At 44.3% G+C, this 57,671-nt stretch carries 48 protein-coding genes and 1 riboswitch; of the genes, 29 read left to right on the top strand and 19 right to left on the bottom strand.

Annotation, left to right across the window (positions count from 1 at the left end; translation table 11 throughout):
* The first annotated feature begins 791 nt into the window (after window positions 1-791).
* The 5 genes from HKI82_RS18635 (at window position 792) to HKI82_RS18615 (ending at window position 7,358) form a co-directional block, all read left to right on the top strand.
* On the top strand, window positions 792-2,507 hold the full coding sequence (locus tag HKI82_RS18635; RefSeq protein ID WP_102942844.1) for an ABC transporter ATP-binding protein: 1,716 nt from the start codon (window positions 792-794) through the stop codon (window positions 2,505-2,507).
* Between the two features lie 94 nt (window positions 2,508-2,601).
* A complete protein-coding gene (locus HKI82_RS18630) occupies window positions 2,602-4,161 on the top strand; it encodes an ABC transporter substrate-binding protein (protein WP_171138846.1) in 1,560 nt (519 codons plus the stop codon).
* Between the two features lie 169 nt (window positions 4,162-4,330).
* Entirely contained in the window at window positions 4,331-5,308 is a 978-nt protein-coding gene (locus HKI82_RS18625; protein ID WP_171138845.1) for an ABC transporter permease, read from the top strand.
* 2 nt (window positions 5,309-5,310) lie between these two features.
* Window positions 5,311-6,249: an ABC transporter permease gene (locus HKI82_RS18620; RefSeq protein ID WP_042489789.1), complete on the top strand. Its 939-nt coding sequence runs from the start codon at window positions 5,311-5,313 to the stop codon at window positions 6,247-6,249.
* Window positions 6,250-6,413: 164 nt separating this feature from the next.
* Window positions 6,414-7,358, top strand: a complete 945-nt coding sequence (locus tag HKI82_RS18615) for an SPOR domain-containing protein (protein WP_171138844.1) — start codon at window positions 6,414-6,416, stop codon at window positions 7,356-7,358.
* A gap of 72 nt (window positions 7,359-7,430) precedes the next feature.
* Here HKI82_RS18615 and HKI82_RS18610 read toward each other — a convergent pair whose 3' ends face one another.
* The 4 genes from HKI82_RS18610 to HKI82_RS18595 all read right to left on the bottom strand — a co-directional run bounded on the left by HKI82_RS18610 (window position 7,431) and on the right by HKI82_RS18595 (window position 14,523).
* Window positions 7,431-10,556, bottom strand: coding sequence for an efflux RND transporter permease subunit (locus HKI82_RS18610; RefSeq protein WP_102942847.1), 3,126 nt, complete (start codon window positions 10,554-10,556; stop codon window positions 7,431-7,433).
* Window positions 10,557-10,559: 3 nt separating this feature from the next.
* Window positions 10,560-11,711, bottom strand: coding sequence for an efflux RND transporter periplasmic adaptor subunit (locus tag HKI82_RS18605; RefSeq protein ID WP_102942848.1), 1,152 nt, complete (start codon window positions 11,709-11,711; stop codon window positions 10,560-10,562).
* Window positions 11,712-12,197: 486 nt separating this feature from the next.
* Window positions 12,198-13,553, bottom strand: coding sequence for a glutathione-disulfide reductase (gorA, locus tag HKI82_RS18600; protein WP_171138843.1), 1,356 nt, complete (start codon window positions 13,551-13,553; stop codon window positions 12,198-12,200).
* 130 nt (window positions 13,554-13,683) lie between these two features.
* A complete protein-coding gene (locus HKI82_RS18595; protein WP_171138841.1) occupies window positions 13,684-14,523 on the bottom strand; it encodes a 23S rRNA (adenine(2030)-N(6))-methyltransferase RlmJ in 840 nt (279 codons plus the stop codon).
* 206 nt (window positions 14,524-14,729) lie between these two features.
* On the opposite strand from HKI82_RS18595, the gene prlC reads away from it, so the two are divergent.
* Window positions 14,730-16,772 carry an oligopeptidase A gene (gene prlC, locus HKI82_RS18590; protein ID WP_171138839.1) on the top strand — a complete coding sequence of 681 codons (2,043 nt, stop codon included), beginning with the start codon at window positions 14,730-14,732 and terminating at the stop codon, window positions 16,770-16,772.
* A gap of 102 nt (window positions 16,773-16,874) precedes the next feature.
* Window positions 16,875-17,084: a hypothetical protein gene (locus tag HKI82_RS18585; protein WP_042489779.1), complete on the top strand. Its 210-nt coding sequence runs from the start codon at window positions 16,875-16,877 to the stop codon at window positions 17,082-17,084.
* On the opposite strand, the gene HKI82_RS18580 is transcribed toward HKI82_RS18585, so the two are convergent.
* The 4 genes from HKI82_RS18580 to HKI82_RS18565 form a co-directional block, all read right to left on the bottom strand.
* The gene (locus tag HKI82_RS18580; protein ID WP_171138838.1) at window positions 17,056-17,520 is read right to left on the bottom strand and encodes a DoxX family protein; all 465 of its coding nucleotides are present in this window, start codon (window positions 17,518-17,520) and stop codon (window positions 17,056-17,058) included. The two genes, HKI82_RS18585 and HKI82_RS18580, sit on opposite strands and share 29 nt — an antisense overlap.
* 10 nt (window positions 17,521-17,530) lie before the next feature.
* Window positions 17,531-18,313: an HvfC/BufC N-terminal domain-containing protein gene (locus HKI82_RS18575; protein WP_171138837.1), complete on the bottom strand. Its 783-nt coding sequence runs from the start codon at window positions 18,311-18,313 to the stop codon at window positions 17,531-17,533.
* Entirely contained in the window at window positions 18,310-19,155 is an 846-nt protein-coding gene (bufB, locus tag HKI82_RS18570; protein WP_102942855.1) for an MNIO family bufferin maturase, read from the bottom strand. The genes HKI82_RS18575 and bufB overlap by 4 nt, the downstream gene beginning before the upstream one ends.
* 103 nt (window positions 19,156-19,258) lie before the next feature.
* Window positions 19,259-19,519 carry a BufA1 family periplasmic bufferin-type metallophore gene (locus HKI82_RS18565; protein WP_102942856.1) on the bottom strand — a complete coding sequence of 87 codons (261 nt, stop codon included), beginning with the start codon at window positions 19,517-19,519 and terminating at the stop codon, window positions 19,259-19,261.
* A gap of 310 nt (window positions 19,520-19,829) precedes the next feature.
* Here HKI82_RS18565 and uvrD point away from each other — a divergent pair, with 310 nt between their 5' ends.
* Window positions 19,830-22,004 carry a DNA helicase II gene (gene uvrD, locus HKI82_RS18560; protein ID WP_102954978.1) on the top strand — a complete coding sequence of 725 codons (2,175 nt, stop codon included), beginning with the start codon at window positions 19,830-19,832 and terminating at the stop codon, window positions 22,002-22,004.
* 746 nt (window positions 22,005-22,750) lie between these two features.
* Here the strand turns inward: uvrD and HKI82_RS18555 are convergent.
* From HKI82_RS18555 to rarD, 3 genes are all read right to left on the bottom strand, one after another.
* Complete coding sequence (locus tag HKI82_RS18555) at window positions 22,751-23,410, bottom strand: LysE family translocator (protein WP_171138836.1); 660 nt, start codon at window positions 23,408-23,410, stop codon at window positions 22,751-22,753.
* A gap of 81 nt (window positions 23,411-23,491) precedes the next feature.
* Window positions 23,492-24,286: an AraC family transcriptional regulator gene (locus HKI82_RS18550; RefSeq protein WP_102942859.1), complete on the bottom strand. Its 795-nt coding sequence runs from the start codon at window positions 24,284-24,286 to the stop codon at window positions 23,492-23,494.
* Window positions 24,287-24,359: 73 nt separating this feature from the next.
* The gene (gene rarD / locus HKI82_RS18545; protein WP_171138835.1) at window positions 24,360-25,277 is read right to left on the bottom strand and encodes an EamA family transporter RarD; all 918 of its coding nucleotides are present in this window, start codon (window positions 25,275-25,277) and stop codon (window positions 24,360-24,362) included.
* 313 nt (window positions 25,278-25,590) lie between these two features.
* On the opposite strand from rarD, the gene recQ reads away from it, so the two are divergent.
* Both recQ and HKI82_RS18535 read left to right on the top strand, forming a co-directional pair.
* Window positions 25,591-27,426, top strand: coding sequence for an ATP-dependent DNA helicase RecQ (recQ, locus tag HKI82_RS18540; protein ID WP_171138833.1), 1,836 nt, complete (start codon window positions 25,591-25,593; stop codon window positions 27,424-27,426).
* On the top strand, window positions 27,419-27,721 hold the full coding sequence (locus tag HKI82_RS18535) for a DUF3630 family protein (protein WP_171138832.1): 303 nt from the start codon (window positions 27,419-27,421) through the stop codon (window positions 27,719-27,721). Before recQ ends, HKI82_RS18535 begins: the two co-directional genes overlap by 8 nt.
* Before the next feature lie 40 nt (window positions 27,722-27,761).
* On the opposite strand, the gene HKI82_RS18530 is transcribed toward HKI82_RS18535, so the two are convergent.
* Window positions 27,762-29,591, bottom strand: coding sequence for an ABC transporter ATP-binding protein (locus HKI82_RS18530; RefSeq protein ID WP_171138830.1), 1,830 nt, complete (start codon window positions 29,589-29,591; stop codon window positions 27,762-27,764).
* 138 nt (window positions 29,592-29,729) lie between these two features.
* Between HKI82_RS18530 and HKI82_RS18525 the strand changes: the two genes are divergently transcribed.
* The 4 genes from HKI82_RS18525 (at window position 29,730) to fhuB (ending at window position 35,639) form a co-directional block, all read left to right on the top strand.
* The gene (locus tag HKI82_RS18525) at window positions 29,730-31,862 is read left to right on the top strand and encodes a TonB-dependent siderophore receptor (protein ID WP_102942886.1); all 2,133 of its coding nucleotides are present in this window, start codon (window positions 29,730-29,732) and stop codon (window positions 31,860-31,862) included.
* Window positions 31,863-31,966: 104 nt separating this feature from the next.
* Window positions 31,967-32,752: an ABC transporter ATP-binding protein gene (locus HKI82_RS18520; RefSeq protein WP_171138829.1), complete on the top strand. Its 786-nt coding sequence runs from the start codon at window positions 31,967-31,969 to the stop codon at window positions 32,750-32,752.
* The gene (locus HKI82_RS18515; RefSeq protein WP_102942865.1) at window positions 32,743-33,675 is read left to right on the top strand and encodes an iron-siderophore ABC transporter substrate-binding protein; all 933 of its coding nucleotides are present in this window, start codon (window positions 32,743-32,745) and stop codon (window positions 33,673-33,675) included. The genes HKI82_RS18520 and HKI82_RS18515 overlap by 10 nt, the downstream gene beginning before the upstream one ends.
* Entirely contained in the window at window positions 33,672-35,639 is a 1,968-nt protein-coding gene (gene fhuB / locus HKI82_RS18510) for a Fe(3+)-hydroxamate ABC transporter permease FhuB (RefSeq protein WP_171138828.1), read from the top strand. The genes HKI82_RS18515 and fhuB overlap by 4 nt, the downstream gene beginning before the upstream one ends.
* Window positions 35,640-35,666: 27 nt before the next feature.
* Here the strand turns inward: fhuB and HKI82_RS18505 are convergent, their stop codons facing one another.
* Both HKI82_RS18505 and rsmD read right to left on the bottom strand, forming a co-directional pair.
* Entirely contained in the window at window positions 35,667-35,933 is a 267-nt protein-coding gene (locus HKI82_RS18505) for a DUF1145 domain-containing protein (protein ID WP_042489753.1), read from the bottom strand.
* Window positions 35,930-36,529: a 16S rRNA (guanine(966)-N(2))-methyltransferase RsmD gene (rsmD, locus tag HKI82_RS18500; protein ID WP_102942868.1), complete on the bottom strand. Its 600-nt coding sequence runs from the start codon at window positions 36,527-36,529 to the stop codon at window positions 35,930-35,932. Before rsmD ends, HKI82_RS18505 begins: the two co-directional genes overlap by 4 nt.
* Before the next feature lie 480 nt (window positions 36,530-37,009).
* Between rsmD and ftsY the strand changes: the two genes are divergently transcribed.
* The 6 genes from ftsY (at window position 37,010) to glpG (ending at window position 42,499) form a co-directional block, all read left to right on the top strand.
* Window positions 37,010-38,191 (top strand): signal recognition particle-docking protein FtsY, encoded by a 1,182-nt coding sequence (gene ftsY / locus HKI82_RS18495; RefSeq protein WP_171138826.1) that lies wholly within the window; start codon window positions 37,010-37,012, stop codon window positions 38,189-38,191.
* A gap of 79 nt (window positions 38,192-38,270) precedes the next feature.
* Window positions 38,271-38,945: a cell division ATP-binding protein FtsE gene (gene ftsE / locus HKI82_RS18490; RefSeq protein WP_042489747.1), complete on the top strand. Its 675-nt coding sequence runs from the start codon at window positions 38,271-38,273 to the stop codon at window positions 38,943-38,945.
* On the top strand, window positions 38,935-39,903 hold the full coding sequence (ftsX, locus tag HKI82_RS18485) for a permease-like cell division protein FtsX (RefSeq protein ID WP_171138824.1): 969 nt from the start codon (window positions 38,935-38,937) through the stop codon (window positions 39,901-39,903). The genes ftsE and ftsX overlap by 11 nt, the downstream gene beginning before the upstream one ends.
* A gap of 164 nt (window positions 39,904-40,067) precedes the next feature.
* On the top strand, window positions 40,068-40,925 hold the full coding sequence (rpoH, locus tag HKI82_RS18480; protein WP_102942871.1) for an RNA polymerase sigma factor RpoH: 858 nt from the start codon (window positions 40,068-40,070) through the stop codon (window positions 40,923-40,925).
* 393 nt (window positions 40,926-41,318) lie between these two features.
* Window positions 41,319-41,639, top strand: coding sequence for a thiosulfate sulfurtransferase GlpE (glpE, locus tag HKI82_RS18475; RefSeq protein ID WP_042489741.1), 321 nt, complete (start codon window positions 41,319-41,321; stop codon window positions 41,637-41,639).
* An 8-nt stretch (window positions 41,640-41,647) separates the two neighbouring features.
* Window positions 41,648-42,499 (top strand): rhomboid family intramembrane serine protease GlpG, encoded by an 852-nt coding sequence (gene glpG, locus HKI82_RS18470; RefSeq protein ID WP_171138823.1) that lies wholly within the window; start codon window positions 41,648-41,650, stop codon window positions 42,497-42,499.
* Between the two features lie 25 nt (window positions 42,500-42,524).
* Here glpG and HKI82_RS18465 read toward each other — a convergent pair whose 3' ends face one another.
* Window positions 42,525-42,929 (bottom strand): flagellar basal body-associated protein FliL, encoded by a 405-nt coding sequence (locus HKI82_RS18465; protein WP_042489737.1) that lies wholly within the window; start codon window positions 42,927-42,929, stop codon window positions 42,525-42,527.
* A gap of 167 nt (window positions 42,930-43,096) precedes the next feature.
* On the opposite strand from HKI82_RS18465, the gene HKI82_RS18460 reads away from it, so the two are divergent.
* The gene (locus HKI82_RS18460) at window positions 43,097-43,627 is read left to right on the top strand and encodes a chorismate lyase (protein ID WP_042489735.1); all 531 of its coding nucleotides are present in this window, start codon (window positions 43,097-43,099) and stop codon (window positions 43,625-43,627) included.
* A gap of 13 nt (window positions 43,628-43,640) precedes the next feature.
* Window positions 43,641-44,495 carry a 4-hydroxybenzoate octaprenyltransferase gene (gene ubiA / locus HKI82_RS18455; RefSeq protein WP_102942875.1) on the top strand — a complete coding sequence of 285 codons (855 nt, stop codon included), beginning with the start codon at window positions 43,641-43,643 and terminating at the stop codon, window positions 44,493-44,495.
* A gap of 48 nt (window positions 44,496-44,543) precedes the next feature.
* On the opposite strand, the gene plsB is transcribed toward ubiA, so the two are convergent.
* Complete coding sequence (gene plsB / locus HKI82_RS18450; RefSeq protein ID WP_171138821.1) at window positions 44,544-46,982, bottom strand: glycerol-3-phosphate 1-O-acyltransferase PlsB; 2,439 nt, start codon at window positions 46,980-46,982, stop codon at window positions 44,544-44,546.
* A 255-nt stretch (window positions 46,983-47,237) separates the two neighbouring features.
* On the opposite strand from plsB, the gene HKI82_RS18445 reads away from it, so the two are divergent.
* The 3 genes from HKI82_RS18445 to HKI82_RS18435 all read left to right on the top strand — a co-directional run bounded on the left by HKI82_RS18445 (window position 47,238) and on the right by HKI82_RS18435 (window position 49,209).
* Window positions 47,238-47,573, top strand: coding sequence for a diacylglycerol kinase (locus HKI82_RS18445; RefSeq protein WP_171138851.1), 336 nt, complete (start codon window positions 47,238-47,240; stop codon window positions 47,571-47,573).
* 77 nt (window positions 47,574-47,650) lie between these two features.
* Window positions 47,651-48,274, top strand: a complete 624-nt coding sequence (gene lexA / locus HKI82_RS18440; protein ID WP_102942878.1) for a transcriptional repressor LexA — start codon at window positions 47,651-47,653, stop codon at window positions 48,272-48,274.
* 122 nt (window positions 48,275-48,396) lie between these two features.
* The gene (locus tag HKI82_RS18435) at window positions 48,397-49,209 is read left to right on the top strand and encodes a class I SAM-dependent methyltransferase (protein ID WP_102942879.1); all 813 of its coding nucleotides are present in this window, start codon (window positions 48,397-48,399) and stop codon (window positions 49,207-49,209) included.
* A gap of 255 nt (window positions 49,210-49,464) precedes the next feature.
* Here HKI82_RS18435 and sthA read toward each other — a convergent pair whose 3' ends face one another.
* The gene (sthA, locus tag HKI82_RS18430; protein WP_102942880.1) at window positions 49,465-50,865 is read right to left on the bottom strand and encodes a Si-specific NAD(P)(+) transhydrogenase; all 1,401 of its coding nucleotides are present in this window, start codon (window positions 50,863-50,865) and stop codon (window positions 49,465-49,467) included.
* 281 nt (window positions 50,866-51,146) lie between these two features.
* Between sthA and fabR the strand changes: the two genes are divergently transcribed.
* Together fabR and HKI82_RS18420 are read left to right on the top strand one after the other, a co-directional pair.
* Window positions 51,147-51,788, top strand: coding sequence for an HTH-type transcriptional repressor FabR (fabR, locus tag HKI82_RS18425; protein ID WP_042489723.1), 642 nt, complete (start codon window positions 51,147-51,149; stop codon window positions 51,786-51,788).
* The gene (locus HKI82_RS18420) at window positions 51,788-52,162 is read left to right on the top strand and encodes a YijD family membrane protein (RefSeq protein WP_171138820.1); all 375 of its coding nucleotides are present in this window, start codon (window positions 51,788-51,790) and stop codon (window positions 52,160-52,162) included. The genes fabR and HKI82_RS18420 overlap by 1 nt, the downstream gene beginning before the upstream one ends.
* A 90-nt stretch (window positions 52,163-52,252) precedes the next feature.
* Here HKI82_RS18420 and trmA read toward each other — a convergent pair whose 3' ends face one another.
* Window positions 52,253-53,362, bottom strand: a complete 1,110-nt coding sequence (trmA, locus tag HKI82_RS18415; protein WP_171138850.1) for a tRNA (uridine(54)-C5)-methyltransferase TrmA — start codon at window positions 53,360-53,362, stop codon at window positions 52,253-52,255.
* A gap of 155 nt (window positions 53,363-53,517) precedes the next feature.
* Window positions 53,518-53,713: riboswitch (cobalamin riboswitch) on the top strand.
* A gap of 49 nt (window positions 53,714-53,762) precedes the next feature.
* On the opposite strand from trmA, the gene HKI82_RS18410 reads away from it, so the two are divergent.
* Window positions 53,763-55,709, top strand: coding sequence for a TonB-dependent receptor (locus tag HKI82_RS18410; RefSeq protein ID WP_171138818.1), 1,947 nt, complete (start codon window positions 53,763-53,765; stop codon window positions 55,707-55,709).
* A gap of 117 nt (window positions 55,710-55,826) precedes the next feature.
* Entirely contained in the window at window positions 55,827-56,627 is an 801-nt protein-coding gene (murI, locus tag HKI82_RS18405; RefSeq protein WP_102955007.1) for a glutamate racemase, read from the top strand.
* Here murI and HKI82_RS18400 read toward each other — a convergent pair.
* On the bottom strand, window positions 56,596-57,057 hold the full coding sequence (locus tag HKI82_RS18400) for an RNA recognition motif domain-containing protein (protein WP_102942885.1): 462 nt from the start codon (window positions 57,055-57,057) through the stop codon (window positions 56,596-56,598). The two genes, murI and HKI82_RS18400, sit on opposite strands and share 32 nt — an antisense overlap.
* Between the last annotated feature and the right edge of the window lie 614 nt (window positions 57,058-57,671).

Raw genomic sequence — 57,671 nt, 5'->3', positions numbered from 1 at the left:
AGAGCGGGGTTCGCCTGATGTGCGGGATCTGGCTCTTCATCGACAACCATAATGAAGCCTCAGTCGAAAGACTGGGGCTTTTGTCGTCTTGAAGCAGAATGACGATGAAGTGGATGCTTTAATGATGTTTTTGTAATTTCATATGCTCAACGCTGGGATGTATTTCAAATTATTCTGGGTCATTTCTTGCGTTGAGTAAAAATCATCTAAAGTATAAGTGCGTGTATTTTGTACAAAAATGGATTTCTGAATTTTAAAGTGACTAAATTTGCAGTTTATGTGAATGAAACGGCTTGGAATAAACACCTGCTTATGTGATCTATGTTTCGATTTTATGACTGCTGTTTGATTTTAATTTGGTCATTAATTTTAGCTTTCGCTTTGAATTCTATTTTTGTTTCTATTTTGTTAATAAAATTTCATTGCTTAAATTTGATTTATTATTCACTGATTCAATTTTAGATTGTATGGTTATTTTGTGGCTTTACAGTGTTTAAGGCTGAGTTGTTCTGTGTATTTTTACGTGCTAGATGAATGGTCAAACCATTGTTATGTGCATTTATGGTGCATACAAATTCGATAATAGTGCTTTGAATTCGTTTTTTATCGACTTTTTATCCTATCTTTGTTGCTTTTCTGTGAAATATTTGCCAAATTGATGGGCTTGTAAATTGTCAGAATTTTGTACTGACAAGAATGGATTCACTTGTACTCATATTACTCGTATTTTTCACCGAGGTATGAGACGCAGACAGGGCAGAAAACTGCCGAGCAGTAGAGGTCTGGTGTAAATGTCACTTTTAGAAGTAAAAAACCTTCGTATTGAATATCCTTCGCGTCACGGTGTGCATGCGGCAGTAAAATCACTTTCGTTCAACATTGAGCGCGGTGAGATCGTCGGTGTGGTTGGCGAATCTGGTGCGGGTAAGTCTACCGTTGGTAATGCTGTTATTGATTTGCTTAGTCCTCCAGGCACGATTGCTGGTGGTGAAGTTTTCCTAGACGGCGAAAAAATCTCCGGTTTATCGCCTGAGAAAATGCGCAAAGTGCGTGGTTCTAAAATTGGCTTTATTTTCCAAGACCCGATGACGTCTTTGAACCCGCTATTTACCGTTGAGCACCAATTAACAGAAACCATTCATGCCAATATGAAGGTTTCTGAAGAAGAGGCCTATCAACGAGCGCTTTCCTTAATGAAGCAAGTGGGTATTCCTCAGCCTGAGAACCGTCTAAAGCAATACCCTCACCAGTTCTCTGGTGGTATGCGTCAGCGTGTGGTTATTGCTATCGCTCTTGCTGGTGAACCTGATCTGATTATTGCGGATGAACCAACAACGGCGCTGGATGTTTCTATTCAGGACCAAATCCTAAGTCTGATTCGTGAGTTGTGTATCAAGAACAACGTAGGTTGTATGTTGGTTACGCACGATATGGGTGTTGTGTCGAACGTTACTGATCGCGTCGCGGTTATGTATCGAGGTGATCTGGTTGAATTTGGCCCAACAGCAAAAGTGCTGGGTAACCCTGATCACAAATACACGCGCAGCCTGATTTCAGCTGTACCACGTTCTGACAAGAAGCTTGATCGTTTCCCGCTGGTGACTTACATCGAACAAGCGGAAGAGACAAAATCGATTGATATTAAAAATCACTGGTTAGGTAAGAGTCAGGACAACAGAGCGTACACAGGCCCGTTACTGAAAGTAGAAAACGTAAACTTGCGTTTTGTGACTAAAGATTCCTTATTCGAAAGCCGTCGTGAATATGTGCAAGCTTCAAACGATGTGAGTTTTGAAGTGTTTGAAGGCGAAACCTTTGGTCTGGTTGGCGAATCGGGTTCAGGTAAATCGACTATTGCGCGTGTTATCGCGGGTCTTTACCAGCCAAATGATGGTCGCGTGACATTTGAAGGCATTGATTTAACGGCTCTGAAATCTGAAAAAGAGCGTCGCCCTATGCGTCGTCAAATGCAGATGGTATTCCAAAACCCTTATACGTCGATGAACCCGCGTATGAAGATTTTCGATATCGTTGCGGAGCCTATTCGTTTCCATAAGCTAACCAGTGGTGAAGCGGAAACGCGTCAAATCGTAAACGATTTATTAGAGCACGTAGGCCTTGGCAAAATGGCTGGCGTGAAATATCCGCACGAGTTTTCAGGTGGTCAACGCCAACGTATTTCTATCGCTCGTGCGTTAGCAACGCGCCCGCGCTTACTGATTTGTGATGAACCGACATCCGCTCTGGATGTATCTGTACAGGCTCAGATTTTGAACCTTCTTAAAGATCTTCAAGATGAACTGAACCTAACCATGCTGTTTATCAGTCACGATTTACCTGTGATTCGCCAAATGTGTGATCGCGTAGGTGTGATGAAAATGGGGACTTTACTGGAAGTTGCGCCAACGGAGCAGCTTTTCAACTCTCCTCAGCACGAGTACAGTAAACAACTGATTTCTTTGATGCCTGAATTCACAGGGTTAAGAGAAGAAGTAGAAACGGCCTAAAGCCGTAACCATTACCAAACGTTCTTGTTTGGCATTTTAAGCAGAAGCAAATACAACAACTAGGGATTTGGATTCCCGCATAAGGAGTTATGCAATGAAAACCATGAAAAGCAAATTAGCATTAGCTTTAATGGCCGCTGGTTTAAGCTTTGCAGCTAGCGCAGCAGACATCAAAGTAGCGTACGACGCAGACCCAGTGTCTCTTGATCCACATGAGCAACTTTCAGGTGGTACGCTTCAGATGTCTCATATGGTATTTGATCCACTAGTTCGTTACACGCAAGATTTGGATTTTGAAGCTCGCCTAGCGGAAAAATGGGAGCGTATTGATGATAAAACGGTACGTTTCCACCTACGTAAAGGTGTTAAGTTCCATTCTGGTAACGAACTAACGGCTGACGATGTTGTTTGGACATTCGACCGCCTACAAGTTTCTCCAGATTTCAAAGCGATTTTCGAACCGTTTGAAAAATTGGTTAAAGTTGATGATTACACATTTGACCTAGTGTCAAAAGGTGCATACCCGCTTGTTCTTCAAACCGCAACTTACATCTTCCCAATGGACAGCAAGTTCTACTCTGGTACTGGTGAAGACGGTAAAGACAAAGCTGAAATCGTGAAACACGGAAACTCTTTTGCTTCTACTCACGTATCAGGTACTGGTCCTTTCATCGTTACTTCTCGTGAACAAGGCGTAAAAGTTGAATTTGAACGTTTTGACGGTTACTGGGACAAAGCGTCTAAAGGTAACGTAGACAAACTTACTCTAGTGCCAATCAAAGAAGACGCGACTCGTGTTGCTGCGCTTCTTTCTGGCGACGTAGATATGATTGCTCCTGTAGCGCCAAACGATCACAAACGTGTTGAAGAAGCGAAAGGCGTTGACCTAATCACTCTTCCTGGTACTCGTATCATCACGTTCCAAATGAACCAATCTAGCAACGAAGCGTTGAAAGATGTTCGTGTTCGTCAAGCTATCGTTCATGCGATTAACAACGAAGGTATCGTTGATAAAATCATGAAAGGCTTCGCAACAGCAGCTGGTCAACAAAGCCCTAAAGGCTACGCAGGTTACAACCCTGAGCTAGTTCCACGCTTTGACCTGAAAAAAGCAAAAGAGCTAATGAAAGAAGCGGGTTACGAGAAAGGTTTCACGCTTACTATGATCGCTCCTAACAACCGTTATGTGAACGATGCAAAAGTAGCACAAGCTGTTTCAGCAATGCTGTCTAAGATCGGTATCAAAGTTGATCTGAAGACTATGCCTAAAGCTCAATACTGGCCAGAGTTCGACCTATGTGCAGCAGATATGCTGATGATCGGTTGGCACTCAGATACAGAAGATTCAGCGAACTTCTCTGAATTCCTGACTATGACTCGTAACGAAGAGACTGGTAAAGGTCAGTACAACTGTGGTCACTACTCTAACCCAGAAGTAGACAAGCTAGTTGAAGAAGCAAACGTTGAAACAGATCCTGCTAAACGTTCAGCAATGCTACAGAAAGTAGAAGCGACTCTGTACAACGATGCAGCGTTCGTTCCTCTACATTGGCAAAACCTTGCTTGGGGTGCTAAGTCTAACGTACACGCGAAAGAAATCGTGAACGCAATGGACTTCCCTTACTTCGGCGACCTAGTGGTTGACGAGAAGTAAGATTGAGCATTAACAAGTAACACCACGCCTTCGGTGTTTGACATCGAAGGCGTGTTTTAACACTTAGACAGTTTATTTTTTCAGTCGGATAAAGTGTCGTTTTTTAGGCTGAGTATTTTCGCACCTCGTGTGTATTCCGAATTTTGCATGGAAAGTTAAGGGGCAAGGAATGTTTACGTTTCTGGTCAAGCGCCTGTTTCAGGCACTGATAGTGATGTTTGTGATCAGTTTAGTGGCGTTTGCCATCCAAGATAACTTGGGTGACCCGCTACGTGAGCTTGTCGGCCAATCTGTTTCAGAAGCTGAGCGCCAAGCGCTGCGCGATGAACTTGGTCTGAACGATCCCTTCATTACCAAATATTCTCGCTTTGTTACTGCTGCGGTGCAGGGTGACTTAGGCACATCTTATTTCTTTAAACGCCCAGCTATTGAAGTCATTCTTGATAAATTAGTGGCTACTCTAGAGCTCGTCTTTGGTGCGTCATTAATCATTATTGTTTGCTCTATTCCAATTGGTGTTTATACGGCAATAAAACCAAAAAGTCTGTTTACGAAAATCGTGATGGCCGGTAGTAGTATCGGTATCTCTATTCCGGTGTTCTTAACAGCGATTATGCTGATGTATATCTTCTCAATTGAATTGGGCTGGCTACCATCTTATGGACGTGGTGAAACCTACAACCTGTTGGGCTGGGAATCAGGCTACTTTACGGTTGATGGTCTACTGCACCTGATTCTGCCTTGTATCTCACTGGCTTCCATCATGTTGCCACTGTTTATTCGCTTAGTTCGTTCTGAAATGCTCGAAGTTCTGAGCTCTGAATACATTAAGTTTGCTACTGCAAAAGGTTTACCGCTGAAGAAAATCTACTACCAACATGCGCTGAAAAACACAATGTTGCCAGTGCTCACGGTGGGTGGTGTTCAGATTGGTACTATGGTGGCGTATACCATTTTGACAGAGACAGTATTCCAGTGGCCGGGTACAGGCTTCCTATTCCTTGAAGCGATTAACCGTGTAGATACACCTTTGATTACTGCTTACGTTATTTTCGTTGGCTTAATCTTCGTTGTTACCAACACAGTGGTTGATTTGTTATACGGTTTGATTAACCCAACCGTAGACTTAACAGGAAAAGGAGCATAATCATGAGTGAATTTGCAGCAGCTCCTTCACGCTGGGAGCGTTTTAAACAGTCAGATTTTCTGTACTACTTCTTACGTGACAAAGTGGCAATGTTCAGCTTTGCCATCTGTATGATTTTCTTGGTGCTTTCAGTGGCTGCGCCGCTTATTGCACCGACAGACCCATACGATATGTCATCGATTGATATTATGGACGCAGAACTTCCACCATCTTGGATGGATGGCGGTGATGAGCGTTTCCTACTGGGTACTGATGAGCAAGGGCGCGATATTTTATCGACCATGCTTTACGGCTCACGCCTTTCACTGACGATCGGTTTCCTAGCGGTAGCGCTACAGCTGTTCTTGGGCATTATCATTGGTCTATCTTCTGGTTACTTTGGTGGTCGTATTGATAGCTACTTAATGCGTTTTGCCGACGTTCAGTTGTCGTTCTCGACTATGATGGTGGCGATCATTGTATCGGCAATCTTCAAGGCGAGTTTCGGTAGCGAGTTCTATAGCGAATACGCAGTGTTAATGCTGGTGGTGATTATCGGTGTGGCTGAATGGCCTCAGTATGCGCGTACTATCCGTGCATCTGTATTAGCTGAGAAGAAGAAAGAGTATGTGGAAGCGGCTCGTGTCATGGGCTTTAAAGCGCCTCGTATCATGTTCCGCCACATTCTGCCTAACTGTTTGTCGCCAATTCTGGTTATCTCAACGGTACAGGTGGCAAACGCCATCATGTCAGAAGCGGCACTTTCATTCCTTGGCTTAGGTTTACCAGTTGACCAACCATCGCTTGGCGCTCTGATTAGTATCGGTTTCAACTATATTTTCTCAGGCTCTTGGTGGATCACTGCCTTCCCGGGTGTGCTGCTTGTAACCTTAGTATTGGTAATTAACCTACTCGGTGACTGGCTGCGTGACGTATTTAACCCGAAAATCTATAAAGGGTGATCCTCGTCGATTGATTTTGTTGACATAATCTACCTAAACTAGAGCCGTAAGTGATTTACGGCTCTTTTTTTGCTTATGTTTTTTCAAAGAACTAGAAATAGCTAGATAGATACAAGCTCAGGTCGAGTATTGACAGTAACCATAGTCACCTGAACGGAGAGCGTATGGATATTAAAGGGGCCGCAATGCCGAAACTTTCTCACCTTCTTTTGATTGGATTGCCTTTTTGTTTTACTTCTCAGCCACTTTTGGCCGCAGAGCCTGATCAGTTTTTGTGTGGTGGAACTCAAGCTTCAACCAACGAGCTTCCTCAGTTAAACAACAACTGCCCAATTGGTAAGGGATTGTGGGGGAATTCTGCACCTAAAGGAAAAGACTCTCTATTTTGGATTCAGTGTGGCTTGCTGAATGATTCAATGCCGTTAAGCCGCGCTAAAGTGCTTTATAAGCACATCTCAACAGACGTATGGATGAAGCCAGAAGGGAAAGCGTTACGCTGCCTGATAGGTCCTTACGACGACTATGCGACAGCCAAAAAAGAGCTCGCTGGGGTTAGAAGCGAGAAACTTTACAAGGAAGCATTTATTCGCGAAGTACGCAAAGGCGAGCAAGATGCTCCGGTTGTTACTGAGAAAAAACCAGCATCCAAATCCCAAAATACTGCTAAGAAAGTAGTCGCCGCGAAACCTAAGCCAGTTGTTAAACCAGCGCCAAAAGCAAAACCCGCAGTAACGCCATCCGCTACTAAAGCTGCGCCAAAGGCGGCTAAAGACATGCCTAGTATCACCATTCGACGTGAAGCAACGCTGAGTGGCCTTCATTACGTAGTTCCTTACGTGATGGATGAAAAGGAGCAGTTCTATATGGAGCATGATTTGGCGTGGAATCGCCTAAATTATGCTGATGCGGAGAAACGTTGCCAGCAACAAAAAATGCGCTTAGCCACAGAAGCCGAATGGAAGCAGTTGCTTGATTCCAAAGTGATGGAAAAAGATAAGTGGCCAGTTTATTTGCCTTATTGGGGTGACAGCAGTAAAGGTTTCTTTACCACTGGTAAGGTCAATACCTTAAAAGGTACCTCTCTTCTCAATGTGCTTTGCGTAAAGTAATCCAAAGTTTACTTATTGAAGAGAATAAAAAACCCAGTGAATGCCACTGGGTTTTTTCATTGTTAGATAAGATTATGCATCTTCTGGGATCTTATGTGGTTGTGTGCGGAACAGCTTCATCACAATCACAAAGAATACCGGAACGAAGAAGATAGCCAGTATCGTTGCGGCGAACATACCACCTACAACACCCCAACCAATTGCGTTACGGCTAGCGGCACCTGCACCTGTACTCAGTGCTAGTGGAAGGACACCCAAGATGAAGGCAAATGACGTCATCATAATTGGGCGTAGACGCATACGACACGCTTCGACTGTTGCTTTGATAAGATCCTCACCTTCGTCATAAAGTGCTTTGGCAAACTCTACAATCAGGATGGCGTTCTTCGCAGACAGACCGATAGTGGTTAACAGACCCACTTGGAAGTAGATGTCGTTAGACAGAGACTTCATTGTCGCAGCAGCAATCGCACCAAATACCCCTAGTGGAACTATCATGATTACCGAGAACGGCACACTCCAGCTTTCGTATAGAGCAGCAAGGCTTAAGAATACGATTAAGATAGAAAGCGCATACAGTAGTGGTGCTTGTGAACCAGTTTGTACTTCTTGGTAAGATGCACCTGTCCACTGCAGGCCAATACCTTGCGGCAATTGAGCTACAATGTCGCTGATCGCCTGCATTGCATCACCAGTACTCTTACCAGCAGCTGCCGAACCTTGAATGTTAACCGCAGGAACACCGTTGTAACGCTCTAGACGCGGTGAACCGTAAGTCCAGTCAGTCGTTGCAAACGCATCAAATGGAACCATTTCACCTAGGTTATTTTTTACATGCCATAGGCGCAGATCTTCAGGGTTCATACGGTATTCAGCATCTGCTTGTACGTATACTTTTTTCACGCGACCGTTATCGATAAAGTCGTTAACGTAGCTTGAACCCAGTGCCGTGGACAGTGTGCTGTTGATATCAGAAACAGACAGACCCATCGCCATCGCTTTTTCGTAGTCGATGTTAATACGGAACTGTGGTGTATCTTCCATACCGTTTGGACGAACACCTGTCAGGTTAGGGTTTTGCGAAGCCATACCCAACAGTTGGTTACGAGCCTGAATTAGCTTATCGTGACCTAAGTTCGCATTGTCGGTGATGTAAGCGTCAAAACCGGTTGCGTTACCTAAGCCCATAATCGCAGGAACGTTAAAGGTATAGATGTTCGCTTCTTTCACCTGAGAGAATGCTCCCCAAGCTCGGCCAACAATCGCGTTGACTGACATCGCAGGATTTGTACGTTCATCCCAATCTTTAAGACGGATGAACGCCATACCCATGTTCTGACCTTGACCCGCAAAGCTAAAGCCTGAAACAGTGAACACCGACTGAACAGAGTCAGATTCATTTTCCATAAAGTGTTTTTCAACTTTATCCATCACGTTCAGCGTTTGCTCTTGTGTTGCACCTGCTGGTAACTGAATGATAGAAAGGAAAATACCTTGGTCTTCTTCAGGTACGAAAGAGGTCGGTAGACGAGTCCACAGCGTACCCAGAACACCAACGATAATGACGTACATAGCAAGGTAGCGAATACGCTGGTTGACACCTTTACTCACGACGTTTTTATAGCCGTTCGTACCACGGTCAAACGCTTTGTTAAACCAAGCGAGCGGACCGCGGCGAACGTGGTGTTCACCTTTATGCATCGGTTTTAGCAGCGTTGCACAAAGTGCAGGAGTCAGAACCATTGCCACGATAACCGACAGTACCATTGACGATACGATAGTCAGTGAGAACTGACGGTAAATCGCACCCGCTGCACCACCGAAGAACGCCATCGGAATGAATACCGCACTTAGTACCATCGCGATACCAACCAGTGCACCGGTAATTTGCCCCATTGATTTACGAGTAGCTTCTCGAGGTGCAAGACCGTCTTCAGCCATTACCCGCTCAACGTTCTCTACTACAACGATAGCATCGTCAACCAGTAGGCCGATCGCCAGCACTAAACCGAACATGGTTAGGGTGTTGATAGAGAAACCAAATGCGGCCATAACACCGAAAGTACCAAGCAATACCACCGGAACGGCAATCGTTGGGATTAACGTTGCACGGAAGTTTTGCAAGAACAGATACATCACGAGGAATACCAGAACGATCGCTTCAATCAGCGTATGCACTACTTCTTCGATAGAGATCTGAACAAATGGCGTTGTATCGTATGGATAAATAACCTCAATGTTGTCTGGGAAGGTTGGCGACATCTCGTTAATACGAGCTTTCACTAACTTAGAAGTATCCAGCGCATTGGCACCTGTAGCTAACTTAATTGCAATACCAGCAGCGTATTTACCATTGTATAGAGCAACCGCTTGGTAACTCTCGGCACCTAGCTCAACACGAGCCACATCTTTTAAGCGAATTTGCGCACCATCGGTGTCTACTCGCAATAGGATATTTTCGAATTCAGAGACCGTTCTCATACGGCTTTGCGCAGTGATGGTTGCGTTTAGACGTTGCCCTTTCACCGAAGGCGCAGCACCTAACTGACCCACAGACACTTGCGTGTTCTGCGCACTGATCGCTGATTTCACTTGAGTTGGCGTTAGGCTGTATTTATTCAGTTTGTTTGGATCTAACCAGATGCGCATTGCATTCTGTGCACCAAATACCTGAACTTCACCCACACCTTGAACACGGCTTAGTGGATCTTTAACGTTCGAAATCATGTAGTCAGAAAGGGCTGTGTTGTCCATGCTGCCGTCTGTTGAGACGAAGCCTACAACCATCAAGAATGAGCTAGACGATTTTGAAACGGTGATACCTTGTTGTTGTACTTCACTTGGTAGTGTCGCTTCTGCCAAGGCTAGTTTGTTCTGCACTTGAACCTGAGCGATATCCGCATCCGTACCACTTTCAAAAGTCAGTGTGATGCTGAAAGAACCTGATGAACTACTTTGAGACGACATATAAATCAGGTTATCAATCCCGTTCATATTTTGTTCTATCGTCTGTGTCACACTGTTTTCAACCGTATCAGCTGAAGCACCTGGGTAGGTACCTGAAATGATTACTGTCGGCGGTGCGATATCCGGATATTGGGATACCGGAAGTGTGATGATCGACAACACACCCGCTAACATGATGATTATTGAAATCACCCAAGCAAAGATTGGGCGATCTATAAAAAATCGAGCCATATCTTATTGTTCCTTAGATGATTCCATCAGTTGCGGATTTACCGTGCTGCCCGGGCGTACTTTTTGTAGGCCTGCCACAATAACGGTTTCACCGGCTTCTAAGCCTGAATCAATCAACCATTGTGAATTCACAGTATGACTTGCTACGACTGGACGGCTTTCAACTACATTTTCAGCATTTACAACCAATACAGAAGCTTCACCGCGTGCATTACGGCTTAGCGCTGTTTGCGGAACAAGAATGGCGTCAGAACGAGCTTCAACCGGCAGTTGAGCACGCACATAAAGACCCGGAAGTAAGAACTGATCTGGGTTTGGCAGTGTTGCACGAACGTTGACTGTGCCTGTGTTTTCATTCACAGAAACTTCAGCAAACTGTAGCGTTGCTTTTTGCTCAATTGGCGTACCGTCATCGAGGAACAACTTAATGCCTTTTAATTCGCCTTTTTCTTTACCAGTACTTTGGCGAAGTTTTAGAAGCTCATTACTTGGCTGAGAAAGGTCAACATAAAGTGGGTCAAGTTGTTGAATCGTCGCCATTACATCAGTTTGGTTAGCGGTTACTAACGCACCTTCAGTAACGTGTGAACGACCGATACGACCTGAAATCGGCGCTTTAATATGCGTGTAATCAAGGTCAATCTGCGCAGCATTAACATTCGCTTGAGCTGCTTTCACTGATGCCAAAGCTTCTTTGTAAGTCGCTTGTGCATCTTCATAAGCTTGTTGGCTCACAGCATTCTTTTTCACCAGCTCGCTGTAGCGTTTTGCTTGAAGCTCTGTACGGCTAAGTGTTGCTTCCGCTTTCGCTAGATTAGCTTGCATACTTGCCAATGAAGCTTGGTAAGTTGAAGCGTCAAGTTCAAACAGAACATCGCCTTTTGCAACTAAGCTACCTTCAACAAACTTACGTGCTGTAACAATACCACGAACCTGAGGGCGAACTTCTGCGATTCGGAAAGCATTAGTACGACCAGGAAGAGTGCTTGTTACCTCAACTGGCTGGGTTGTGACTTTGATGACATCTACTGCGACAGCAGGTGCAGCACCGCTATTGACCGCCGCTGGTTTGGCGTCTGGTTGACAACCGGCAAGCACAATTGCAGCAGCAATCGTGGTTAACCACGTTTTTGACAAGGATCTACCCTGGCCCATATTGATCTCTCCTTTACCACTAGAACTCATCCTGCACGCTTCCTTATTTATGCTTTAAAGGTTATCGATGGGCAGAACGTGAATTAGAACTCGAATTTACGTATTCAAATATTGTTAGTGTAAATAACCAACAGTTAATAATCGGTTAAGACATCAGTCTGTTACACATTCTAACAATGACTTTGTCATTTATTGCACAGTTGGACAAGACCTTACACGCAATTCATCATTAAAAATAATGAAAAAGATTGAACTAATTGCTTGGTGAGTGTTTGAACAATTAATACGGTCTTTTGGTTACGAGAGCGGCAATCAGCGCTTTGTGCTTGATACAGCTTGCTTATAAAAGCGTCTCATAATCGAAGTGATAACTCTGAATAAGCTCAGCTTATTAGAAATAGAAATTCTGTTGAACTTTATCGCCGTTGAGTAACGATATAAAAAAGCCCTGCAAGTTTTGCAGGGCTTTGCTCTAACAAGTGGTTACTAACGCATAGTAACCCACTCTTCTGAACCCGTTGGGTGGATGGCAACGACTGAGTCGAAGTCTGCTTTGGTTGCGCCCATCTTCATAGCGACGCCGAAGCCTTGGATCATTTCATCAACTGCGAAACCAATGCCGTGCAGACCAACCACCGTTTCTTCTTCACCGGCACAAACCAACTTCATCTTACATGGTTGACGGTGTTGAGTGACAGCTGTGTACATAGCGGTAAAGCTTGAAGTGTACACTTTCACGTTCTCTTCGCCGTATTTAGCAATCGCTTCTGGTTGTGTTAGACCGATAGTGCCGATTGGTGGATGGCTGAATACCACGGTTGGGACTAGGTTGTAGTCCATTTTCGCGTTGGTTTTACCGTTGAATAAGCGCTCAGACAATTGGCGACCCGCTTTAACCGCAACTGGAGTCAGTTCAATACCGCCTTCCATGATGTCACCGACACAGTAGATGCCAGCCACGTTAGTGTTCTGGTACTCATCAACTTTGATATAGCCTTGCTCGTTGGTTGCAACGCCAGTTGCAGCTAGGTTGATCGCATCTGTTGCTGGGTGGCGACCGATAGCCCAAATCAAGGTATCAACGTTTTGGCTTTCACCATTTTCTAGGTGAAGAGTCAGGCTGCCGTCGGCTTCTTTTACCACTTCTTTTGGCACGCTGTGCGTATGTAGCGTTGGGCCTTCTGTGTTCATCACTTCAACCAATGTTTCGATGATCATCGGGTCAAAGCTACGTAGCGGAGATTCTTTACGGCAGAATAGGTGAGTTTCTGTGCCAAGTGCGTTGAGAACACCGGCAATTTCAACAGCGATGTAACCAGCACCAATCACGGCAACACGTTTTGGTTGTTCAGCCAAATCAAAGAAACCATTGGAGTCGATACCGTACTCAGCGCCAGGAATGTTAGGAATCGTTGGACGACCACCGACAGCGATCAGAATGTTGTCTGCTGTGTAGTGCTCGCCATTAACTTCTACGGTTTTCGCATCGATGAACTTAGCAAAGCCGCGAATTACTTCTACTTTGTTGTTACCAAGAACACGGTCATAAGATTGGTGAATACGGCCAATATACGCTTGGCGGCTTTCAACCATTTTCGCCCAGTTGAAGCTTTTTACGTCGACGTCAAAGCCGTAATCAGGTGCGTATAGGTTCATTGCTTCAGCAACTTGAGCACCGTGCCACATAACTTTCTTCGGTACACAACCTACGTTGACACACGTACCGCCAAGATCTTTCGCTTCAATCAGCGCGACTTTTGCGCCGTACATAGCTGCACGGTTTGCTGAAGCGATACCGCCGCTACCGCCACCGATACAGATGTAATCAAAATGCGTTGCCATTACTTTCTCCATTTTTCTTTGATCGCTCGCCAGTAAGATTAAGCAGGGAGCCATTATTTATTAGGGCATAGCTAAATAGTTGGGGTAAACCGTGAGATCACAAGTTACCCCATGGAAAAACTTGAGCAAGTTATTCCGGAACAATCCATTCCACTTTGTAGTGACCTGTCGCTGGCGCAATTGCTTGTTTTAAAAACGGCAGGATTTCTTTCATTTGGCTTTCAAGCTTCCATGGCGGGTTGATAACAATCATGCCCGATGCTGTCATGCCGCGCTCGTTGGTATCAGGAGAGACACCCAGCTCGATTTGCAAAATTTTAGTGATACCTAAATTTTCCAGACCTTCAATCATATCTTCAATATCACAGCGGTTAACCACTGGATACCAAATCGCATAGATGCCCGTTGCCCAGCGCTTGTAGCTTTGTGCAATGGCATTCACCACGTCTCGGTACTCTTTAGCCAGTTCGTAAGGTGGGTCGATCAGCACCAGACCACGACGCTCTTGCGGTGGCAAGCTTGCTTTCAGGCGTTGAAAACCGTCTTCTTTGTAAATCGACACTTGGCGATCACGATCGAATTCCTGTTCCAACAGTGGGTAATCACTCGGGTGTAACTCGGTTAATACCATGCGGTCTTGCGGGCGCAGGTGAGCACGTGCCACGCGAGGCGAACCTGGGTAGTAACGCAGTTCATCGCCTTGGTTAAGGACTTTGATAGCATCAAGGTAGCTTTGAATGTCTTCTGGCACATTATATTGTTGCCAAATACGAGCAATACCTTGTTTGTATTCACCCGTTTTTTCCGACCACTCATGAGTTAAGTCGTAGCGGCCCACACCGGAGTGAGTATCGTGATAAACAAATGGTTTATCTTTTTGCTGTAGTGCATTGAGGATTAAGCTTTGTACGATGTGTTTCACTACATCTGCGTGGTTTCCTGCATGGAAACTGTGTCGATAACTTAACAAGTGTCGCTCTCTAACTTATGGCTGAATATGGAAAAACGAATGCGGCTAATTATACACCCAAAATTGTATGTTGAGGTGGGTCTAGACACATTTCGAATTGTATTGAATTGACGCTACTCTTGAAAATTCACCTTCCTACCTATATTTATTAACCTAACAGACGAGGATATTTCATCCTCACTATTTTTCATAAAAAGGAACGTTTTATGTCTAATCCACTTCTTAGCTTTACGGATTTGCCTCCGTTTTCAGAGATTAAGCCGGAGCACGTAAAGCCAGCGGTTGAACAGGCAATAGAAGATTGCCGTGCAAAGATTGAACAGGTACTTGAAGGTAATATACAACCAACTTGGGAAAATGTTATTGCACCTATCGAAGAAGTGGATGATCGCTTGAGTCGTTTATGGTCACCAGTGAGCCATATGAACTCAGTGATGAACAGTGACGAATTGCGTGAAGCTTATGAAAGCTGCTTACCAATTCTGTCTGAATATGGAACTTGGGTTGGTCAGCACAAAGGTTTGTTTGAAGCGTATAAAGCAATCAAGAACAGTGAGGCTTTTGCAACGCTGAGTCAGGCGCAGAAGAAAACCATTAAAGATGCACTACGTGACTTTGAATTGTCTGGTATCGGTTTACCTAAAGCAGAACAAAAGCGTTATGGCGAAATCAGCAAGCGCATGTCTGAGCTGGGTTCTAAGTTCTCGAATAATGTACTTGATGCCACCATGGGTTGGACTAAGCACATTACCGATAAAAACGAACTGGCAGGCATGCCGGAATCAGCGCTGGCGGCGGCTCAAGCCGCGGCAGAAGGCAAAGGTCTTGAAGGTTACTTGTTAACTTTGGATATCCCTTCTTACCTACCTGTAATGACTTACTGTGATAACCAAGCGCTGCGCAAAGAACTTTACGAAGCTTACGTAACGCGCGCGTCAGACCGTGGTCCGAATGCGGGCAAATGGGACAACACCGAGAACATCGCTGAGTTGCTGAAACTGCGTTATGAAGTGGCTCGTATGCTGGGTTTCAACACTTACAGCGAAAAATCTCTGGCAACCAAAATGGCAGAAACGCCAGATCAGGTTCTGAGCTTCTTGAACAATCTAGCCACGAAAGTGAAACCACAAGGTGAACGCGAAGTTCAAGAGCTGCGTGAATTTGCTGAGCAAGAGTTTGGTGTGACTTCGTTTGAATTGTGGGATATCGCTTACTACAGCGAAAAGCAAAAACAGAAACTGTTTAAGATATCTGATGAAGAGCTGCGTCCTTACTTCCCAGAAAACAAAGTGGTTTCAGGCTTGTTTGAAGTACTGAAGCGTGTCTTCGGCATGCAAGTACAAGAGCGCGAAGGTGTAGATACTTGGCATGAGTCGGTGCGTTTCTTCGATATTTTTGATAGCAATGATGTGCTGCGTGGCAGCTTCTATCTTGACCTTTACGCTCGTGAACATAAACGAGGTGGGGCGTGGATGGACGAGTGTCGCGTTCGTCGTATCAATGCCAATGGTGAGCTACAAACGCCTGTGGCCTATTTGACGTGTAACTTCAACCGCCCAGTGGGTGATAAGCCAGCACTGTTTACTCATGATGAAGTGGTGACTCTGTTCCACGAAACGGGTCACGGTATCCACCATATGCTGACTCAGGTAGATGTTAGCTCTGTTTCAGGTATCAACGGTGTGCCTTGGGATGCGGTTGAACTACCAAGTCAGTTCCTAGAAAACTGGTGCTGGGAAGAAGAGGCACTGGCATTTATTTCTGGTCACTACGAAACAGGCGAACCTTTACCGAAAGAGATGCTCGACAACATGTTGGCAGCGAAAAACTTCCAGTCAGGTATGTTTATTTTGCGTCAGCTTGAATTCGGACTGTTCGACTTCACTCTGCATACTACTTATGACCCAGAAGTGGGTCCTCAAGTGCTGGAAACCTTAGCAGAAGTTAAGAAGAAAGTAGCAGTATTGCCAAGTCTTGAGTGGAACCGTTTCTCACACAGCTTCAGCCACATTTTTGCTGGTGGCTACAGTGCGGGTTACTACAGCTACCTATGGGCAGAAGTGTTATCAGCAGATGCGTTCTCGCGCTTTGAAGAGGAAGGTATCTTCAATGCGGAAACGGGTGCAAGTTTCTTAAATAACATTCTTGAAATGGGCGGTAGTGAAGAGCCTATGGAGTTGTTCAAGCGCTTCCGTGGTCGTGAGCCACAAATCGACGCCTTGCTACGTCACTCAGGTATTGCTGCTTAAGTTCTACTGATTTGAGTTATTCAGTTCAATAATTAACATAACCCTGCTTTATCAAGCAGGGTTATTTGTTAGAGTGGTTTTGGTATTGAAAAGGAGAGAATAATGACGCGCCGTAACCTACTAATTTGTTCTTTAACTGCCACATTTTCCCTTCTGGGATGCGCTGAAATGAAGCAAGCGGGTAAAGAAATTGGTCACGCGACACGAGATGCAACAACCGCAGTGGGACATGCAACCAGAGATACCACCAAAGCGATTGGCCATGCGTCACGAGATGCCGTGATCAGTATTCATGACGAGCTGTCACAGTAACGCGTTTCCGCTCAAGCCATCGATCAATGGATAAAGCACCAGGCCCCCACACAATCACGGTTAACATCATCATTCCCCACAGTTGATGATCATAGAATCCTCTCTCCCACAACAGCGGGTATGAGATAACGGCGATGGCATTCACCGCGAAAAGTGCGAGAGCGCTGATCCTGCCAAACAGTCCTAAAACAAGAAATATCGGAATAACCAATTCCGCTGCAGTTGCGAGATAAGCTGCTAATTTCCATGAGATAAAAGGAACTTGGTACTCCAACTCAAACAGGAATAGAGTGCTATTCCACGTGGTTATTTTCGTCAGTCCTGAGTTAAAAAACACCCAACCTACCCAGAAGCGGCAGATCAGCAATACGACAGGTGCGAGCTGTGCGGTAAACCATTCTATAGATTGGTTGAGGCGAGCAATCACGGATATCATACAGAAACTCCTAGTGAGGGTTTGCCAATGAGAAACCGGCAACGATATTGAGTGCGAACAGTGACGGCAACGCGGCCAGTGCTTCGGGTTGGATTCTACCTAGTGGTATTTCGCTGCTGAGATTCAACAACAATTGGTATTCTTGGTTGTTTAACTCTTTCGCCCAAGGCCGACCATATTCATCACAAGCTATGACTCCTGATTGAGCGTTATTCAGAATCAGGTTGTCGAAATTTTGTTGGCTAAATGCTCTTTGGAGATCGAATAAGGCGAACTTGGATGTAAACGGGAAAATCCAAGAATCAAGATGAAGAATTACGTTGGGGTGCTGTTGCTCAGAAAGGGTATGTATGGCTTCCAGTGGTTGCAGTGACCGCTTTTCGCTCTGTCCAAACGTTTGTTGAGCTTTATCTAACGCCCATTCAAAACGCGCTAAATCACTTGCATACGGTGCGGCGTCGGTGACTTGCTCAAACTGGCTGATCACATCATCAAAATGGTTTCCATAATGACTAACGTTACCTTCTGTGGGCGGTGAGCGAAGGATATATTCACGAGATAGTGCGTTAAAACATTCCTCTCCTAATACCTCTGTAAGCATTGGGTAGGTAGCTTGCATGACTTCCGTTAAACTCATGACAAAATTATTGCGGTAGATTTGCAGTCTCTCTTCAGCGCTAAATCGTCCGCCGATGATATCGCACGCCTCTCCCTGTGCTTGATAACGCAAGCTCTCAGCAAAGGTTGCCTGTAGCTCCGCTAATCCAAGTGGTTGGGCTAATCCAAAGCTCATGATGCTTTCCTTCTCATCGAGTCGAGCCTTGTGAGCATCTCGCTAGCTTTGTTTGCTTCCGCTAGCAGAATTTCAACATCTGGAATGTCTAAATCCCATTCAATCAAAGTTCTTCGGCTGCCGTGTTTCTCACACCAGAGTTGGTAGAGTTGCCACACTTCAGCAGATACCGGTTTACTGTGGGTATCTATCCATATTTCCCCTTCGGCAAGTGTGTTAATCGAAAAGCCGGCAAGGTGAATTTCGTCAACGGCATGCGCAGGAATAGAATCAATATAGGTTTGGCCGCTAAAACCATGATTGAAAGCAGAAACATGTACATTATTCAAATCGAGCAACAAACGGCATTCGGTGCGTTGTTGTACTTGTACCAGAAATTCCCACTCTGAAATGGTGGAGTGGTTAAACTGCAAATAGCTAGAAGGGTTTTCAATCAGAATCGGGCGCTTTATGGCGTCCTGCACAGTAAGCACATTACGACAAAACACCTCCAACGCTTCTTCGGTGTATGGCAAAGGCAGTAAGTCATTGAAATAGTGACCGCCATTTTCGCTCCAGCTTAAATGATCGGAAACGAAAAGTGGCTGAACCTCGTCGATCAATGCCTTAAGTTGTTGTAAATGAGTGGTGTTGATGCCTTGTACTGAACCCAATGAAAGACCTATGCCATGACAGCTAATCTGATGATTATTACGAATGCTACGCAGCTGATTACGGGCAACCGAGTGGGGAGAAAAATAGTTTTCGCTGTGAATTTCTAACCAACTCACTTGTGGTGGTTGCTCTAAAAAATAGTTGAGATGGGGAGACCGCAAGCCTACACCTACTTGGTTATGCAGCATGAAACCTCCGTTAGATTTGTTGTGAGTTTGCTAAGCAGTGGAAGGGAAGGAAAGTGGTGCGCTTGCTGAGCTTAGTGCACCACTTATCTATGGTTTTAAAACATTAAGAAGACATAGTGCTTCCGCCAGAAAGTTTGCCGCACAAGCCTTTAGGTACGACAACGAAAGCATCTTTCTGACCATCTTTTTTCGATGTCCCAGCGCATGAACTCATTTTCGTCGCACAGTCGTTTTGGCCTGCTTTCGCCACGCCGTAGCATTTTTCCTGATCTGCTGCGAACGCTGAAGTCGCTGTTAACATTGTTCCGCCTACTGCAAGTAAGCTTGTTACTGCTGCCGCTACCGCCAAATTTGATTTTTTCATCATCACTTCCTCATGAATGGTTCTTACCTGATTTCGCAAGTTAACAACTTGTTAATCGTTGAGCTTGCTTATTAGAAAAGAGAGGAAGGACTGAGAAAAACTTTCAATGAATGGAATAAAAAATAGACTAATTGAGGGTGAAAGTACGCTAAGCGAATGAATTTTTTAGCAATCTATGAGCAAAAAAACTTCAATTATTTTTACTTGAGCCAGAAATCTCTGCAAATAAAATGGCTTGTTTAACGAGCATCTCGGTCGATTTTAGGGTTATAATCGTCGTCATTATGTATAAATAACCAGTAGCCTAGCCATGATGGATCCTTCTCTTTTACTCGACGGTTTAAACGACAAACAACGCGAAGCAGTTGCTGCACCACTTGAAAACCTACTAGTGTTGGCTGGTGCGGGCAGTGGTAAAACGCGGGTTCTGGTACACCGTATCGCTTGGTTATTATCGGTAGAGCAGGCGTCACCGTTCTCAATTATGTCGGTGACCTTTACCAATAAAGCTGCTGCGGAAATGCGTGGTCGAATTGAAGAGCTGATGATGGGCAGTTCATCTGGCATGTGGAATGGTACTTTTCACGGTATCTGTCACCGAATTCTGCGTGCACATTATCTGGATGCGAAGCTGCAAGAAGATTTCCAAATTATTGATTCTGAAGATCAAATGCGTTTGTTGCGCCGTCTGATAAAAGCACAAAACTTGGACGAGAAGCAGTGGCAAGCGCGTCAGGTATCGTGGTGGATTAACGGCAAAAAAGATGAAGGTTTACGTCCAGCACATATTGATTCGTACCGCGATCCTATCACTCAGACTTATGTACAGATTTATACTGCCTATCAAGATGCGTGTGATCGTGCTGGATTGGTCGACTTTGCTGAGATCTTGCTGCGAACGTTAGAGTTATTGCGTGATAACAAGCATATCCGCGAACATTATCAAGCTCGCTTTAAACATATTTTGGTCGACGAATTTCAAGATACCAACAACATTCAATACGCTTGGCTGCGTTTGATGACGGGCAAAGATACTCACGTGATGATCGTCGGTGATGATGACCAGTCGATTTATGGCTGGCGCGGCGCGAAGGTTGAGAACATCGAAAAATTTACGCAGGAATTCCCGAGCGTGAATACCATTCGTCTGGAACAAAACTACCGTTCGACGAAAACTATCCTTGAAGCTTCAAACACTCTGATTGCCAATAACAGCGAGCGTATGGGTAAAGAGCTTTGGACAGATGGTGTCGAAGGTGAGCCTATCTCAGTTTATTCAGCCTATAACGAGCTGGATGAAGCACGATTTGTGGTCGGTAAAATTAAAGCGTGGCATGAAGATGGTGGTGCTCTGGAAGACACCGCAATTCTGTATCGTAACAACGCCCAGTCACGTGTACTGGAAGAAGCATTAATTCAGGCGGGTTTGGCATACCGAATTTACGGTGGTATGCGATTCTTCGAACGTCAGGAAATCAAAGATGCTCTGAGTTACCTGCGCTTAATGGCTAACCGTAATGATGACAGTGCATTTGAGCGTGTGGTGAATACACCCACTCGTGGCTTAGGCGATAAAACCTTGGATACCATTCGTTTTGCCGCTCGTGACCGTGGCTGCACCTTATGGGATGCCAGTGTTCTGTTGTTAGAAGAGAAAGTGTTAACAGGTCGCGCAGCGTCAGCCCTTGGCCGCTTTGTTGAATTGGTTAATGCACTAGAAGATGACAGCGCTGAAATGTCTTTGCATGAGCAAACTGACCATGTGATTAAAACTTCCGGTCTGTTTGAAATGTACCAGCAAGAGAAAGGCGAAAAGTCGAAGGCGCGTATTGAGAACTTAGAGGAGCTGGTAACGGCCACTCGTCAGTTCGAAAAGCCGGAAGAAGCAGAAGAGATGACATTGCTGACGGCATTCTTGACTCATGCTGCTTTGGAATCAGGTGAAGGTCAGGCGGATGAATTTGATGATGCTGTCCAACTGATGACTCTGCACAGTGCAAAAGGCCTAGAATTCCCAATGGTATTCATGGTTGGCGTTGAAGAGGGCATGTTCCCTAGTCAGATGTCAGCGGAAGAAGCTGGGCGTTTAGAAGAAGAACGCCGCTTGTGTTATGTGGGCATGACCCGTGCAATGCAGAAGCTTTACATCACTTATGCGGAAATGCGCCGTTTGTACGGACAAGACAAGTATCACAAACCTTCGCGCTTTATTCGCGAACTGCCAGAGAAATGTTTGGATGAAGTGCGAATGAAAGCGCAGGTGAGTCGTCCAGCTAGCAGTGGTCGTTTCAGCCAGACGGTTGTGAAAGAGAACTTCAATGAGACTGGCTTTACGCTCGGCTCTCGCGTTCGTCATCCTAAGTTTGGCGAAGGCACCATCATCAACTTCGAGGGCAGCGGTCCGCAAAGTCGTGTTCAAGTTGCGTTTAACGGTGAAGGTATCAAATGGCTGGTCACTGCATACGCTAAGCTGGAACGCATGTAATTGATTTTGATGTACAGAGTAAGAACCTAGCCTCAGTGCTAGGTTTTTTTATATCGTCGATTCAGTTGTAAGCAGAAAAAGAAAAACCCCGAGGGCGCGAGCCCTTCGGGGTTATAGTCTTACTTGCAGCAATCCAGCTACTAATAGGTGCTCCCTGCATCTATTCCTTGATAAGTGTGCTGTATTCCTTCAGCGCAATCCTTTCATCGCCATCCTAGCGGTGTCCATGATCTTCCTGATCTGCTAACAATCCTCGTTAGCTCACATCACTTGTTCCCTGAGCGGTGTCCCTGACATCATCCTGATGTTAAGTCCTTTCCTCATCCAGAGGTGTCCATTGCCATTCCCTTGTCGCTACCATCCTAGTAACGAATGAGTCCGTTCAATGTCCATTTCGCTTTCCATGCCGATTATTCATCCTGAACAACCGTAACTTCATCCTGAAGTTCACTATCCTTAGCGATCCATTCCGTGTCAGCATCCTTCCGACAGGGTTCATATTACCTACTGGGAGGTATTCAGCAACGCAAAGAAATCGTTTGCATGCTGATATTTTCTGGCTAAAAAGTAACTTGTTTATAAAAATCATTCACTTAATTATTTCAGGCATCTTTTTTCTAGTGTAGAAAGAGATATTTCCCCATCTGTTTGTGAGAGATCTCGCACAAGGTTAAGGGGTGATCAGCCATTATCTTTATTGTTTCAATTTGCAGTTAAAGTGAATTTAAATTCATTTTAACTTTGTTTTAGTGAATGAAGCTGGCCATTGACTGCCAAAGAATAGTGAGGCCAATCAGCGAAAAAATCACGCCACACAGTAAATCAATATAGCGACTTGCTTGGTTGAGCTTTGTTTGTAGTCGTTCGGTGGATAGCATCCACGCAAGACAAGCAAACCAAGTCAGCGATAATCCCCATAAAATTAGCAGCGCAAAGCCTTTACCTGTCACCGACATACTTGCCGGAACCAATGTGGACATTAAGCTGACAAAGAAAACCAGAGCTTTCGGGTTCAGGATGTTAGTCATGAATCCACGAGAAAATGCCTGTTTTTTATTGCTCAGTAACAGCGCTTTTTTATCTGTGGGCGCGATCTCTGCTGCTGAGTTCCAGTTGGCGATAGTGGCTTTTAGCGCTCCAAAGCCGAGGTAAAGTAAATAACTGCCTCCGCATAGCTGCAGTAAAGCAAATAAGACGGGCTGTTGGTGGACCAAATAGCTGACACCAGTAATGCTAAGAAGAGAATGCAGTAATATGCCGAAAGAGAGCCCAAGCGCGATGTAAATACCAGTTTGACGGCCATAACGAGTGGCATTTTGCACCACTAAGGCGACATCGGGACCCGGACTCATCAGTGCGACGAAATGGACTCCGGCTAGAGTGATAAGGATACTGGCTTCATTCATATAAAAACTCCTACTTAGAATGAAGAGATTGTGCCTTGAGCTTTGTTAGTTGGCTTGTAAATTTTTGACAGTGTGAAATGTTTAATTCACTGCCGATGGAGAAATACCGTAGCAGTGTTTAAAAGCTTTGGTGAAATGTGCTTGGTCGTAGAAGCCAACCTGCATAGCGACTTCAGTACCAGACAAGCCACTTTTTACTAACTTCATTCCCTGTTCGATACGTAAACGAGTAAGCCAAGCATATGGAGTCATGTTCATGCGGGCTTTGAAATGGCGTTGAAACTGAGTCGGGCTGAGTGAACAAAGGTTCGCGAGCTGTTCTAAGCGGACAGGTTGATCAAGATGTGCAAGAAGATACTCTTTCAGCGTAGCCAGTGATTGCTTTCCAAGTGGTATGGCTGCCTTTTGTTTTAAAGCACCATAACGTTCAACCAATCCACCCAAACCCTCATAAGGAAGGCAATCAAGCGCGAGTTGGCTCAAGTCCGGCTGCATGAGCTTCTGATGTAATTGAGCAAGAGGGGCAAACAGATTTGGATCGCTAATGATGAGCTGTCTAAAGCTCAACATGTCACTTGGTTGCGTGAACTCTAGGTTGTCAGTAAACCACGTTGGATCAATAGAAAAGACGCGTACTTGATAACCCGTATCTAAGATAGAACTGCCGTCATGGAGTTCATCTGGCGGCATGACAATAATGTCACCGTAACCGACATTGTGCTGAGTGCCTTGATGAGAAAACTTTTGCTGTCCACTGGTCATTAACCCAATGTGAAAATCTAAGTGATAGTGGCGATCGAAAGCGAACTGATGGTAATCAGCTTCGATCAAACTTATCCCTTGATGTTGAGTTGATGAATAGAGGATTTTGTCCATATTAAGCTTGGCGAAATAAACAGCAATTCACCAAGCTTAACTAGTCGCTATAGGAATGTCTTGTAAAAAACGATCACTTAGCTGCAACAATTGTTGCTGGGCGCTTTCTGCCTTGGGTCAAACCGTCATAGCTGAACACCACTAACGCACCCCAGATGAAGGTGAAAGTGACGGCTTTATCGGTCGAGAATGCTTCTCCGTAAATCAGCACGGCCAACAAGAACATTAAACTTGGTCCTATGTACTGGAAAAATCCCAAGGTCGACAGTTTGAGCTTTGTCGCTGCACCGGTAAAACAGAGTAAAGGTAATGTAGTGACGATACCGGCACTGATCAGCAGTACATTAAGGTTAAGTTCGTTGTTAGACATTGAGCTGGTGGCCGAGTCGGCAAACCAAGCCAGATAAATCAAAGCAGCTGGTATCAGCACTAAGGTTTCAATAAACAGGCCTGTCTGACCGTTCACACTCACTTTTTTACGCAATAAGCCATAAAAAGCAAAACTGATGGCTAACGCAAACGCGACCACAGGTACAGAGCCGAAGACAACAATTTGAATCGCGACGCCAATTGCTGCCAGCGCTACAGCAAACCACTGAAGCTTACGTAATCGTTCACCGAGAAATAGCATGCCAAATACAACGTTGATCAGAGGGTTAATGTAATAGCCCAAGCTTGCGTCCAACATGTGGTTGGCATTGATTGCCCAGATGAAAATCAGCCAGTTGGCACCGATGAGTAGAGCGGTAGCAATCAGATATAACATCTTAGGTTTTGACTGGAAAATGCTGACAACGTTACGCCATTGGTGACTAAAATGGATGATTATCGCTAAAAAGAAAAACGACCAAATAACGCGATGGCTGAGGATTTCCAGAGCAGGAACGAAAGTAATAGTTTTAAAATAGATCGGTGCAATACCCCACATTGTGTAGGCACCGATAGCCAGTAATACGCCTTTTTTAGCGTTTGTTTGCTCTTCTGGAGTCATTGTTTATTCTCGATTGAGAGTTGTTCGATACCTAGTTATAAATGGCAGCATTTACCGAGGTATTACAGAATGTTTCGAAAGGAGTTTGCAGTATATACACAAAATACCCGACTGTGCAGCTAAGGAATTATCGACGGGTGAATTTTACTGCCCAGTCGGAGAACCTCTGATTTGTCGAACTTTTCTTGCGGCGGTTTCGAGTTCACCATTTTCTTATACATTTAGCGGTTTTATTCACCGTTAAACGTCTCTACAATATCGGGCTAATTTGATGCTAACGCATCATAGGATTTACCCATCACTGAGAGCTTGCATGACTGCCACTTTAATTGCTGAACACTCTGAGTCACCGTTGACTGCGACAGATGTCCTGCGTGACGTATTCGGCTATCAATCTTTCAGAGAAGGTCAGCAAGAAGTTATTGATACAGCGATTGAAGGCAATGACAGCCTAGTGATCATGCCAACCGGTGGTGGTAAGTCTCTCTGTTATCAGATCCCAGCTTTGGTCCGTTCGGGTGTGACTGTGGTGATTTCACCACTGATTTCATTGATGAAAGACCAAGTTGACCAGTTGAAAGCTAACGGTGTGTCAGCGGAATGCGTTAACTCGACGCAAACTCGTGAAGAGCTGATCAGTGTTTACAACCGTATACATGCGGGGCAGGTGAAGCTGATTTATGTGTCACCGGAGCGTGTGCTCACCAACGAATTTATCGAGCGTTTACACAACATTCCACTGTCGATGATTGCAGTGGATGAAGCGCACTGTATCTCTCAGTGGGGGCATGACTTCCGCCCTGAATATGCATTGCTAGGGCAGTTAAAGCAGCTATTTCCACATGTGCCGATTATGGCGCTGACTGCAACCGCTGACGACGCGACTCGTAGCGATATCCTGCACCGCCTTAATCTGACTGAACCTCATATCTATCTGGGCAGTTTTGACCGTCCAAATATCCGCTATACCCTAGTTGAAAAGCACAAGCCGGTTTCTCAAGTCATCCGTTATTTGGGGACGCAAAAAGGGCAGTGTGGAATCATCTATTGCGGCAGCCGCAAGAAAGTGGAAATGCTGACCGAAAAACTGTGCAACAACCACATTCGCGCTGCCAGCTACCACGCTGGGTTAGAAGTGGACGAGCGTGTCTACGTGCAAGAAGCCTTTCAGCGTGATGATATTCAGATTGTTGTCGCTACAGTGGCGTTTGGTATGGGTATCAACAAACCGAACGTCCGTTTCGTGGTTCACTTTGATATTCCAAGAAATATCGAGTCTTACTATCAGGAGACAGGTCGAGCTGGTCGTGATGGTTTACCTGCAGAAGCGATGATGCTTTACGATCCTGCCGACATTTCTTGGCTTCGTCGTATGTTGGACGAGAAAGATGAAGGGCCGCAAAAGCAGGTTGAAACCCATAAACTGACCGCGATGAGTAACTTTGCTGAAGCGCAGACGTGTCGTCGCCAAGTTTTGCTTAATTATTTTGGTGAATATCGTGAAAAGCCTTGCGGTAACTGCGATATTTGCCTTGATCCGCCAAAGCATTTTGACGCGACAGATGAAGCGCGCAAGGCGTTGTCGTGTGTTTATCGTATCAACCAAAATTTCGGTATTGGTTATGCGGTTGAAGTGCTGCGTGGCATGCAAAATATCCGCGTGCGCGAAAATGGTCACGATAAAATCTCTACTTACGGTATTGGGCGAGACCACAGCCACGATTACTGGGTGAGTATATTCCGTCAGTTGATACACAAAGGCATGCTGTATCAAAACATCACTCGAAATTCGACACTGCAACTGACAGAAGAAGCGCGCCCATTGTTGCGAGGTGATATGACGTTAGAACTTGCGGTTCCTCGTCTCGATACTGCTGTTCGCGCGGCTAAATCCGATAAGCTATCGAGCAAAAATTACGATAAGAAGCTGTTTGCGAAATTACGTAAGCTGCGTAAATCCATTGCGGATGAAGATGGTTTGCCACCTTACGTGGTGTTCAGTGACGCAACTTTGATTGATATGGCGGAGATTTTGCCAACTTCTTACGGTGAAATGTTGGCAGTCAACGGTGTTGGTCAGCGCAAGCTAGAAAAGTATGCCGACCCATTCTTAGATTTGATTCAGGAGCATTTAACCCACCATGGTTGAGTTCGGTTTAAAGGAATATCTGGCACAGGAAGGTCGACTGATTGTTCAAACTCAGGCGTTTGAGTTTGATAGTTTTCCTGCTTTGGGTGAGCGTTTACTTACTTTGTTGTCTGCTAGCGCAGTAGAGAAGCAACAAGATGCCGATCTGCATTCATGGCTGATTGATTTCGAAGGCAGTCGTTTGATGCTGCGCGCTGAGCACTACAGTGAATGTGTGTGGCTAGAAGCGTTGGGCGAAGGTCAGAGCAAAGAAGAACTGGATTTTATTGCCAGCTTATTAGCTCGCGGAATTTAAGATTTTAGTTCTCCCCCTCGAAGGAGGAGAACTAAGGCGATTATTCCTCGCCAATAAACCCACCAGTTTGGTGAGTCCACAACTGAGCATATACCCCATTTTGAGCAAGTAGCTCTTGGTGTGAGCCTTGCTCGATGATTTGACCTTTATCCATCACGATCAGGCGATCCATTGCTGCAATGGTCGATAGTCGGTGCGCGATGGCAATAACGGTTTTGCCTTCCATCAGCACTTCAAGGTTCTCTTGAATCGCAGATTCCACTTCTGAGTCCAATGCAGATGTTGCTTCATCCATAATCAAAATCGGTGCATTTTTCAGTAATACACGCGCGATAGCGATACGCTGACGCTGACCACCTGAAAGCTTCACGCCTCGTTCACCCACTTCCACATCGTAACCCGTGCGACCTTGTTCATCTTTTAAATCGATAATGAAATCATGAGCGTGTGCTTGCTTGGCTGCGCAGATAAGAGCTTCTTCATCAGCGTTTGGATCGCCATAAAGAATGTTTTCACGAATCGAACGGTGCAGAAGCGATGTATCTTGCGTGATCATACCGATTTGTTGACGCAGAGATTCCTGTGTCACCGCCGCTATGTTCTGACCATCAATAGAAATTGTGCCGGATTGCACGTCGTAGAAACGCAATAGCAAGTTAACTAAGCTCGATTTACCCGCACCTGAGCGTCCAACAATACCGACTTTCTCACCCGGTTTTAGATCCAGATTCAGCGATTGGAAGACAGGTTTATCTTCACTGTAATGGAAATCGACCTGATTAAACTCCACCTTGCCTTGTGTCACTGTCAGATCAGGCGCATTGGCTACGTCTTTGATTTCAACATCGCTGGAGATTGTGTTCATGCCATCCACGACCGTACCGATGTTTTCGAACAGCGCACTCACTTCCCACATGATCCACTTAGACATGCCCTGAACACGCAAAGCGATACTAATTGCAACTGCAATCACACCCACGGTAACGGCGTTATCTAACCAGAGATTGATAGAAAGCGCAGCGATAGAAAACAGCAACAAGTAGTTAATTGCGTCCACGCTAAATAGTAGGCACGTCACCATACGCATCTGTTTATAAACGGTTTTCAAAAACAGCTTCATGCTGCTTTCTGCATAATCCATTTCACGTTGCGAATGTGAAAACAGTTTTACTGTAGTGATATTGGTGTAACTGTCGACGATGCGACCTGTCATTACAGAGCGAGCGTCTGCTTGTTCGGTGGCAACTTGCTTCATCTTTGGAATGAAGTAGAGCTGAATGAGGATGTAGGTAATTAACCAAATCAAAATTGGCAGCATCAGCACCATATCCGATTCGCCCATCATCCAAATCATCGAAACAAAATAGACAGAGATATACACCAATACATCGACCATTTTCATCACGGTTTCACGTACTGAAAGGGCACTTTGCATCACTTTGGTGGCAACGCGCCCGGAGAAATCTTTCTGAAAGAAGCCGACGCTCTGTTTCAACATGTAGCGGTGTACTAACCAGCGGATCGACATCGGATAATTGCCGAGTAAAGTCTGATGCATGATGTTGGAGTGCAAAAACGCCAGTAACGGCATAACCAATGCGACAAGAATCGCCATCGACCAGAGGCGACCGCTTTGGTCTGCCCAAAAAGTCTCTGGTTTTTGATTGCTGAGAATATCAACCAGTTCACCCATATAACGCAGAAGCGTCACTTCAGCGATAGCAACACAGGCACTTAGAATCGACATGATCAGTAATGGCTTTTCAAAACCACGAGTGTAATGACGGCAAAAAGCAAACAAGGTTTTTGGCGGCTTTTGAGGCTCTTCTCTCGGAAATGCCTCGGTAAGTTTTTCAAACCATTGGAACATGTTTTATTTGACCTATATTAATGAAATTGAGATTGCTTCGCATTTGTACTTCCAATTATGGGAATTATCAGTAAAATGCTGATGCATAATAATGATAATCAAAACTATTCTCAAATATTTACAGCAGGGGTTCCACTCATGGTAGCGACACGCCCAACTAGACTCAGACAAGCAATCCGCACCGCGCTTTGTTTTAGCTTGGCTCCATTCTCACTTCTTACTAGTCAAAGCGTAATGGCAGAAGAGGTTGTTCAAAAAGATTCTCAAGCAGTAGAGACAATTGTAGTTACTGCTTCTGCACTTAAGGTTGATACGCCAGCGCAAGAAACGCCTCAATCTATCTCTGTGATTACACAAGAAGACCTTGAGCAAAAAAATGTTCAAAAGTTAGATGAAGCATTTCGCTATACCAGCGGTGTAGCAACTCAGGTTTATGGTTCAGACAATAACTCTGAATGGTTCCGTGTTCGTGGCTTTGAAGCTACTAGATACCTAGACGGTAACCGTTTGTATAAAGATGGCTATTACGCATGGGTCATTGAACCATTTGGCTTAGAGCAATTGGAACTGTTAAAAGGCCCATCGTCGATTCAGTTTGGTGAATCTTATCCAGGTGGTGTTGTAAACGCGGTACAAAAGAAACCAACAGATGCACCACAAGGCTCATTTAGTGCTTCTGTTGGTAATCTTGATAGCCGTCAGTTTAGCCTTGATGTGTCTGATTGGGCGAATGAAGATGGTTCTCAACGCTATCGCTTAGTCGCAACTTATAAAGGTGAAGATGGTGTTTTGGACTATACGGAAAATGAGCGTGTATATATTGCACCTAGTTATTCTATTGATTTCTCTGAAGATACATCTTTAACACTATTAGCCAGCTTTTTGAAAGATGATGGAACCCCTACAGGTGGCTTCTTCCCTGCCTACGGCACATATTTTGATACAGCCCAAGGTAAGATTTCTCCTTCAACAAACTATGGTGATCCTAGTTACGAAACAAATGAAGTTACTCAAGTTTCTCTAGGGTATTTGATTGAGCATCAAATAAATGATATTTGGGCTTTTAATCAGAATTTTAACTACGGATATCAGGATCTTAAGTTAATTAGTAGTACATATGGTTGGAGCTCAAATCTAAATACATCATTTGATAACTTGTCTCGTGACATTGTTTATGACGAAGGTGATGTTCACAGCCTTACTTTAGATAATAAATTTATGGCTAAATTTGATACTTCTAATGTTAGTCATACTCTTGTTGCTGGTGTGGATGCCCAATATTTCAGAAACAAATTTAAGCATCTAGATTCGTTTGGTGCTTGGGGCGGTGGTGCGTCGTTAAACGATGCATTCAATCCAAGTTATGGTGGTGAAACTCCTGATTTAAGTTCTGCTACTCAAAATAAACGCGAGAAGTCACAGCTTGGTCTTTATGCTCAATATCAAGCAGAGGTTTATCAAAATCTAATCGCTAACTTGGGTGCACGTTACGATTACGTAGATTTTGAGAATACAGCAGCTTCTACCGAAACATCAGGAAATGTTGATAACACAACATTTAACGCAGGCTTAATGTACTTGTCTGATATGGGATTATCTCCTTACATCAGCTATGCAGAAGCTTTCGAAGTATTAACTTCTATAGATTCGTCAACGGGTGAAGTTTATAAGCCTCAAAGAGGTAAGCAGTATGAAGTTGGTGTTAAATACACGCCAAGTTTTCTTAATGGATATATTAACTTAGCTTGGTTTGACTTAACTCAGGAAAACGCTCTAACTTCAGTGGGTAGCTATACGATTCAAAGCTCTGATACGGATGAAGTAGTATCTAGAGGTGTAGAAGTAGAATCTGTAATTCAAGCGACAGACGCTCTAAGAATCAGCGCAACTTATACTTATACTGATGCGAAAGAAGTCTCAAAAACCAAAGGTGAAATTGACGCTGTATTAATCCCAGAACAGCAAGCATCTTTATGGGTTGATTATAATGTGGCTTCGTTAAACTTACCTGAGCTAACGGTTGGTACCGGTGTTAGATATGTTGGTGAGTCAATTGGTTATCAATCATGGGGTAACTACGATGATAAATACATTGTAAGTAGTTATACCTTGGTGGACTTGATGGCTAAATATGACATTAGTAAACAGTGGCAAGCCCAAGTTAACGTAAGCAATGCTTTGGATAAAGAGTATTTAGCTTCATGTAACTCTGGTTACTGTTACTACGGTGATACTCAACGTATCACAGCAACGGTCAACTACAACTGGTAATCTTTTCAAACTCACTCTCTTAAGGGAGTGAGTTTTTTTGTTTGTTTTATTCCTGCTCCTGCAGGATTTGTTGTTTGAGAGTTCCCAGAATCAGGGAGAGAGAGATGTATCACTTACAAGGTGTTGAAATGGTACGAGGTGGGCGAACCATCTTGTCTGTGGATTCACTGAACATACCCACCAATGAGTTAACGGTTGTGCTCGGTCACAATGGCTCTGGTAAGTCTACTTTAGTCAGCCTTTTATCTGGCCAGCAAACGCCGGATAAAGGTCGAGTTGAACTAAATGGACAATCTCTCTCATCTTTAGCTGCAAAAGAATTGGCGAAATCCGTCGCATTTCTTCCGCAAAAGTTGCCTACCTCTGCGGGTTTAACGGTACGTGAATTGGTTCGTTTAGGGCGTTTCCCTTGGCGCGGTGCGTTAGGTCGCTGGAAAGCCGAAGATGAAACCATTATTGATGAGTCTATCGCCAAAACAGGTGTGACAGACTTTGCCAATACTCTAGCGGATGAACTGTCTGGAGGTGAGCGTCAAAGAGCTTGGGTTGCGATGTTGCTTGCGCAGCAATCGCCAGTTTTGATCCTTGATGAACCTACTTCGGCGCTAGATGTACACCATCAATACCAATTAATGGCTCTGCTTTCTGAACTCAACCAGACACAAGGATGTGGCATCATAGTGATTCTTCATGACCTGAATTTAGCTCTGCGTTATGCCACTCACATTGTCGCCCTTAAGCAAGGACGAATAGCTTTTGAAGGCGCTGCGGAATTGCTGCTTGATGAGCAGCGACTCTCAGAGCTTTACCATTCTCCTATTAAATTGATTGAACACCCGCAGCCAGTGGCTGAATCTAAAACCAATAAGGTCGCCATCGTATGTGCTTAAAAAGTTTGAAAAAGGCATGCCAAAGCCTCGCTGTTATTTCTGGTTTATTGCTTTCTTGTCAGGTACTAGCGGAGATTCATATTCAAGATAGTCGCGGTGAGCAGGTTTTCGCGCAATCTCCTCAACGTGTTGTGGTGTTGAACTGGGACTTGCTAGAACAGGTTATAGAACTTGATATCACCCCAGTCGGCGCGCCAAATTTACCGTCATATAATGAGTGGGTTGCTCAGCCTGCGCTCCCTGCTGGCGTTGAAGATATCGGTACTCGCGCCGAGCCTAATCTCGACAAAATTTCAGCGTTAAAACCGGATGTGATTATTGCAGCTTCGCCACAGAAGGATCTGATTCCGACTCTTGAAAGTATTGCTCCGGTTGTTTATCTGTCGAACTATGGTCAGCAAGACCAGTCAGCACAAGTGGCTATTGAGCAATTCAAAACATTGGCGGTGTTATTTGGTAAGCAAGAATTAGCACAGCAGAAGCTAGATGCAATGAGTGAGCGATTTAAGCAATTAAGCACATCGTTACATCAGGCATTTGGCGAAGAACTGCCATCGGTTGTCGCAATGCGTTTTGCCAGTAATACGTCGGTGTTTTTGTATGGTGACAACTCTGGCACTCAATACGTAATTGAACAGTTAGGCTTAAAAGCGGCGTTGCCTCAGCCTGCCACACCTTGGGGTATCGTTCAAAAACGCTTGAATGAATTACAGAACGTGAAAGATGGGTATGTGCTCTATATCTTGCCATTCCCAGAACAAGATAAGCTCAATAAATCGATGTTGTGGAAGGCGATGCCTTTTGTGCGCAGTGGTAAGGTTAATGCGGTTCGTACCGTATGGAGTTACGGTGGTGCCATGTCACTGCTTTACACGGCTGAAGCATTGACTGAAAGCTTGCTTGAGGTTGCGCCAAAGTCATGAGGTTTGGGAATTTAAACCTGCTTGGTTTATTTGTGTTGCTGGCGGCAGCGTTCAGTTTGCAGATCGGTAATGATCTCAGTTTGTCGATGCAGTGGAGCCTTGCAACGTTAGCTACTGAAGCGCAAGAGTTTGCGGACTTCAATTTTTTCTATGCTCAATTGCCAAGGGCGGCTATCACTATTCTCGTCGGAGCGATGCTCGGTCTAGTAGGTAGCCTAATGCAGCAGCTCACGCAAAACTCTCTGACTTCACCACTGACACTGGGCACCTCTTCTGGTGCTTGGCTGGCATTAATTGTCGTTAATATCTGGTTTCCGAATTTAATTGCCGATTACAGTGCGCTTGCTGCCATGGTCGGCGCATTGTGTGCATTCGGTGTGATTGTATTAATAACGGGTGTTAACAACATGACCGGTTTGCCTTTAGTGGTGTCTGGCATGGTTGTGAATATTCTCCTTGGCTCAATCGCTACTGCGATCATTTTGCTCAATGAACAATTCGCCCAAAACGTATTTATGTGGGGAGCTGGCGATTTAGCGCAGAATGGTTGGGAGTGGCTTGAGTGGTTACTTCCGCGTTTAGCTATTGCAATCCCATTGCTCATTGTAGCGCCCAGAATTCTCACCTTGATGAGATTAGGACATCAGGGTGCTGCTGCTCGTGGTCTGGCAGTGATTCCTGCGTTCTTGTTATTGATGGTTGCGGGCATTTGGCTGGTTTCAGCATCTATTACTGCGGTAGGTGTGATTGGCTTTATCGGTTTATTAACGCCAAACATTGCTCGTGCTATGGGGGCTAGAACGCCAAAGATGGAGCTTTATTCGAGCATGTTGCTTGGTGCATTGCTGTTGCTGTGTACTGACATGCTTTCTATGTGGCTCAGCTTATGGACGGCGGAAGTTGTTCCTAGTGGCATTACCACCGCAGCGATTGGTGCTCCGGCTTTAATTTGGTTTAGTCGACGTCAATTAAAAGCACAAGATACATTGGCTATCAGCTTGCCTCATCATCGCAGTAATGTGAGCAAACGAAGTGTGTTGATACTTGTTACTGCGTTTGCTTTCGCGATTGTTTTGCACGCTTTTCTTCAAGTAAGTGATAACAGCTGGAGCTGGATCATTCCAAGTGACTATCAATGGCAATTGCGTTGGCCGCGGGCTTTAACGGCGTTGTTTGCTGGCATTGGTTTGGCGATTGCAGGGACGATTCTGCAACGTTTGATTTATAACCCATTAGCGAGCCCAGACATTCTTGGTGTCTCTTCTGGTGCCACATTTGCCCTCGTGTTCTCCAGTTTGTTTCTTGGGCAATCAATGATGAGCACTAACTGGGCAACGGCTTTACTCGGCAGTGTGATTGTTTTGATTGCTCTGTTGGTGTTAGGTAAGCGCCATCTGTACGCTCCTTCTAGCCTAATCCTGACGGGTATTGCGATTACTGCATTGCTAGAAGCGCTGGTGCAGTTCTGCCTTTCAAAAGGCACGGCGGACAGTTATCAAATCTTGTTGTGGTTAGCAGGCTCAACTTATCGAGTCACTTCCTCACAAAGTCTCTACTTGGCTATTGGTGTGGTGGGGTTATCTTGCTTTGCTTTGTTGGCGTCACGCTGGCTAACTTTGATTTCTATTGGACGCAGCTTTGCCGGCGCACGAGGTTTAAGCCCACAAACGGCTAGTTTAGTTCTGCTCATCGTGGTCGCTCTATTGTGTGCGCTTGTGACAGCAACGATGGGACCAGTCTCTTTCGTTGGTTTAATCGCGCCACATATGGCGATGATGTTGGGAGCGCAGAAAGCAAAACAGCAACTATTGGTGGCAAGTTTAGTTGGCGGCTCGTTAATGCTATGGGCGGATTGGTTAGGGCAGGTAATGCTTTATCCAATGCAGATTGCGGCGGGAACCATAGTCGCAATTCTCGGCGGAAGTTATTTCTTGTTGCTGTTAGTTTTCAGTAGAACGAAATAAAAAGAAAAGAGCCCGTACGGGCTCTTGTTACATCATATGTTTACGGCGAATATCGAGCAGAGCGAAGATGCCGAAAATCAGTATTGACCATTTTTCCCAACTGCTGGTTTTTACTTTGTCACCAAATGCGCCAACAAAAATCAGCATTTGCAGACCATGCATCATGAACAGGAAGGCGGTCATGATGTAAAGCGCGATAGCTGCTTTACCGGGAAACGGCATAACAATATTGAGCAGCAGTACAAGCCAGACAAATGCAATCGCAGCTTTCGCTAATACTAATAGAGCTTTCATTCTGTAGTCCTTTCAAACAGTCGGTAACATACTTGGCCAGCACTTTTTTCTCGGTATAGCTGCCAGCTTTCTGGTAATTCAGGTAACGATAATTCTTTTTCGGTTTCTATGTAAATCATCGCGTTATCAGCAAGCCACCCATTCTGCTCCAGCAGTTGCAGCGTTTCATCTAACAAGCCTTTACGAAACGGAGGGTCGATGAATACCACATCAAAAGGTGATCCGTTTTGCTTCAGATAGGTTAAAGAGTCGGTATTAATTGCTTCGATGTTGGTTGCTTTTAACGTAGCAATATTGGTTTTTAACTGGTTGAAAGCTTGAGGGTTTAATTCCAACATAGTCACGCTTTCTGCCTGACGAGAAGCGCATTCAAAGCCTAAACCGCCAGAGCCTGCGAATAGGTCAAGGCATTTAGCATTCGGCACGTCTTGAGCAATCCAGTTAAATAGGGTTTCTTTGACTCTATCTGTGGTTGGGCGTAAGCCTTCAGCATCGTGAACGGGTAGTTTTCTTCCGCGCCATAAGCCGCTGATAATTCGAACTTGCCCACTTGGAGCACGATTTTGTGATGGGTTTTGTTGGCGACGTCTTACCATAGATTTTTTGACCGCTAATTAAGTGTTATTATACCCAAGTGACCTCAAGATGCTTGTTCAGCGAGAATTTATTCGCTCTTAGGCAAGGCACTGATTTGAAGACATAGTTATTCTACGTAGAAAATCAGTAACGCAGAATAGGAGCGAATAAAACTCGCCCTTTGGGAGCTCATCAACGAGCCCATTTCTGCGCTCAATAACGTTGAAAGGGAATGCCATTCCTACCGTTATTAAGCTTGCTCTGAACTCGTTGATGAAGCTCTGAATCCTGCATTGTGAGGTCACTTGGGTATATAGCCAACCTTTCAGTAATAATAGTTTTGCTGAAGATAAGCATTCATAAATATGGCAAAGTTTACCAAGTGAAGAAGAAAGTTATCACTGCTTTGTCATTTTTCTTTTCTTTTTAAGGATAATTCTTTAAGAAAAGAGTCATAGTTTAGAAAAATAATCAGACAAGAAAATCTAGGATATCCTCAGATGACGGAAAAAAAGAAGCGTGGCTTACTGTCATGGCTTGGCTTTGGTGATGAAGAACCGAGCCAAACAAAAGCAACCGAAGAGCAAGTAGAACAAACAGAACCAGAACAAGCGGTTGAAGAGCCGGTCGAGGAAGTCAAGACTGAAAAAGCAGAAGCAGAAGCAGAAGCAGAAGCAGAAGCAGAAGCAGAAGCAGAAGCAGTTGAAGACGAAGAACCTCAAGTTCAAGAGCCACGAATTCAAGAGCAGGAAAAGCCAACAGAAAGCTTTTTCGCACGCCTAAAACGCAGTTTAAGCCGCACTAAAGCCAACATTGGCGCAGGTTTCTTTGGTTTATTCAAAGGCAAAAAAATCGATAGTGATCTGTTTGAAGAATTAGAAGAACAGCTATTGATTGCGGATGTGGGTATGGATACCACACTGAAAATCATCGAAAACCTGACAGGAAAAGCATCTCGCCAGCAACTAAAAGATGGCGAAGCGCTGTACGATCTACTGAAAGGTGAGTTGGCAGAAATTCTGTCGACCGTTGAACAGCCTTTGGTTGTTGATACCGCAAAAACGCCGTACGTGATCTTAATGGTTGGTGTAAACGGTGTCGGTAAAACCACAACAATCGGTAAACTGGCTAAGCAGTTCCAGTCTCAAGGTAAGAAAGTGATGCTGGCTGCGGGTGACACATTCCGAGCAGCGGCTGTTGAACAGTTACAAGTATGGGGTGAGCGCAATAATGTTCCTGTTATTGCTCAACATACTGGCGCAGACAGTGCGTCCGTGATTTACGATGCGATTGAAGCTGCGAAAGCGCGTGGTGTGGATGTGGTTATCGCTGATACCGCAGGTCGTTTACAAAACAAATCCAACCTGATGGAAGAACTGCGTAAAATCGTTCGCGTAATGAAGAAAATCGACGATTCAGCGCCGCATGAAATCATGCTGACGTTGGATGCAGGTACTGGTCAAAATGCGATTAGCCAAGCGAAACTGTTTAGCGATGTTGCACCAATCACTGGTATTACTCTGACTAAACTGGATGGTACTGCAAAAGGCGGTGTGATTTTCGCGATTGCGGATCAGTTCCAAATTCCGATTCGCTTTATCGGTGTGGGCGAAGGCATTGAAGATCTGCGTCCATTCGAAACGCAAGAGTTCATCGACGCGCTGTTCAGTCGCGATGAGTAATAATCCCAAGTTCAACGAACAGTAACATACCCTAGAGAGATGCCCGTTTGGGTATCTCACTGCAAAAAAGGAATGATGCGTGATCAAGTTTCAACAGGTGAGCAAGGTATATCGAGGCGGGCGACAAGCTCTGCAGAAAGTCGATTTTCATTTACGTCGTGGTGAGATGACCTTTCTGGGTGGACACTCTGGCGCGGGTAAGAGTACTTTGCTTAAGCTCATATGCGCTATTGAGCGACCTACAGACGGCAAAATCAGTTTTAACGGCCATGACGTCACCCGTATCCCAAACAAAGATATTCCTTTTTTGCGCCGTAATATCGGCATTGTTTTCCAAGATCACCGCCTTTTGATGGACAGAACCGTGTTTGACAACGTTGCGTTGCCGATGCGAATTGAGTCTATCTCTGAAAACGATATCAAGCGCCGAGTTTCGGCAGCGTTAGATAAAACCGGTTTGTTGGATAAAGCTCGTTGTTTACCGAGCCAGTTATCGGGTGGTGAGCAGCAACGTGTTGGTATTGCCCGAGCTGTGGTGAACCGTCCTACTCTATTATTAGCCGATGAACCTACGGGTAACTTGGACCCAGAACTATCGACTCGTATCCTGCATCTGTTTGAAGAGTTTAACCGCGCTGGAGTGACCATTTTACTGGCAACTCACGATCATAACTTAGTGAATTCTCGCCCTCAGTATCGCCACTTAGAGTTAAATCAGGGCTTTTTAAGTGAGGTTGAAGATTATGGCCGTTAATCCTAAAAACAAGAAAACGACCAAAGCTCGTGATGCAAAAAGAGTGAAAACCGATAGCTTTTTGACTATTCATATCAAACAAGCCAAAGCGTCTTTTTCCAGCCTGTGGCAACGCCCTATGGGTAATATTCTCACATTGGCTGTTATCTCTATGGCACTGACTCTACCCGCATGTATGTATTTGCTGAGCAAGAACATTGCGTCTGTAGCAGACAATGTAGCGAGCCCCTCTCAAATCAGTGTTTACATAAAAGAAGATACGCCTGAGCCAAGAATCATGGTGTTGAAAGACGAAATCGAAAGCCGTGCTGAAGTGGAGAAAGTCGATTATATCTCTCCACAACAAGGTCTCGAGGATTTGAGTCAGCATTCAGGTTTCGACCAAGCTATCAGCCTGCTTGATGAGTATTCATTGCCGGGTGTGCTGATTGTTTCTCCGAACGTGGAAACCGATCAGGAAATAAAGGCGATTGCTGATTCCATCCGAGAGCAGGAAGGGGTAACAGACGTACGTTTAGACGAAGACTGGTTCGCTCGATTGGATGCTATTCGTAATCTGGCGACGATTGTGGTTATCAGCTTGTCATTATTAATGCTGGCTTCTGTGTTTTTGATTATCGGCAACACACTTCGTTTTAACGTTCAGGCCAACAAAGAAGAAATTCAGACTATGAAGCTGATTGGTGCGACCGATAGTTTTATTCTGCGTCCTTATTTATATGTCGGTATGTGGTTTGGTGTTCTGGGAGCCATATCTGCTTGGTTGCTAACGGCCTTTATTACCATAGTTCTGAATGGTGCAGTTGAAGATTTAGCTAAGTTGTACGACAGCCAGTTCCGGTTAATCGGTTTAAATTGGGACGAATCTTTGCTACTACTTATGTTGGGAACGGCCTTAGGCTGTATCGCGGCGAAAAGTGCAGCTCAACGTCACTTAAAAGAAATTGAACCTGTGTAGCGAATCCTTGTCATTATTAGGTGAAAACAATATTTGAGTAGCTAGTTGACTTGTCACTAACATTTGTTTATGCATAATAACCAATCGGTCTTGAATACTGTTCATTTTGGGTTCAAGATTGTTAGATTAAATTGGCTCCAGATCAGAGATTGATGAGGAATTGAATGACTACGTCAACATATCAATTAGCGCTTGTTTCGCAAGATAGCTTAGATAGTTATATCCGCACAGCGAACAGTTATCCTATGCTGACCGCAGAGGAAGAGCGTGAGCTTGCTGAGAAGTTGCATTATGAAGGTGATATTGAAGCGGCTAAAGGCTTGATTCTGTCACACCTTCGTTTCGTTGTTCACGTTGCTCGTGGTTATTCTGGCTACGGCTTGCCATTAGCGGATCTTGTTCAGGAAGGTAACATTGGTCTGATGAAAGCGGTAAAACGCTTTAACCCTGAAGTGGGTGTAAGACTGGTATCTTTCGCGGTTCACTGGATCAAAGCTGAAATCCACGAATACGTATTACGTAACTGGCGTATCGTGAAGATTGCGACGACAAAAGCGCAACGTAAACTTTTCTTCAATCTACGTAAGTCGAAAAAGCGTTTGGGTTGGTTTAACAACGGCGAAGTTGAAACTGTTGCTCGTGAACTGGGTGTAGAGCCTTCAGAAGTTCGTGAAATGGAATCTCGCTTAGCGGCACAAGATGCAACGTTTGAGTTTTCTGCTGATGACGATGACAATAGCAACTCTTACGCGGCGCCAATGTTATATCTGGAAGACAAGCATTCAGATTTAGCAGACAACCTAGAAGAGCAGAACTGGGAAAAACATACGACTCAACGTCTGAGCCTTGCTTTAGCAAGCCTTGATGAGCGTAGTCAACATATCGTGCGTTCGCGTTGGTTAGATGATCAAAAATCAACCCTTCAGGAACTGGCCGATATGTACGAAGTGTCTGCTGAGCGTATTCGTCAGTTAGAAAAGAATGCGATGAAGAAATTAAAAGAAGCGGTTGGCGAGCTGTAATCCCTAACCATTCTATAAATACAAAAAACCGAGGTCTGTTGATCTCGGTTTTTTTATGCCGGATCGAAAACTCTCCTTAACGGAGTATCGCTAACTGTGGATAAGTCTGTGGTAAATTTATTTACTGACTGTCATCAAGTAGGGTAAATAAAGGTATGAACGCTGTTTTTTATTTGGGGATACTTTTAGATCTACACACAGAAAGAGCAGGATCATCACTAGATGTTGTGGATCGATCTTAAGAAAAACACTTTATCACCGCAATCCACAGGATTATCCACAGTTGATGAACAAATGATCGCTGGTGGATAACCTTACTCAGCCCATGTACTTGTCATTCTCTGGATAGGTTACAATGGCGCTGAAAAAATATTACTAAAGTGAGAGTAAATCATGGACCAATTTCAGCACATTGATGTAGCGGGCGCTCAAACCCTCATCGAACAGAATAATGCCAAGCTAGTGGATATCAGAGATCCCCAGTCGTTTGCTGTAGCACATGCAAAAACGGCATTTCATTTAACCAATGACAGCATCGTTTCATTCATGGAAGAGGCTGAATTTGATCAGCCGGTTTTGGTTATGTGCTATCACGGAATTAGTAGCCAGGGTGCAGCCCAATACTTGGTTAACCAAGGCTTTGAACAGGTGTATAGTGTGGATGGTGGTTTTGAAGCTTGGCATCGTGCCAACTTACCTGTCGAAGCGAGTTAGAAAAACAGATGATTAGATTGATCACTTTAAATAACCCTCGAATGGCGCAAGCATTTATCGATTACATGGCGTCACGGCAGATAGAGATAAGAATGACGTCAGAGGGAAGTGGTCAATTTACCTTGTGGTTGATGGAAGATGAACATCAACTGGAAGTGGAACACGAAATAGAGCTGTTCCTCGCCAATCCCAATGACGGTAAGTATCAGGCTGCGTCTTGGGATATGGCAGAAAGTCGTAAACCTCAATTCCGATATCACTCGCCCAGTATGATGGCAATGCTCAAAGCCAAAGCGGGTCAATTAACGCTATCCATCATGATGGTCTGTGTTGCTATCTTTGCTTTACAACAAATAGGCATGTCAGATGCGGTGTTCTCCGCATTACATTTCCCAGCAGAAAGCGGCCAGCAATGGCAGTTGTGGCGTTGGGTAAGTCATGCGCTACTGCATTTTTCTGTCTTACACATAGTGTTTAACTTGCTATGGTGGTGGCAATTTGGCGGCGATATCGAAAAACGCTTGGGCAGCTTTAAGTTATTGCAGATTTTTTTAGTCTCTTCGGCTTTTTCCGGTGCAGGACAGTATTGGGTTGAAGGCGCTAATTTTGGTGGCTTATCAGGTGTGGTTTACGCTTTAGTCGGTTATTTATGGATGCTGGGTTGGCGGGCACCTCAGATGGGGCTAGGCATTCAGAAGCCACTAGTTGTGTTTATGTTGGTTTGGTTAGTGCTTGGTTTTGTGCAGCCTTTTATGGCGATTGCCAACAGCGCTCACTTAGCCGGCTTGGTAGTTGGTGTTCTGCTAGGGCTCAATGATGCGAGTCGATACTCTCTGAAGAAACAAAAAAACGGCTCATGAGCCGTTTTTTCTAAGGGATAATTCATTACTGGTATAGATATTTTGTGAACAATAGATCGGCGATGATGGTACGTCCTGTTTCTGGCAACAGTGTATTATTCAGCTGCTCTACTAGGGTTTTACGAAGATCTTCACGACCCGCTAATGACTTAATCACATCTTCGTTTTGTTTACCCAATAGCTCGACAACCGCATCTCTAATTAGAGGCTGGTGCTTTTCTATCAGTGGTAAATCGGCGCTGTTGCTCACCATGACATCAATACGCACTTGGATATACCCCAGCTTTTTACCCTTGGTGTAAAAATTCGTTGTCACATCCGGCTCAAGAGTGAAATAAGCCAGTTTTGGTGCCTCTTCATCAGCAATAACTAAACTGGAAAACAAAAGGCCAAATGCGAGTATTATCGGAGATAGGTATTTTCTAAGCATATGTCTATTAATTCTTTTCTCTGTTCAAGATACTCGAACCGCCCGAGTCTTGTTACAATAGAGCATCTTTTTGTAAATAAAAATACTCTATTAGGTTTCATGTCCTTGGTTTGAGACCATGAGCGGACTTTCTTTCGAGACTACTGCTCGCTGTATTGAATATTAGTATGAATCAATCAATTTCGCTGTACCTGACTGCTTTAAGCCAAGTGAACTGGTTATCGCCAGACGAATTCACATTTCCAGACCCTAATGCAAAAGCTTGGTTGCTAGAGCAGGGGTCGCTTTCCCGTCGATTATCGGACAACTGTCAACAACTGACGGTTGAGCTGCTGCACAACCAATGGGTGGAATCTTCGTTTCTGGACAAGAGCGAATCTGAACTCTTGCCAACAGAACCGTGTCTTTTGCGAAAAGTCATTCTACAAGGAGATGGTAAGCCTTGGATAGTCGGAAGAACATTGATTCCAAAATCATCAGTTCAGGATCAATCGCATAATCTTGAACTCCAAGGTGAAATACCACTTGGACTGACAGTATTCAGTGCAGATAATGTTAAGCGCGATGAGTTGTTGGTGGGGTGGGCTGAAACACCAGATGGCTTGCTTTTAGCGCGACGTTCACGTTTATGGATGAACAATAAACCTATGTTAGTGGCTGAATTATTTCTGAGTGATTCCCCTGCTTATTTTTTCTAAGGAGCAAGTATAAATGAGCGCTGTAAAGGCAAAGGCGTATTGGCAGCTAACGCGAATGGATCGTCCTATTGGTTCATTACTGCTTCTGTGGCCTACCATCTGGGCACTTATTTTATCGGCTCAAGGTTTTCCAGACATCAAGGTTCTTATCGTTTTCGTCTTAGGAGTCTTTATGATGCGTTCGGCTGGATGTGTGATCAATGATTTCGCCGATCGAAAAGTTGATGGGCATGTAAAGCGCACTTCGCAGCGTCCTTTACCATCAGGAAAAGTGTCAGCAAAAGAGGCGGTGATTTTGTTCCTCGCGTTATCTATTGCGTCGTTTCTGTTGGTATTGACTATGAATCCGCTGACAGTTCAGCTTTCCTTCGCGGGTTTAGTGCTTGCCTTCATCTACCCCTTTATGAAGCGATTTACTCACTTGCCTCAGTTGTTTCTGGGTTTAGCCTTCAGTTGGTCTATTCCGATGGCATGGGCTGCACAAGCTAACGAACTGCCGTTAATTGTCTGGTTTGTTTTTGCGATTAATGTGGTGTGGACCGTTGCTTACGACACCCAATATGCCATGGTCGATAGAGATGATGATTTGGTCATTGGCATAAAGTCGACAGCCATTCTCTTTGGCCGGTATGACAAAATGATCATCGGTGGCTTACAGCTTCTGACGATTGCAATGCTGATTATGCTAGGCAATTATTATCAGTTGGGTGCGAGCTACTATTGGGGCTTGCTAGTGGCTGGCGGATTGTTCGTTTATCAGCAGCATTTGATTCGCCATCGAGAGAGACAGCCTTGTTTTCAGGCATTCTTAAACAACAACTATGTGGGCATGGTCGTTGCGGCTGGATTGCTGATTTCATACTTCTGATTCAAAAAGAAAAGGCATCCAGTGGATGCCTTTTTTACCTTCACTATTTTATTTCACAAGATGCTGGTCGTATTGATAAATACTTTCTTGAATGGTCAACCTTACTTCTGGATAAAGCATACCGTATAACTTCTTAGCCAGACGTTTTGTCTGCTCAACGTTACATTCACCATCATTGTCTAAATAGCCTTCCGATTTCAACGTCACAAACAGTGCTGAGAACACACCCTTGTCGAAGAACTCTGGAGCGTTAATGCCGTGCAGACGACCGAGACGTTGAGCAATTTCTTGGCTCTTAGCTTCTAAATCTGACTTACCAAGCTCTGGGTTCTCTACCAGCAAGTTCAGAGCAATCGCATAACGTTGTAGTGTTTCTGAAATCGTGCGACCTAGTAGCATCAACACTTGGGTTTTCGCTTGGTTAATCGTAACCATACCATCATTAATTGAGATTAAATCTTGGCGTTGCAACTCATCCAAGTAGTGTGTCACTTTCTCTGCTAATTGCTCGCTATCAAGACTTAGGAAAAGCTCTTGTTTCAAGAACGGGTAGATAAGCGCAACATTTTCCTGAATTTTCTCTACGCTGAGTTTCTGCTGACGAATCAACATTTGAGCAATCAAAGACGGCAGTGCAAGTAAGTGGATGATATTGTTGCGATAGTAAGTCATCAGAATCGACTGATTACGGTCTAATGAAATAATGTCGCCCATGGTATCGGACTCAATTACAAACTTGTCGAGCGATTCGGCATGATTCACCAAGCTTTCCGCATTGTCTTCAGGAATCGTTGACGTGTTGGAATAAGGAACATTGCGCAGAATGTTCAAGTAGCAATCAATCTGATTGATTAGAGTATCTCTTGATAATGCACGTTGACGAGATGCAAGCAGAGCCGTTGCACACAACGTTAGCGCGTTAGTTGCTGCTGCGTCGTTAATGTGCGTCATCATCTTAGTCGCAAGCTTGTTCACCACAGGGTTCATCCATTGTGGTTTCGTTGCTCCAATAGGGTCGATATCTTGAGTCCAAGTCGGTACTTGCTCATTCAAAAATTGATTCAGTGGAATTGGCTCACCAAAGTTCACATAACCTTTACCGAAGTTACGCAGTTTACGAATAGTACGCAGTACTAAGCCCGCGTTCTCTTTCTCTTTTTGCTTACCGCGCAATTCTTTGGCGTAGGTGCTGACTTCCATTACGTGCTCGTAACCAATGTACACAGGCACAAGTGTTACCGGGCGATTTAATCCGCGCAGCATCGCTTGAATGGTCATTGCCAGCATGCCTGTTTTCGCCGTCAGCAAGCGACCTGTACGTGAACGGCCACCTTCACTGAAATATTCAACCGAGTAACCTTTAGAAAACAACTCAGCTAGGTATTCACGGAAAATGGTGGAATACAGCTTGTTGCCTTTAAAACTGCGACGTAAGAAGAATGCTCCACCACGGCGGAATATCGGGCCTGCTGGGAAGAAGTTTAGGTTGATGCCTGCCGCAATATGCGGTGGTACTAAGCCTTCGTTGTATAAAACGTAAGACAGAAGTAAGTAGTCCATGTGACTGCGGTGACAAGGCACATAAACAATCTCATGCCCGTCTTGCGCTAGACGACGTACAGTCGAAGCGTTGTTGATGTTTAAGCCTTGGTATAAACGGTTCCAAAGCCAGCGCAAAACACGACTGCCTTTTTTCACCAAGGAGTATGAGAAGTCCGCCGCAATTTCATCCATGATGTCATGGGCAGCTTTGCGAGCTTTCTCAATTGAAATGTTTTTCGCTTGGGCTTCATCCTGAATGGCTTTATCAATCGCAGGAGACTGCATCAATCGGCGGAACAACACTTCGCGTTGAGGAAGATTAGGACCGGAAGCCGCCAGTTTCTGACGAGAGAAGTGAATACGTGCCACGCGAGCGAGTTTATGTGCAATCGCTTCATCAGTACCGTGTGAATTTGCCATGTGGCGCAGTGATACCACTGGGCTAAAGCGCACCAAACAATCTCGCCCAGCGAGAATAACCGCTTGTGCTTTCTGTAAACCATTCATGGGTTGCAGGTATGGCTTTTCGCTGCCTTCTTTGCCGGGTTTTCTTCCCCACAAAACTGACGCTGGGATCACTTGTACATCAAGTTCTTGATCATTGTGATGTAGAGCCAGAAGCTCAGTGAACGTTGCGATGGAATCGCTTGGTACATGGCTATCATTCTGTAGCAACGTCGGACGAGAAGAGATAAACACGTAACGTTTTAAAGTCTTACCCTGAATGTCTAGTGGAGACAGTGGATCCGGCAAGCCCGCTTCTTTCGCGTGAGTTTGCAGTGTCAGCAAATCAATATTTGAACGGAAAGGTAGTGCATAAATGATTGGCTTGTTAATATCGATGCCGATATCTTCAATCGGATTTGACGGAATTGCCGTCCCTTTTACTAGTAGCGCTGTCGGTAACTTTAAAAGCGAACGTGATAGTGATTGTCCAGAAGACATAAGAGTTCAAAGCCTCAAAAATCAGTACAAAAACTCAAGAGTATTTCCGTGTTCCTAAACCATAGGAGAAGCAAAATGGAGATGCACCTGAGTTGGTCTTTATTTTTCGAGCTGCAAGAATACCAGAAACTGGTCAAACCTTTTAATTTTATTCAGTGATGTTTGATTTTTGCGCATATATTCTGAATTTTTTCTCAGATTGAATTTGCTAATACGTGGAACAGTAGTGTGTATAAAAAGAACCCCCAAGGGCTAATGCGCCTTTTTAAAGCAACAGGTTATTCGTACAAAGGTATCTGTGCGGCATTCAAACATGAAGCGGCCTTTCGTGAAGAAGTATTGCTAGCGGCTGTCGCCATTCCTTTCGCCATTTGGTTAGATGTGTCGCAAGTTGAGCGCATTCTAATGATATCGAGTGTGCTGCTGATTGTGTTGGTCGAGTTATTAAATAGCGCGTTGGAAGCGGTCGTCGATCGTGTTGGTCAGGAGCACCATGAGCTATCAGGACGAGCCAAAGATATGGGGTCGGCTGCAGTATTTATTGCGATGATGATTGCAGGTTATATTTGGGTCGAAGCCCTATTTATCTAAAAAATAAGCAATTGGCTTTGCATTTAATAAATTACTGGATATACTCACAGTCAACTGTATAAAAAAACAGGTGAACTATGAAGCCGTTAACGCCACGCCAGCAACAAGTTTTTGATCTAATCAAAAGCAAAATAGATGAAACAGGAATGCCACCGACTCGTGCTGAAATTGCACGTGAACTGGGTTTTCGTTCTGCAAACGCAGCAGAAGAACATTTGAAAGCTCTTGCTCGTAAACAAGCAATTGAAATCGTGCCGGGAGCTTCTCGTGGTATCCGTATTCTATTGGAAGCGGCGAATGAAGAAGAAGAGCAAGGTTTACCTCTGATCGGTCGCGTTGCGGCTGGTGAGCCTATCTTGGCTCAAGAGCACGTTGAATCCCATTACCAAGTGGATCCAAACATGTTCCGTCCACACGCTGATTTTCTATTGCGCGTTCACGGCGAGAGTATGAAGGACATCGGTATTTTGGATGGCGACTTACTTGCTGTGCATAAAACTCAAGACGTACGTAACGGACAAGTTGTTGTGGCGCGAGTTGAAGATGATGTGACGGTTAAACGTTTAGAGCGTCGTGGTTCAAAAGTGTTACTTCATGCTGAGAATGAAGAGTTTTCTCCAATTGAAGTCGATTTAACCTGTCAGAATCTATCTATCGAAGGTATTGCGGTTGGTATTATTCGCAATACTGACTGGATGTAATCATACCTTTCTGGCGTTATTTTTAGGTTTCACATCTGCGCGATGTATTCGAAATTTAAAGATTTGCAAATCTAATTGATATTCATTATCATCTTCTTTGTCGCGATACAAGGAAGATGATGATGCGCTCCCCCCACAAGCAAAACTCACAACGCTATCAAATCCCTACCAGCTTGGTTCAACCACTTTGGCTACGTAGTCGTGAAAGCTTGGTCGATAACGGCCTTGTTTATGATCCTATTGCAGCAACAGCCTGCCAACGTTGTCATTTAGCTCCGGATTGTATCAGTGGTGATATCGATCAAAAGCAACTCCTTCATGTCACCCTCACTCAACTGTGTGACAAACAAGTACATCAATTTTTAGATGCACATCCTGATGGATGGATTGTTAACGTCGGTGCAGGCTTGGATACACGATTCTACCGAATTGATAACGGACGCTGTCATTGGATTGAGTTGGATGTGACTGAGAATCTGGTGTGGCGACAAAAACTGTTTCACCACAGTGAACGTTACTTACATCAGTGTGGCAGTGTCGGGGAGATTGATTGGTTAGAGCGTTTACCAATCCCAGAGTACGCACCAGTTTTAATTCTATGTGAACATGCGCTACTTGATTGTGATTCGATACAAGCGTCGAGATTTATTCGATCTCTAGGGCTCAGTTTTGCTAATGCGAGTGCTTGTCTTGTGCTGGCAGGAGATAAAACCTGTACCCACTTGGGACAGAAAATGGGTTCAGGCAGGTATGCTCATGGATTTGCTACTCCAAAACAGGCGGTAATGAACTGTTTACCTTGGGCACGACAAGTGACAATTGCTTCTCCTTTAGATAGCAATTGTGGGCGTTGGAAGTTCTGGCAACGTGTATTGAGTAAATTTTCTGTCTTAAAACAACGATTTACCCCAGTTGTTGTGCAAGTGTACTGGTAGGCGGCCGTAGCCGACAGTCCTTAACTTAGTTACACTTTGTTCTCTAATGCAAGGAGCAAAGTCGTGGCATTCTTTATGGCTGGCCATGCTCAGTTTTATGATAATTCGCGGGTTAAGTTTGGCTATGGTTTTGGTAGGGCAGTGGAAACGAGGCGTCTTCTTTGCTTAACGCTGTTATTTTCTGACCAATAAAAAAATCGCAGCCCTAGAGCTGCGATTTGTCATTTAACGGATGCTTCCATTTCACTGTGAAAGCTAAAACAAGCGATTTAGACCATTCAATGCGGCTACGCGATACGCTTCTGCCATAGTCGGGTAGTTAAAAGTGGTATTGACGAAATACTCGATGGTATTTGCTTCCCCTTTTTGTTCCATGATGGCCTGACCGATATGGATGATTTCCGCAGCTCGTTCACCAAAGCAGTGAATACCTAAAATCTCTTTCGTTTCGCGGTGGAAGAGAATCTTCAAGCTACCAACATCTTTGCCAGAGATCTGTGCTCGTGCCAAGTGTTTGAATGACGAACGACCCACTTCATAAGGCACTTTCGCGGCTGTTAATTCTTGCTCTGTTTTACCAACCGAACTGATTTCTGGAATGGTGTAAATACCCGTTGGGATATCTTCAATCAGTTTGTTGGTGGCTTGTCCTTGAGAGATCGCTTGAGCAGTGAAACGACCTTGGTCATAGGCGGCACTTGCAAGGCTTGGATAGCCAATCACATCTCCCACAGCGTAAATATGGCTGACCTCTGTCTGGTAGTTGCTGTTAACGCTTAGCTGACCGCGGGAATCTGCTTTCAGACCAACCACTTCAAGGTTGAGCTTGTCTGTATTACCCGTACGGCCGTTCGCGTAAAGCATACAGTCAGCTTTCATCTTTTTACCTGAGTTCAGGTGGACGATAACACCATCTTCCGTGCCTTCGATTTTGCTGTACGTCTCGTCGTTACGAATAACCACGCCGCTATTCCAGAAGTGGTAAGAAAGTGCATCTGACGTTTCGTTGTCTAGGAACGAGAGCAAGCGGTCACGTGTGTTAATTAAGTCTGTTTTAACCCCTAAACCACGGAAGATAGAAGCATATTCACAACCGATGACACCTGCGCCATAAATAATGATATGTTGTGGGTCGTGCTCAAGGTTCAAGATAGAGTCACTGTCATAAACGCGTGGGTGACTGAAATCTACATCCGCAGGGCGGTAAGGGCGTGAGCCAGTAGCAATAACAAATTTGTCTGCGGTGTAGTTTTCAACCGTGTGATCGCTTTTTGTCACTGCGACAGTATTGGCATCGATAAAACGTGCTTTACCAAAGATTAAGCTGCACTGGTTACGGTCGTAAAAGCCTTGGCGTAGACGAGTTTGCTTATCAATAACGGTTTTAGCATGACCAAGGATAGTTGAAAAAGTAGAGTGAAGACTAGAGTTGTTGTTGCAGAACAAAGGGTTGCTATTAAATTCGATAATACGGCTAACCGCATGACGCAATGCCTTTGAAGGGATAGTTCCCCAGTGTGTACAACCACCGCCTACGCTGCTTTCTTTTTCAATAATGGCGACATTCATCCCCGCTTTGGTTAACCCCATTGCTGCACCTTCACCGCCAGGTCCACTACCTATTACGATGACGTCAAAGTGGTTATTCAGTGCCATAGATGATCCTTGTTATAATTTGGTTAACATTGCGATAGCGAGATTTTAACTGATATGTGTTAAGCGTGAAACTTAAACCCCTTATAGAGTGGAGAGGATCACGAGATTAAAACAAATATCGCTGATTTAACGCGTAAGCCGGGCAGTTGATGAAAAATGCAACGGTTATGTTAGGAAATTGTCTGATGCTTCAAAATGGTCTGTTTTGCCTCTTAGACATGTTGGTTAATCGCGCTATAGTAGGCGACTTTAGTGACTGACTTGGCAGGGCTTGGCTTAAAATGAAATCCACGGGAATTCGCGCACAACAGAAAGAAAAAACGCGTCGTTCGCTGATTGATGCGGCATTTAGCCAATTAAGTGCTGATCGTAGTTTTTCGAACTTAAGCTTACGTGAAGTCGCACGAGAAGCGGGGATAGCCCCAACCTCTTTCTATCGCCACTTTAAAGATATGGATGAGTTGGGTTTGACCATGGTTGATGAAGGCGGATTGTTACTGCGCCAGCTCATGCGTCAAGCACGCCAGCGTATTGTTAAAGAGGGAAGTGTGATTCGCACTTCCGTAGAAACGTTTATGGAGTTCATCGAAAGTAGCCCAAACGTGTTTCGTCTATTATTGCGTGAACGCTCTGGCACTTCGTTTGAGTTTCGTGCGGCAGTAGCGCGTGAGATTCAACATTTCTCTGCCGAACTTTCTGAATATCTGATAGCGACAGGTATGAATCGTGAAGAAGCCATCACTCAAGCAGGTGCTTCAGTCACATTAGTATTTAGCTCTGGTGCAGAAGCTTTAGACTTAGATCGACGTGATCGCGATGAACTCGCAGAACGTCTGATCATGCAACTGCGAATGATAGCCAAAGGGGCTTTCTGGTATCGCAAAGAACGTGAACGAAATCGACTAAAAGGCGGGATGAATTAATGTCAAATGAAAGTAGCGGCTCAATCAATCATGGTTCAGAACGTAAAACACTGATACTTGCGTTAATCGCGGGTATGTGTGGTGACGCTTTACTGTCTTGGATGACCATCAGTGAAGTCTCTTTTTCTATTTTCCCTGTTATCGCTTTGGTGCTGTCTGTGCAGGCGTTGTATCAGGAATACCTACGTAATCCAGTTGCGGAAGACATTCCACTAGTAGGTTTGGCGTGCTTCTTTGTCGGTGCGTTTGGCCACTCGGCATTTGTTAAGGCTCAGTATCCAGAAGCGGGGTCTAACTTCTTTTCGATCATCGTAGCTTTACTGCTCTTATTATGGGTTGGAAAGAAGCTAGGATTTATCGGTCGTTCTGAATAAGTGCACATCAGCTAATTACAAAAGTTAATTACAAAAAAACGAGCCAATCGGCTCGTTTTTCTATTTGTGAACTTTGGTTTTAAGCGTGAATTACGCTTTTCGCTCTAGCATTACACCCGCTTCCATATGGTGGGTGTATGGGAACTGGTCAAACAGAGCAAAGCGAGTCACCTTATGTGTCTCACATAAAACATCTAAGTTTTCTTTTAGTGTTTCTGGGTTACATGAGATATAGAGAATGCGCTCATAGCCCTGCACCATCTTACAGGTATCGATATCCATTCCTGAGCGAGGCGGATCGACAAAGATGGTGTTACAGTTGTAACTTTTTAAATCGATGCCAGCATCTTTCAGGCGGTTGAATTCACGTTTGCCTTCCATTGCTTCGGTAAATTCTTCTGCTGACATACGAATGATTTGTACATTGTCGATTTTGTTAGCAGCAATGTTGTATTGTGCTGAATGTACCGATGGTTTTGCCAACTCAGTTGCCAAAACTCGCTCGAAGTTTTGAGCCAGTGCCAATGAGAAGTTACCGTTACCACAGTAAAGCTCTAGCAAATCGCCTTTGCTTTCTTGGGTGCAATCGACAGCCCACTCCAGCATTTTTTCTGCGACTTTACCGTTTGGCTGAGTAAAACTGTTTTCAACTTGTTGGTAGATATAAGGTCGACCGTTCACGCTCAGCTTCTCAATCACATAATCTTGGTCCAGCACAATCTTCATTTTGCGCGCACGACCAATAATGTTCAGATTAAAACCTTCATTCTGCAGTGTTTGTTTGAGCGCTTTAGCTGCCGCAATCCACTCTTCATCAAGTTGACGATGATAGAGAAGAGATACCAGAACTTCGCCACTCAGAGTGGATAAGAAGTCCACTTGGAAAAGTTTACGGCGCAGAGTGTCGTTGCCTTTCATTGCGTCTATCAGCAGTGGCATTAAGTCATTAATAAGGCGACTTGCCGCAGGGAACTGATCAACACGGTATTTTTCGCGAGTTTGCTGGTTGAACATGATGTAGTACATATCATCACCTTCATGCCAGATACGAAACTCAGCGCGCATACGGTAAAACTGAGCCGGGGACTCAAAGACTTCCAACTCAGGCACACCATAAGATTCAAACATCTCTCCTAGTCGAGTGACCTTCTCATCCAGTTGCGCTTGGTAGTTGTCTGGGTTTACATCAAGAGTCGCCATTGCTTTACCTTTTTCTGGTACGTTCAAATAAAGAGCGCAGATTTTATTCAATCTCCCGCTCATGTCCAGTATTCTCGCCAAATTGATGATTTTATCGATTGTAAAAACTATAGCTTATATAAATCTAAGCTAGACAATTGCTCGTTTGCTCAATACTATCGACGTCAAGCTGGTGTTATTTAGAAGCCTAGACGGCTAAATTAACTTAAAAGGGAATCTGGTGGAAATCCAGAACTGACGCGCAGCGGTAAGAGAGAACGAATACTCAAATGACACTGCAATTTGTGGGAAGTCGAGTTAGTAGGTTAACAGCTCTCAAGTCCGAACACCTGCCAGCAGCTGAGCAAACCAATGGGATGGACCCATGCTCGGTAGGATTAACGCGATTTAGGACAATATAATGAATAAATCCCTTCTAGCGGTGGCAGTGGCGTCGCTGTTTTCTCATACCTCATTTTCATACGCACAAGAAGCAACCGCTGATGAGACGGTTGTTATTACAGCGAAAAGCGACAATGTAAATTCTATCTCAGACATTCCTGCGAATATTGTTGTTATCGATCAAGATGACATAAAAAGAAGTGGCGCGTCGTCTTTGACATCACTACTGAGAGGCCGAGCGGGTATTCAGGTTTCAGATACCAACTCAGGAGCGTCTCTTTCAATGCGAGGCTTTTCAGGATCTCAGGCCATGCATAATACTTTGATACTAGTGGATGGACGTAAGCTTAATAAGCCTGATCTTTCTGCGCCTCAGTTATCTTCCATCCTGCTTAGTCAAGTCGAAAGGATTGAAATTCTCTCAGGCAGCGCTGGCGTATTGTATGGAGACCAAGCAGTTGGTGGTGTCATTAATATTATTACTAAGAAAAGCACTAAATCACATGGCGAAGTGAGCGGTTCTGTAGGTAATAACAATTCATACGCAGGCAGTGTTTTTGCTTCAACCCCATTGAACGAAAATTGGGGAATGTCAGTTAGTGCGAGTCAAGATAATAACGATAACTACCGAGTTCACAACAAAAGAGAGACTGGGAATGTACTCGCTCGCCTCGATTTCAACCAGCAAGATAAAAAGTTTTATGCGGAAGCAAGCTATTACGACAACTATCGTCAATACGCAGGAGCTTTAACAGAGCAGCAATATAATGAAAACCCAAAACAAGCATTAAATGATACCGATTATGGGCACGAAATAACTTCGGCATTTCGTGCAGGCTATCAGCAATCATTTGCTTCTGATTGGTCAGCAAAAGGTGACATCATCTTTTCAGATACAGGTATTGATAGCTTAGTGACATATTCTTCAGGTTATGCATCTGCAACGGCTATAGAAAGTAATTTGCTTGAACTTCAATTAGCTGTGGAAAAACCTTTAGACACAGATAATGGTGCGGGTAACTTCTTGCTTGGTACAGATTTCAGCAGTAATGATTACTCTCGCGGTACAAGTGTCAGTAACACTCAAGAACTGCTGAGTGTTTATTCTCAACTGAATTATCCTCTTGTAGAAAGCACAACACTTATCGTTGGCGGTCGTTACAGTAAAGTAGAAGATCAAATCCAAAATACAACAACATATTCTGATGGTGAGACTTTAAAAGAAGATGCGTCTTCAGTGGAACTCGGTATCAACTTTAAACCTAATCAGCATGTGCGTTTCTATTTCCGTGGTGAAAGTAACTTTCGTTTTGCTAAGGTTGATGAGCAAAACTATACCCCCGATGATGTGGATAGTTTAAAACCTCAACGTGGAGTTTCATTGGAAGCCGGAGCTGACTATTTGATTGATGGCTATTCGGTAAAAGTTGATATCTATCATCTGAAGCTGAAAGATGAAATTATTTATGATCCTAGTGCTTCTGCACCTTCAGGATCAGGGGCTTCATCTGGTGCTAATGTGAATGCTGATGAGTCTGAGCGTTTAGGTGGAAGTCTTTATGTCGATAAATATTTAACTGATTCAATCTTGGTTGGTGCTGAGTACAGCTACGTTGATGCTGAGTTTGTATCAGGAGATAAAAAAGGAAAGCAATTGTCGTGGGTAGCAAAGCATTCAGGACGAGGTTTTATGAATTATGAGTTTACGGCAAATTGGAGTGCTATGTTAGAAGGCATTTATGTCGGCGATAAGTATAAAGACGGCGATGATAGCAATACCCAAGATAAGCTGGATGCCTACTGGTTAAGTAATATGGCTATTAACTATATTCAAGATGCATTTTCAGTTAATTTGCGAGTCGATAACGTTCTTGATGAACGTTATGCAGACAGTGCATTTAGCTATGGTTCTTATTACCCTGGTAGTGGGCGTGAGTATAAACTGACGGCTGCATACCAATTCTAACGAATCCTTAAACCGCCCTCGGGCGGTTTTTCGCTCTTTGGCGTTTTAACAATCATTGCCAATTGATATAGAGCGAGTATGATCGCTGCGTTATCGTTGTTCTATCTGGTTCCCATTGTGTCTAATCAATCTGTTCCTAAAGTCTTAATTTTCGACTCTGGTGTCGGTGGCTTATCTGTTTATAGAGAAATTGAAATGCGCCTGCCGCAGCTCTCTTATACCTATTTATTTGATAACGCGGCCTATCCATACGGAGAGCTAGACCAACAAGTCTTATTACAAAGAGTTGAGCGGCTAATAACAGGGCTAGTAGAGCAAGAGGGTTTCGACATAGTGGTCATTGCGTGTAATACAGCAAGTACCATAGTTCTTCCTACATTACGTTCAAAACTGTCTATACCCGTGGTAGGTGTCGTCCCTGCTATTAAACCTGCTTCCTCTATAGCGAACAAAGCGGTTGGGTTAATCGCTACCCCCGCTACAATCACTCGTCAATACACACATGATCTTATTCGAAGCTTCTCAGCGGATAAAAATGTTGAATTGCTAGGGTCGACACGCCTTGTAGATATGGCTGAAGAAAAACTCAGAGGTAGAGCGATAGATTTGCAGGAACTGCAAAATATCTTAAGTCCACTGATCAGTCATATAGATGTCGCGGTATTAGGGTGTACTCACTTCCCTCTAATCAGAGATGAGATCCAGCAGGTGCTAGGAAAGGATGTATTGCTGGTGGATTCAGGTGAGGCTATTGCGAGAAGAGTAAAATCATTACTTGGTATAGAAGGAAGTGTTTGCTCAGAGAACAAACACACCATTTATTCTAGTGCACCTGCTTGGGAAGAAAGTGCACTGAATGAAAGATTAGAGCAGCTTGGGTTTTCTGCTATTCGTCCATATCCTCTTCTGGGTGTTTAGGGTCATTTGCAATTCTAACTTTAAGCGTTCTCTGCATGTAATCATGCTCATTTAATGCATCAATTGCAGATTGAGCATGTGTTGCCGCCATAACGACAAAGCCAAATCCTCGACGTTTACCTGTTCGCTTATCTTTCATTAAACGAACCGCAAACACATCACCATGCTGAGCAAATAAATCACGTACATGAGATTCGTTTGCTTTGTATGGCAAATTGCCTACATAAAGAGTCTTGGTTGGTAAGGCTGAATCATCATCTTCTGTTTCAGTATTAGATGGGGTTGATAGGAAAAGTTTAAATACAATAGTTGCTGCCACAACACCCACAATAAAACTTACAGATGAAGGAATGCTTGGAATTAGAGAAATTATTGCACCGCCAATAATCGCAATCGCGATATTTAAAAACATTGGTTTATTTAAGTTCATAAAAGAATACTACTTGTAAGAATAAAATTAGATGCGTATCTACGATTAACAAAATAGATACATCAATCTTACGTACATGCTTGAGTTTTTTCCAACCAATTGCTGTGACCCCCCTCAAATGTTGAAATTTTATTCGATAAACAGTGCTTTGCTTGCTTTTTGAGCGAACGAAAATTTATTTGAAAAAAGTGCTTGTCTTAATCTCGTACCTCCCTATAATGCCGCCACACCGACACGGAGTGAGACGAATATCACAACGTATCGAGTAAGAGAGAAAATAAAGTTTCAAATAAACGTTGACTCTCAAAAATTAAAGCGTATTATACGCACCCCTAGCGACGAGGCTTTCAGGCTGAAATCGATAGAAAAGCTCTTTAACAATTTAAACCTATCAATCTGTGTGGGCACTCGTTGATGAAAATCAAAGTTAAGTCTTTGTTCTCGTAACAAAGCAACTTAGGTTTCAATGAACTGAGTGACCAATTGAATCGTAAGATTCAGCACAGTCAATTCAACATTACTATGTAATGTATTCAGTATTCATTGAGCCGACAAAATCTTAAATTGAAGAGTTTGATCATGGCTCAGATTGAACGCTGGCGGCAGGCCTAACA

Source organism: Vibrio plantisponsor (assembly GCF_013041605.1).
Taxonomy (GTDB): Bacteria; Pseudomonadota; Gammaproteobacteria; order Enterobacterales; family Vibrionaceae; genus Vibrio; species Vibrio plantisponsor.
Note: the sequence above shows the minus strand (reverse complement) of the source record. Positions and strands in the feature narration are given on the sequence as shown.

Bases quoted from the DNA above. Each gene is read 5' to 3' on its own strand.
- HKI82_RS18515 (WP_102942865.1), top strand. From the start codon at position 32,743: ATGTGCTTAAAAAGTTTGAAAAAGGCATGCCAAAGCCTCGCTGTTATT.
- HKI82_RS18615 (WP_171138844.1), top strand. From the start codon at position 6,414: ATGGATATTAAAGGGGCCGCAATGCCGAAACTTTCTCACCTTCTTTTG.
- HKI82_RS18630 (WP_171138846.1), top strand. From the start codon at position 2,602: ATGAAAACCATGAAAAGCAAATTAGCATTAGCTTTAATGGCCGCTGGT.
- bufB (WP_102942855.1), bottom strand. From the start codon at position 19,155: ATGCTGCATAACCAAGTAGGTGTAGGCTTGCGGTCTCCCCATCTCAAC.
- sthA (WP_102942880.1), bottom strand. From the start codon at position 50,865: ATGGCACTGAATAACCACTTTGACGTCATCGTAATAGGTAGTGGACCT.
- fhuB (WP_171138828.1), top strand. From the start codon at position 33,672: ATGAGGTTTGGGAATTTAAACCTGCTTGGTTTATTTGTGTTGCTGGCG.
- HKI82_RS18460 (WP_042489735.1), top strand. From the start codon at position 43,097: ATGAATCAATCAATTTCGCTGTACCTGACTGCTTTAAGCCAAGTGAAC.
- HKI82_RS18465 (WP_042489737.1), bottom strand. From the start codon at position 42,929: ATGCTTAGAAAATACCTATCTCCGATAATACTCGCATTTGGCCTTTTG.
- HKI82_RS18445 (WP_171138851.1), top strand. From the start codon at position 47,238: ATGCGCCTTTTTAAAGCAACAGGTTATTCGTACAAAGGTATCTGTGCG.
- trmA (WP_171138850.1), bottom strand. From the start codon at position 53,362: ATGGCGACTCTTGATGTAAACCCAGACAACTACCAAGCGCAACTGGAT.
- fabR (WP_042489723.1), top strand. From the start codon at position 51,147: ATGAAATCCACGGGAATTCGCGCACAACAGAAAGAAAAAACGCGTCGT.
- HKI82_RS18580 (WP_171138838.1), bottom strand. From the start codon at position 17,520: ATGATATCCGTGATTGCTCGCCTCAACCAATCTATAGAATGGTTTACC.
- HKI82_RS18605 (WP_102942848.1), bottom strand. From the start codon at position 11,711: ATGGGCCAGGGTAGATCCTTGTCAAAAACGTGGTTAACCACGATTGCT.
- HKI82_RS18520 (WP_171138829.1), top strand. From the start codon at position 31,967: ATGTATCACTTACAAGGTGTTGAAATGGTACGAGGTGGGCGAACCATC.
- HKI82_RS18435 (WP_102942879.1), top strand. From the start codon at position 48,397: ATGCGCTCCCCCCACAAGCAAAACTCACAACGCTATCAAATCCCTACC.
- gorA (WP_171138843.1), bottom strand. From the start codon at position 13,553: ATGGCAACGCATTTTGATTACATCTGTATCGGTGGCGGTAGCGGCGGT.
- ubiA (WP_102942875.1), top strand. From the start codon at position 43,641: ATGAGCGCTGTAAAGGCAAAGGCGTATTGGCAGCTAACGCGAATGGAT.
- HKI82_RS18585 (WP_042489779.1), top strand. From the start codon at position 16,875: ATGACGCGCCGTAACCTACTAATTTGTTCTTTAACTGCCACATTTTCC.
- lexA (WP_102942878.1), top strand. From the start codon at position 47,651: ATGAAGCCGTTAACGCCACGCCAGCAACAAGTTTTTGATCTAATCAAA.
- HKI82_RS18410 (WP_171138818.1), top strand. From the start codon at position 53,763: ATGAATAAATCCCTTCTAGCGGTGGCAGTGGCGTCGCTGTTTTCTCAT.
- HKI82_RS18400 (WP_102942885.1), bottom strand. From the start codon at position 57,057: ATGAACTTAAATAAACCAATGTTTTTAAATATCGCGATTGCGATTATT.
- glpE (WP_042489741.1), top strand. From the start codon at position 41,319: ATGGACCAATTTCAGCACATTGATGTAGCGGGCGCTCAAACCCTCATC.
- HKI82_RS18610 (WP_102942847.1), bottom strand. From the start codon at position 10,556: ATGGCTCGATTTTTTATAGATCGCCCAATCTTTGCTTGGGTGATTTCA.
- glpG (WP_171138823.1), top strand. From the start codon at position 41,648: ATGATTAGATTGATCACTTTAAATAACCCTCGAATGGCGCAAGCATTT.
- recQ (WP_171138833.1), top strand. From the start codon at position 25,591: ATGACTGCCACTTTAATTGCTGAACACTCTGAGTCACCGTTGACTGCG.
- uvrD (WP_102954978.1), top strand. From the start codon at position 19,830: ATGATGGATCCTTCTCTTTTACTCGACGGTTTAAACGACAAACAACGC.
- HKI82_RS18420 (WP_171138820.1), top strand. From the start codon at position 51,788: ATGTCAAATGAAAGTAGCGGCTCAATCAATCATGGTTCAGAACGTAAA.
- rsmD (WP_102942868.1), bottom strand. From the start codon at position 36,529: ATGGTAAGACGTCGCCAACAAAACCCATCACAAAATCGTGCTCCAAGT.
- rarD (WP_171138835.1), bottom strand. From the start codon at position 25,277: ATGACTCCAGAAGAGCAAACAAACGCTAAAAAAGGCGTATTACTGGCT.
- HKI82_RS18525 (WP_102942886.1), top strand. From the start codon at position 29,730: ATGGTAGCGACACGCCCAACTAGACTCAGACAAGCAATCCGCACCGCG.
- HKI82_RS18575 (WP_171138837.1), bottom strand. From the start codon at position 18,313: ATGAGCTTTGGATTAGCCCAACCACTTGGATTAGCGGAGCTACAGGCA.
- HKI82_RS18565 (WP_102942856.1), bottom strand. From the start codon at position 19,519: ATGAAAAAATCAAATTTGGCGGTAGCGGCAGCAGTAACAAGCTTACTT.
- HKI82_RS18635 (WP_102942844.1), top strand. From the start codon at position 792: ATGTCACTTTTAGAAGTAAAAAACCTTCGTATTGAATATCCTTCGCGT.
- HKI82_RS18550 (WP_102942859.1), bottom strand. From the start codon at position 24,286: ATGGACAAAATCCTCTATTCATCAACTCAACATCAAGGGATAAGTTTG.
- ftsY (WP_171138826.1), top strand. From the start codon at position 37,010: ATGACGGAAAAAAAGAAGCGTGGCTTACTGTCATGGCTTGGCTTTGGT.
- prlC (WP_171138839.1), top strand. From the start codon at position 14,730: ATGTCTAATCCACTTCTTAGCTTTACGGATTTGCCTCCGTTTTCAGAG.
- HKI82_RS18530 (WP_171138830.1), bottom strand. From the start codon at position 29,591: ATGTTCCAATGGTTTGAAAAACTTACCGAGGCATTTCCGAGAGAAGAG.
- HKI82_RS18620 (WP_042489789.1), top strand. From the start codon at position 5,311: ATGAGTGAATTTGCAGCAGCTCCTTCACGCTGGGAGCGTTTTAAACAG.
- HKI82_RS18555 (WP_171138836.1), bottom strand. From the start codon at position 23,410: ATGAATGAAGCCAGTATCCTTATCACTCTAGCCGGAGTCCATTTCGTC.
- rpoH (WP_102942871.1), top strand. From the start codon at position 40,068: ATGACTACGTCAACATATCAATTAGCGCTTGTTTCGCAAGATAGCTTA.
- HKI82_RS18505 (WP_042489753.1), bottom strand. From the start codon at position 35,933: ATGAAAGCTCTATTAGTATTAGCGAAAGCTGCGATTGCATTTGTCTGG.
- HKI82_RS18535 (WP_171138832.1), top strand. From the start codon at position 27,419: ATGGTTGAGTTCGGTTTAAAGGAATATCTGGCACAGGAAGGTCGACTG.
- ftsX (WP_171138824.1), top strand. From the start codon at position 38,935: ATGGCCGTTAATCCTAAAAACAAGAAAACGACCAAAGCTCGTGATGCA.
- plsB (WP_171138821.1), bottom strand. From the start codon at position 46,982: ATGTCTTCTGGACAATCACTATCACGTTCGCTTTTAAAGTTACCGACA.
- HKI82_RS18625 (WP_171138845.1), top strand. From the start codon at position 4,331: ATGTTTACGTTTCTGGTCAAGCGCCTGTTTCAGGCACTGATAGTGATG.